This window comes from Streptomyces sp. NPDC006743 (assembly GCF_040703815.1).
Classification (GTDB): domain Bacteria; phylum Actinomycetota; class Actinomycetes; order Streptomycetales; family Streptomycetaceae; genus Streptomyces.
In genome coordinates, this window is the sequence record NZ_JBEYJA010000046.1 from 1 (window position 1) to 42,216 (window position 42,216).

At 73.0% G+C, this 42,216-nt stretch carries 39 protein-coding genes and 1 pseudogene; 18 read left to right on the forward strand and 22 right to left on the reverse strand.

Going from position 1 to position 42,216, the window contains the following annotated elements:
* The first annotated feature begins 289 nt into the window (after nucleotides 1-289).
* Complete coding sequence (locus ABZ719_RS28890; RefSeq protein ID WP_366728112.1) at nucleotides 290-796, forward strand: HNH endonuclease; 507 nt, start codon at nucleotides 290-292, stop codon at nucleotides 794-796.
* A 114-nt stretch (nucleotides 797-910) separates the two neighbouring features.
* Here ABZ719_RS28890 and ABZ719_RS28895 read toward each other — a convergent pair whose 3' ends face one another.
* The 3 genes from ABZ719_RS28895 to ABZ719_RS28905 form a co-directional block, all read right to left on the reverse strand.
* A complete protein-coding gene (locus ABZ719_RS28895; RefSeq protein WP_366728113.1) occupies nucleotides 911-1,891 on the reverse strand; it encodes an SPFH domain-containing protein in 981 nt (326 codons plus the stop codon).
* A 129-nt stretch (nucleotides 1,892-2,020) separates the two neighbouring features.
* Nucleotides 2,021-2,452 (reverse strand): NfeD family protein, encoded by a 432-nt coding sequence (locus ABZ719_RS28900; RefSeq protein ID WP_366728114.1) that lies wholly within the window; start codon nucleotides 2,450-2,452, stop codon nucleotides 2,021-2,023.
* A 163-nt stretch (nucleotides 2,453-2,615) separates the two neighbouring features.
* Complete coding sequence (locus ABZ719_RS28905) at nucleotides 2,616-3,413, reverse strand: ABC transporter ATP-binding protein (protein ID WP_366728115.1); 798 nt, start codon at nucleotides 3,411-3,413, stop codon at nucleotides 2,616-2,618.
* Between the two features lie 150 nt (nucleotides 3,414-3,563).
* On the opposite strand from ABZ719_RS28905, the gene ABZ719_RS28910 reads away from it, so the two are divergent.
* Nucleotides 3,564-4,352, forward strand: a complete 789-nt coding sequence (locus tag ABZ719_RS28910; protein WP_366728116.1) for a hypothetical protein — start codon at nucleotides 3,564-3,566, stop codon at nucleotides 4,350-4,352.
* A 252-nt stretch (nucleotides 4,353-4,604) separates the two neighbouring features.
* Here ABZ719_RS28910 and chpE read toward each other — a convergent pair whose 3' ends face one another.
* From chpE to ABZ719_RS28925, 3 genes are all read right to left on the reverse strand, one after another.
* Complete coding sequence (gene chpE, locus ABZ719_RS28915) at nucleotides 4,605-4,850, reverse strand: chaplin ChpE (RefSeq protein WP_037862057.1); 246 nt, start codon at nucleotides 4,848-4,850, stop codon at nucleotides 4,605-4,607.
* A gap of 178 nt (nucleotides 4,851-5,028) precedes the next feature.
* A complete protein-coding gene (locus ABZ719_RS28920) occupies nucleotides 5,029-5,670 on the reverse strand; it encodes a response regulator transcription factor (protein ID WP_366728117.1) in 642 nt (213 codons plus the stop codon).
* Nucleotides 5,663-6,808 (reverse strand): GAF domain-containing sensor histidine kinase, encoded by a 1,146-nt coding sequence (locus ABZ719_RS28925; protein WP_366728118.1) that lies wholly within the window; start codon nucleotides 6,806-6,808, stop codon nucleotides 5,663-5,665. The genes ABZ719_RS28920 and ABZ719_RS28925 overlap by 8 nt, the downstream gene beginning before the upstream one ends.
* A gap of 619 nt (nucleotides 6,809-7,427) precedes the next feature.
* Here ABZ719_RS28925 and ABZ719_RS28930 point away from each other — a divergent pair.
* On the forward strand, nucleotides 7,428-8,165 hold the full coding sequence (locus ABZ719_RS28930; protein ID WP_366728119.1) for a transglycosylase SLT domain-containing protein: 738 nt from the start codon (nucleotides 7,428-7,430) through the stop codon (nucleotides 8,163-8,165).
* 153 nt (nucleotides 8,166-8,318) lie between these two features.
* Here the strand turns inward: ABZ719_RS28930 and ABZ719_RS28935 are convergent, their stop codons facing one another.
* A complete protein-coding gene (locus tag ABZ719_RS28935; protein WP_366728120.1) occupies nucleotides 8,319-10,850 on the reverse strand; it encodes an FHA domain-containing protein in 2,532 nt (843 codons plus the stop codon).
* A gap of 487 nt (nucleotides 10,851-11,337) precedes the next feature.
* Here ABZ719_RS28935 and serB point away from each other — a divergent pair, with 487 nt between their 5' ends.
* Nucleotides 11,338-12,546 carry a phosphoserine phosphatase SerB gene (serB, locus tag ABZ719_RS28940; RefSeq protein ID WP_366728121.1) on the forward strand — a complete coding sequence of 403 codons (1,209 nt, stop codon included), beginning with the start codon at nucleotides 11,338-11,340 and terminating at the stop codon, nucleotides 12,544-12,546.
* Nucleotides 12,547-12,828: 282 nt separating this feature from the next.
* Here serB and ABZ719_RS28945 read toward each other — a convergent pair whose 3' ends face one another.
* The 4 genes from ABZ719_RS28945 to ABZ719_RS28960 all read right to left on the reverse strand — a co-directional run bounded on the left by ABZ719_RS28945 (nucleotide 12,829) and on the right by ABZ719_RS28960 (nucleotide 15,395).
* Nucleotides 12,829-13,347 carry a histidine phosphatase family protein gene (locus ABZ719_RS28945; RefSeq protein ID WP_366728122.1) on the reverse strand — a complete coding sequence of 173 codons (519 nt, stop codon included), beginning with the start codon at nucleotides 13,345-13,347 and terminating at the stop codon, nucleotides 12,829-12,831.
* 114 nt (nucleotides 13,348-13,461) lie between these two features.
* Nucleotides 13,462-13,668, reverse strand: coding sequence for a hypothetical protein (locus tag ABZ719_RS28950; protein WP_366728123.1), 207 nt, complete (start codon nucleotides 13,666-13,668; stop codon nucleotides 13,462-13,464).
* 210 nt (nucleotides 13,669-13,878) lie between these two features.
* The gene (locus tag ABZ719_RS28955) at nucleotides 13,879-13,998 is read right to left on the reverse strand and encodes an SGM_5486 family transporter-associated protein (protein ID WP_366728124.1); all 120 of its coding nucleotides are present in this window, start codon (nucleotides 13,996-13,998) and stop codon (nucleotides 13,879-13,881) included.
* A gap of 47 nt (nucleotides 13,999-14,045) precedes the next feature.
* On the reverse strand, nucleotides 14,046-15,395 hold the full coding sequence (locus tag ABZ719_RS28960; RefSeq protein WP_366728125.1) for a CynX/NimT family MFS transporter: 1,350 nt from the start codon (nucleotides 15,393-15,395) through the stop codon (nucleotides 14,046-14,048).
* A gap of 79 nt (nucleotides 15,396-15,474) precedes the next feature.
* Here ABZ719_RS28960 and ABZ719_RS28965 point away from each other — a divergent pair, with 79 nt between their 5' ends.
* Complete coding sequence (locus tag ABZ719_RS28965) at nucleotides 15,475-16,167, forward strand: FadR/GntR family transcriptional regulator (protein WP_366728126.1); 693 nt, start codon at nucleotides 15,475-15,477, stop codon at nucleotides 16,165-16,167.
* A gap of 318 nt (nucleotides 16,168-16,485) precedes the next feature.
* Here ABZ719_RS28965 and fabI read toward each other — a convergent pair whose 3' ends face one another.
* Together fabI and fabG are read right to left on the reverse strand one after the other, a co-directional pair.
* Nucleotides 16,486-17,253, reverse strand: coding sequence for an enoyl-ACP reductase FabI (gene fabI / locus ABZ719_RS28970; protein WP_037862076.1), 768 nt, complete (start codon nucleotides 17,251-17,253; stop codon nucleotides 16,486-16,488).
* 5 nt (nucleotides 17,254-17,258) lie between these two features.
* The gene (gene fabG, locus ABZ719_RS28975) at nucleotides 17,259-17,963 is read right to left on the reverse strand and encodes a 3-oxoacyl-[acyl-carrier-protein] reductase (RefSeq protein WP_037862077.1); all 705 of its coding nucleotides are present in this window, start codon (nucleotides 17,961-17,963) and stop codon (nucleotides 17,259-17,261) included.
* 256 nt (nucleotides 17,964-18,219) lie between these two features.
* Here fabG and ABZ719_RS28980 point away from each other — a divergent pair, with 256 nt between their 5' ends.
* From ABZ719_RS28980 to tyrS, 3 genes are all read left to right on the forward strand, one after another.
* Nucleotides 18,220-19,743, forward strand: a complete 1,524-nt coding sequence (locus ABZ719_RS28980) for a TldD/PmbA family protein (RefSeq protein ID WP_366728127.1) — start codon at nucleotides 18,220-18,222, stop codon at nucleotides 19,741-19,743.
* Nucleotides 19,740-21,134 carry a metallopeptidase TldD-related protein gene (locus ABZ719_RS28985; protein ID WP_366728128.1) on the forward strand — a complete coding sequence of 465 codons (1,395 nt, stop codon included), beginning with the start codon at nucleotides 19,740-19,742 and terminating at the stop codon, nucleotides 21,132-21,134. Before ABZ719_RS28980 ends, ABZ719_RS28985 begins: the two co-directional genes overlap by 4 nt.
* Nucleotides 21,135-21,210: 76 nt before the next feature.
* On the forward strand, nucleotides 21,211-22,479 hold the full coding sequence (tyrS, locus tag ABZ719_RS28990) for a tyrosine--tRNA ligase (RefSeq protein WP_366728129.1): 1,269 nt from the start codon (nucleotides 21,211-21,213) through the stop codon (nucleotides 22,477-22,479).
* A 142-nt stretch (nucleotides 22,480-22,621) separates the two neighbouring features.
* On the opposite strand, the gene ABZ719_RS28995 is transcribed toward tyrS, so the two are convergent.
* Nucleotides 22,622-22,909 (reverse strand): GlsB/YeaQ/YmgE family stress response membrane protein, encoded by a 288-nt coding sequence (locus tag ABZ719_RS28995; protein WP_037862082.1) that lies wholly within the window; start codon nucleotides 22,907-22,909, stop codon nucleotides 22,622-22,624.
* Nucleotides 22,910-23,209: 300 nt separating this feature from the next.
* On the opposite strand from ABZ719_RS28995, the gene ABZ719_RS29000 reads away from it, so the two are divergent.
* Together ABZ719_RS29000 and ABZ719_RS29005 are read left to right on the forward strand one after the other, a co-directional pair.
* Nucleotides 23,210-23,689, forward strand: a complete 480-nt coding sequence (locus tag ABZ719_RS29000) for a DUF3099 domain-containing protein (protein WP_366728130.1) — start codon at nucleotides 23,210-23,212, stop codon at nucleotides 23,687-23,689.
* Nucleotides 23,690-23,913: 224 nt separating this feature from the next.
* Nucleotides 23,914-24,135, forward strand: a complete 222-nt coding sequence (locus tag ABZ719_RS29005; protein WP_366728131.1) for a hypothetical protein — start codon at nucleotides 23,914-23,916, stop codon at nucleotides 24,133-24,135.
* 40 nt (nucleotides 24,136-24,175) lie between these two features.
* Here the strand turns inward: ABZ719_RS29005 and moaA are convergent, their stop codons facing one another.
* From moaA to ABZ719_RS29020, 3 genes are all read right to left on the reverse strand, one after another.
* The gene (gene moaA, locus ABZ719_RS29010; protein ID WP_366728132.1) at nucleotides 24,176-25,165 is read right to left on the reverse strand and encodes a GTP 3',8-cyclase MoaA; all 990 of its coding nucleotides are present in this window, start codon (nucleotides 25,163-25,165) and stop codon (nucleotides 24,176-24,178) included.
* Nucleotides 25,166-25,406: 241 nt separating this feature from the next.
* Nucleotides 25,407-27,047, reverse strand: coding sequence for a cation acetate symporter (locus ABZ719_RS29015; protein WP_366728133.1), 1,641 nt, complete (start codon nucleotides 27,045-27,047; stop codon nucleotides 25,407-25,409).
* On the reverse strand, nucleotides 27,044-27,400 hold the full coding sequence (locus tag ABZ719_RS29020) for a DUF485 domain-containing protein (RefSeq protein ID WP_366728134.1): 357 nt from the start codon (nucleotides 27,398-27,400) through the stop codon (nucleotides 27,044-27,046). The genes ABZ719_RS29015 and ABZ719_RS29020 overlap by 4 nt, the downstream gene beginning before the upstream one ends.
* A 659-nt stretch (nucleotides 27,401-28,059) precedes the next feature.
* On the opposite strand from ABZ719_RS29020, the gene ABZ719_RS29025 reads away from it, so the two are divergent.
* Both ABZ719_RS29025 and ABZ719_RS29030 read left to right on the forward strand, forming a co-directional pair.
* The gene (locus tag ABZ719_RS29025) at nucleotides 28,060-29,592 is read left to right on the forward strand and encodes a S8 family serine peptidase (RefSeq protein WP_366728135.1); all 1,533 of its coding nucleotides are present in this window, start codon (nucleotides 28,060-28,062) and stop codon (nucleotides 29,590-29,592) included.
* Nucleotides 29,593-29,635: 43 nt separating this feature from the next.
* Complete coding sequence (locus ABZ719_RS29030) at nucleotides 29,636-31,048, forward strand: CoA transferase (protein WP_366728136.1); 1,413 nt, start codon at nucleotides 29,636-29,638, stop codon at nucleotides 31,046-31,048.
* Between the two features lie 388 nt (nucleotides 31,049-31,436).
* Here ABZ719_RS29030 and ABZ719_RS29035 read toward each other — a convergent pair whose 3' ends face one another.
* On the reverse strand, nucleotides 31,437-32,147 hold the full coding sequence (locus tag ABZ719_RS29035) for a VIT family protein (RefSeq protein ID WP_366728137.1): 711 nt from the start codon (nucleotides 32,145-32,147) through the stop codon (nucleotides 31,437-31,439).
* A gap of 365 nt (nucleotides 32,148-32,512) precedes the next feature.
* Between ABZ719_RS29035 and ABZ719_RS29040 the strand changes: the two genes are divergently transcribed.
* From ABZ719_RS29040 to ABZ719_RS29060, 5 genes and pseudogenes are all read left to right on the forward strand, one after another.
* Nucleotides 32,513-33,502, forward strand: coding sequence for a DEDDh family exonuclease (locus tag ABZ719_RS29040; RefSeq protein WP_366728138.1), 990 nt, complete (start codon nucleotides 32,513-32,515; stop codon nucleotides 33,500-33,502).
* Nucleotides 33,503-33,873: 371 nt separating this feature from the next.
* Entirely contained in the window at nucleotides 33,874-34,107 is a 234-nt protein-coding gene (locus ABZ719_RS29045) for a hypothetical protein (protein WP_366728139.1), read from the forward strand.
* A 49-nt stretch (nucleotides 34,108-34,156) separates the two neighbouring features.
* Nucleotides 34,157-34,984, forward strand: coding sequence for an SURF1 family protein (locus ABZ719_RS29050; protein ID WP_366728140.1), 828 nt, complete (start codon nucleotides 34,157-34,159; stop codon nucleotides 34,982-34,984).
* Between the two features lie 83 nt (nucleotides 34,985-35,067).
* Nucleotides 35,068-35,328, forward strand: a pseudogene (locus tag ABZ719_RS29055) (glycoside hydrolase family 15 protein); the annotation flags it as partial.
* 4 nt (nucleotides 35,329-35,332) lie between these two features.
* Nucleotides 35,333-36,088, forward strand: coding sequence for an SDR family oxidoreductase (locus ABZ719_RS29060; protein WP_366728141.1), 756 nt, complete (start codon nucleotides 35,333-35,335; stop codon nucleotides 36,086-36,088).
* Between the two features lie 191 nt (nucleotides 36,089-36,279).
* On the opposite strand, the gene ABZ719_RS29065 is transcribed toward ABZ719_RS29060, so the two are convergent.
* The 3 genes from ABZ719_RS29065 to abc-f form a co-directional block, all read right to left on the reverse strand.
* Nucleotides 36,280-37,113, reverse strand: a complete 834-nt coding sequence (locus tag ABZ719_RS29065; protein WP_366728142.1) for an enoyl-CoA hydratase/isomerase family protein — start codon at nucleotides 37,111-37,113, stop codon at nucleotides 36,280-36,282.
* 160 nt (nucleotides 37,114-37,273) lie between these two features.
* Nucleotides 37,274-37,495, reverse strand: a complete 222-nt coding sequence (locus ABZ719_RS29070; RefSeq protein WP_037862106.1) for a helix-turn-helix domain-containing protein — start codon at nucleotides 37,493-37,495, stop codon at nucleotides 37,274-37,276.
* Between the two features lie 377 nt (nucleotides 37,496-37,872).
* Entirely contained in the window at nucleotides 37,873-39,471 is a 1,599-nt protein-coding gene (gene abc-f, locus ABZ719_RS29075) for a ribosomal protection-like ABC-F family protein (RefSeq protein ID WP_366728143.1), read from the reverse strand.
* 231 nt (nucleotides 39,472-39,702) lie between these two features.
* Between abc-f and ABZ719_RS29080 the strand changes: the two genes are divergently transcribed.
* On the forward strand, nucleotides 39,703-40,116 hold the full coding sequence (locus ABZ719_RS29080) for a VOC family protein (protein WP_037862111.1): 414 nt from the start codon (nucleotides 39,703-39,705) through the stop codon (nucleotides 40,114-40,116).
* Nucleotides 40,117-40,452: 336 nt separating this feature from the next.
* On the opposite strand, the gene ABZ719_RS29085 is transcribed toward ABZ719_RS29080, so the two are convergent.
* Nucleotides 40,453-41,748: a hypothetical protein gene (locus ABZ719_RS29085; protein ID WP_366728144.1), complete on the reverse strand. Its 1,296-nt coding sequence runs from the start codon at nucleotides 41,746-41,748 to the stop codon at nucleotides 40,453-40,455.
* Between the last annotated feature and the right edge of the window lie 468 nt (nucleotides 41,749-42,216).

A 42,216-nucleotide genomic window follows, 5' to 3' on the forward strand; every position in this document is an offset into this window, starting at 1 on the left:
CCGGTGCGTGCGATCGCAAGGCGCCGGAAGGTCCTTGTAGCGGAGCTACCAGGGCCTTTCGGCAACGCCGCGAGCGTGCGTGCCGGGCGTCGCGACCCGGGCGCCCCTTTTGTTCGCAGCTCTGAGACGCCCGCCGCGCGTTTCCACGTTCACCGAACGTTTGCCCGCCTCTGGTCTTGGAAGTGATCGGAGGCGGGCATTTTTATTGCGTTGTCCATCCCGGCGTGCCCGTCCAGAGTTGGTCCGGGCCCGCCGGGGGGTGGGCAGGTGCACACGGGAGGTGGGCCGGATGCGGGACACGCTGGTGCTGAACGCGAGCTTCGAGCCGCTGTCGACGGTGACGCTGAACCGAGCCGTCGTGCTGGTGCTGCAGGACAAGGCCGTCGTGGAGCAGGCCCACCCCGAACTGCGCATGCGGGGAGCCGAGGTGGACATCCCGGCGCCCCGGGTGATCCGGCTGTGCCGGTACGTGCGGGTGCCGTTCCGAAGACAAGCGCCGTGGTCGAGGCGGGGTGTGCTGGTGCGGGACCGGCACCGGTGCGCGTACTGCGGGCGGCGGGCGACGACCGTGGACCACGTGGTGCCGCGCTCGCACGGCGGGCAGGACACCTGGCTGAACACGGTGGCGTCGTGCGCGGAGGACAACCACCGCAAGGCCGACCGGACTCCGGAGGAGGCGGGGATGCCGTTGCTGCGGGCGCCGTTCGAGCCGACACCGGCGGACGCGATGCTCTTCGCGCTGGGCGCGGACGAACTCGCGGCGCTGCCCGAGTGGTTGGGCCGGGAGGCCGCCTGACGTCTCGCGGCGGGAGTGTCGCCGTGCGCCGGCCGCGTGAGGTGGCCGTGGCCGGCCGTCCGGTCCCCCGCGCCCGGGGTGGGTGCGGGGAACGTCGCTCCCCTGGTGCCCCGGTCAGTCGATGAAGGGCTTCTCGCGGCGTTCCGAGGGGCTGTTCCTGCCGTCGTTCTGGGCGGGCACGGTGTTGCCTCCGCCGTTGCCGCCGCCCGAATTGCCGCCCAGGGGGCCGAAGTTGCCCATGGCGCCGGACAGGCCCTTGAGGGCGTCGCCGATCTCGCTGGGGACGATCCAGAGCTTGTTGGCGTCGCCTTCGGCGATCTTGGGGAGCATCTGGAGGTACTGGTAGGAGAGCAGCTTCTGGTCCGGGTCGCCGGCGTGGATGGCCTCGAAGACCGTGCGGACGGCCTGGGCCTCGCCCTCGGCGCGCAGCGCGGCGGCCTTGGCCTCGCCCTCGGCGCGCAGGATCTGGGACTGCTTCTCGCCCTCGGCGCGCAGGATCTCGGACTGGCGGACACCTTCGGCCTGGAGGATGGCGGCGCGCTTGTCACGGTCGGCGCGCATCTGCTTCTCCATCGAGTCCTGGATGGAGGTGGGCGGCTCGATGGCCTTCAGTTCCACGCGGTTGACGCGGATGCCCCACTTGCCGGTGGCCTCGTCGAGGACGCCGCGCAGGGCCGCGTTGATCTCCTCGCGGGAGGTGAGGGTGCGCTCCAGGTCCATGCCGCCGATGATGTTGCGCAGGGTGGTGACGGTGAGCTGCTCGATGGCCTGGATGTAACTGGCGACCTCGTAGGTGGCGGCCCGGGCGTCGGTCACCTGGTAGTAGATGACGGTGTCGATGTTGACGACCAGGTTGTCCTGGGTGATCACCGGCTGCGGGGGGAACGGCACGACCTGTTCGCGCAGGTCGATGCGGTTGCGGATGGTGTCGATGAACGGAACGACGATGTTGAGGCCCGCGTTGAGCGTGCGCGTGTAGCGGCCGAAGCGCTCCACGATGGCCGCGCTGGCCTGCGGGATGACCTGGATGGTCTTGATCAGGGCGATGAAGACCAACACCACCAGAATGATCAGGACGATGATGACCGGTTCCATCGACGGCTCCCTGTCCCCTTCTCCGCCTCGGCGCTTTCGGAAGATCTTATTGGGCTCTTGCGGCTGTTGAAGATCTTGCTGGTCGAGTCTGACAGACCGTCGTCCGCCTCGTGGGGTGTTCGGTGCAGGTCACATGACGACGGCGGTGGCTCCTTCGATGTCGACCACGTCGACTTCGGCACCCGCCTCGTAGACGCGGTCGGTGTCCAGCGCCCGGGCGGACCAGATCTCCCCGGCGAGCTTGATGCGGCCGCCGGAGCCGTCGACGCGTTCGAGGACGACGGCTTGCCGGCCTTTCAGCGCCTCGATGCCGGTGGCCAGGCGCGGGCTCTGCCTGCTGTGCCGGGCCGCGATGGGGCGTACGACGGCGATGAGGGCGACGGAGACGGCGAGGAAGACGATGACCTGGACGACGGTTCCCAGGCCGAGGCCGGCGGTGACCGCGGCGGCGACGGCGCCGACCGCGAGCATGCCGAACTCCGGCATCGCGGTCGTCACGAGCGGGATTCCGAGCGCGGCCGCGCCGACGAGCCACCACACCCATGCGTCGATGTCGTTCACATGGTCATGGTAGGTCCGCGGGTCGGGTGGCGGACAGGGCGCACGGGGGGCGGCTCAGGGCGGGGGCCCGGCGAATGGGCGGCAACCGGGGCCGGGGCGGCGGTGGTTGGGGGGCGGGGGCGCGAACTCCGGGGCTCGAGTCGGGGGTTGGTGCGGGCGGGGGTCAGGTCAGCGGGAGGCCCTGGGCGGTCCAGCGGTCGCCGACCTGCTCGACGACGAGCGGGAGTCCGAAGCAGCGGGAGAGGTTGCGGGAGGTCAGCTCCAGCTCCAGGGGTCCCGCGGCGAGCACCTTGCCCTGGTTGATCATCAGGACGTGGGTGAAGCCGGGCGCGATCTCCTCGACATGGTGGGTGACCATGATCATGGAGGGGGCGATCGGGTCGCGGGCGAGCCGGCCGAGGCGGCGGACGAGGTCCTCGCGGCCGCCGAGGTCGAGGCCGGCGGCGGGCTCGTCCAGGAGCAGCAGTTCGGGGTCGGTCATGAGGGCACGGGCGATGAGGGTGCGCTTGCGCTCGCCCTCGGAGAGGGTGCCGAAGCGGCGGTCGAGGTACTCGGTCATGCCGAGGCGGTCGAGGAAGGCGCGGGCGCGCTGCTCGTCGACGTCCTCGTACTCCTCCTGCCAGCCGGCGGTCATGCCGTACGCGGCGGTCAGCACGGTCTGCAGGACGGTCTGGCGCTTGGGGAGCTTCTCGGCCATGGCGATGCCCGCCATGCCGATGCGGGGGCGCAGTTCGAAGACGTCGGTGCCGGGCCTGCCGAGGGTCTCGCCGAGGATGGTGGCGGTGCCCTTGCTGGGGTAGAGGTAGCTGGAGGCGACGTTGAGGAGGGTGGTCTTGCCGGCGCCGTTCGGGCCGAGGATGACCCAGCGCTCGCCCTCCTTGACCGACCAGGAGACCTGGTCCACCAGAGCCCGGCCCTCGCGGACCACGGATACGTCCTGAAGCTCCAGAACATCGCTCATGAGCGCGTTGTCTCCCCTTGCAGTGTGCCGCCGGTCTCGGCTGGCGTACGCCTGTGGCTCGGTCCGCCGCGCCGGTGGGCGCAGCCCCCACCGAATCTACGCCACCGGCCGGGCGGGCTGTTCCATCGGTCCGGTCCTTATGGTGGACGCATGCTCTCGGAACCGCGTTCTGGACGCCTCGCAGCTTGGGGAAATGCCCTTCTTGCCGGACTTGTCTCTCCGGACGACGCCGTGCTCGCCGTGGTGGGCGAGGACGCCGTCCACCGGGTGGCGGGGCTGCCCGGCGAGGCGGGGCCGGTCGGGCTCACACTCGCGCTGGGGCGGCTGCGCTCCCTGGGGGCGGGTGCCCTGCGGGTGGCGCTGCCGGCGCCGGGGCATCCGCTGGGGCTGAGCGGTCCGCCGGAGTTCAACGCGCGGGCGCTGGACGCCGGGGAGGCGGTCATCTGTCACGGGGCCGCGTTCGGGCTGGTGCCGGAGGTGCACGAGGCCGGGCCCGCGGGTGATGTGCACGCCGAGGTGGTGTGGCACGTGCTGCCGGTACGGGAGGCGCCTCCCGCGGACGTGCCGTCGCTGGGCGAGGCCGAGCGGGAGCTGGCCGAGGCGCTGCGGGAGGCGACGGAGGTGCTGTCGCGGCTGGACGTGGCCGCGTCGGGGCCGGTGGCGGAGGCGGCGATCGACGCGTACCGGGCGCGGGCCGAGCGCGGCAGGGAGGTGCTGGCGCCGGGGTATCCGCCGCGGGCGGTGCGGGTGCTCGAGCTGGCGCAGCGGGTGGGGCTGCTGGTCTCGCTGGCGTACGGGAACGGGCACGGGGGCGCGGTGAGCGCGTCCGAGATGGCCGCGCGGGGGGCCGCGCTGCGGCCGGTGGAGCGGACGACCCGGCGGGCGCAGGTGGCTGCGTACAACTCCGTGGTGGAGGAGCGGGAGAAGGGGGTGCGGTGAGGGGCGGCGGCGGTCTGTTCCCGCGCGGGTGCGGGCTCGGGGGCTGTGCCGTGCTCCTCCCGGGCCTCACGGCGGGGGTGGGCGCTCTCGTCCTCGAACGCCGGACGGGCTGACCGCGCCGGTCTGTGGGGCATTCGCCGGCCACTCCGCCCTTTTCTGCCTCTCCGGCCCTGCCACAGAGCGCCCGGAACACCGACCGGCCTCCCGGGGCGGACCCGGGAGGCCGTGGGCATCAGTGGTGACGCGCCGGTCTCAGTGGTTGAGGCCGAGGTTGCCGAAGGCCGGGTTCAGCACGCCGATGACGTTGACGCTGTTGCCGACGGCGTTGACCGGGATGTGGATCGGGGCCTGGATGACGTTGCCCGAGACGACGCCCGGGGAGGCCTTGGCCGCACCGGCGGCCGCGGCGCCGTCATGGGCGGAGGCCATTCCGGCACCGGCGGCCACGAGCCCGCCGGCCACCATCGTCACAGCCGCTGCCTTCTTCAGGTTCTTCACGCTTGAGTCCTCCTGGTGATCGCCACGGCAGTCGCCGCGGCACGCACTGGAGAACGGCCGGGGGCCGCGGAGGTTGCGCCATCCGGGGGACATTCCCACGACGGTATGAATCTCAGTCCGGAAGGGAACGCTCCGTATTGCCGGGCGGGGTGGCTCAGGGGTGCGCCGAGAGGGCGTTTCAGCCGGTCACGCCATGGCGTACGGCCCACAGCGCGGCCTGGGTGCGGTCCGCCAGGTCGAGCTTCATCAGGATGTTCGACACGTGGGTCTTGACGGTCTTCTCGGACAGGACGAGGGCGCGGGCGATCTCCCGGTTGGAGCGGCCGTCCGCTATCAGGCCCAGCACCTCCCGCTCCCGGTCGGTGAGGGAGGTCCCGCGGCCCTGGCCGGAGTGGGTCTCCTCCTGCGACAGCAGGGCACCGGCGACCTCCGGCTGGAGCAGGATGTGGCCGGCGTGCACCGAGCGGATGGCACCGGCGAGCGCGTCGGGGTCCACGTCCTTGTAGACGTACCCGGCGGCACCCGCGCGCAGGGCCGGGACCACCGTGCGCTGCTCGGTGAAGCTGGTGACGATGAGCACGCGCGCGGGGTTGCCGAGTTCGCGCAGCCGGCGCAGCGCCTCGACGCCGTCCATCACGGGCATCTTGACGTCCATGAGGACCACGTCGGGTCTCAGTTCCTCGGCCCGGTCGACGCCCTCGGCGCCGTCCGCCGCCTCGCCGACGACCTCGATGTCGTCCTGCACCTCCAGGAAGGTGCGCAGGCCCCGGCGGACCACTTGGTGGTCGTCGACGACCAGCACCTTGATTGCGTCAGCCACCGGGGGCCTCCATCTCGATCGTGGTGCCCTTGCCGGGCGCCGATTCCACGGTCAGCGTGCCGCCGGCGCCGTCGGCCCGGTCCCGCATGGAGACCAGCCCGAGGTGGCGGCCCGCGCGGCGCACCGTCCTCGGGTCGAAGCCCCTGCCGTCGTCCGTGACGCGCAGGACGGCGCCGTTGCCGCGGCGGTCGAGGGTGACGTCGACGTGTCCGGCTCCGGAGTGCCGCAGCGCGTTGTGCAGGGCCTCCTGGGCGACGCGCAGCATGGCCTCCTCCTGGGCGGCGGGCAGCGCGCGGAAGCCGCGGGCGGTGAAGGTGACGCGCGCGCTGTGGGCGCGGTCCAGGACCTGGACCTGGGTACGCAGGGTGGCGACCAGTCCGTCCTCGTCGAGGGCCGCCGGGCGCAGCTCGACGACGGCGGCCCGCAGTTCGTCGGCGGCCTCCGCGGCGAGCAGGGCCACCTGCTGCAGCTCGTCCTTGGCGCGGACCGGGTCGCGGTCGACCAGGGCGGCGGCGGCCTGGGCGGTCAGGCGCAGCGAGAACAGTTTCTGGCTGACCGCGTCGTGCAGTTCGTGGGCGAGGCGGGAGCGTTCCTCGGCGATGGTCAGTTCGCGGCTGCGCTCGTAGAGGCGGGCGTTGGTCAGGGCGATGGCGGCGTGCTGGGCGAGGATGGCGAGCAGTTCCTCGTCCTCCTCGGTGAAGCCGCAGCCGCCCTCCGGTCCGGGGCAGCGTTTGTTGGCCAGGAACAGGGCCCCGATGACCTCGTCGCCGTCCCGGACGGGCAGCCCGAGGAAGTCGGACATCTCCGGGTGGGCGGCCGGCCAGCCCTCGAAGCGGGGGTCCTTGCGCACGTCGGCCAGGCGCTCGGCGCGCGCCTCGTGGAGCATCGCGGCGAGGATGCCGTGCTGGCGCGGGAGCGGGCCGATGGCGCGCCACTGTTCCTCGCTGACACCGTCGACCACGAACTGGGCGAAGCCGCCGTGGTCGTCGGGGACGCCGAGCGCGGCGTACTGCGCGTCGAGCAGCTCACGGGCGGAGGCGACGATCGTCTTGAGGACGTCGCGCACCTCCAGGTGCCTGCTCATGGCCAGCAGCGCGGAACTCACCGCGGCGAGGCCGGACCGGGGGCCTTGACTCATGTCGCTCACGGTACCGGCGGGGTGCGACAGCGGGATCGGACCTGTGGAGGCCCTTCCTGGGCCGCGGGTCCTAGGTCCGGGCCGCGGGTCGTAGGTCTGGGGGCGGGTCCCGGCGGGGCCAGGGGAAGGGGAAGGACGACGGTCCCGGCCGGCTCGGGGCGGGGCGGCAGAGGAAGGGGGCGGCGCCGGGCGGGCGGCGGTCCCCCGCGGTCATGAGGAGGCGCAGGGCGGGCACCCCCTTGGGCAGGAGGGCGGCGACGCGTACCTCCTCCTTCCGGAGGAGAGCCCTCACACAGTGCGTTGCGATGGCAACCAAACGTGAGGAAGCCGCTCCGCCGATGTGAGGACGCGCATAGGGCGCACATCACGTACGAAGGGGCATAGGAGAGACCACTCCCCTGGTGAACGGGACAGACATCCCTGTCTGTCCCGTTTTGTCGGTTCCTGATCCACTACGTGGCTTCGTACGTCACACCTTTGCCCTCGGATTTTGCGGCCGCTAAGAATTGCTCTCGTCGCTCAACGCCGCGGGTTTCCGCCCACGGCGTTCGTGTGGGAAGGACCCCCTCCCGCAGTCCGGAGAGCGACCTCCGCGCTACTCGAAGAGGTCCATTTCGCCATGCCCGCAAACTTCCGTCTGCTCCGCCATAGTCGTGCCCTGACCCGCACCCACAAGGCCGCCGTCGCCGGTGCCGCCACCCTCGGCGCCGCCGCCCTCGCCTTCACCGCCGCCCCCGGCGGTGCCCACACCACGACGTCCGCCGACGCCGTCGCGGCCCCGGTGCAGTTCGGCTCGCAGCCGGTCAAGGACGTCAAGGCCGACGTCACCGACCAGCTCGCCGGCGGCAGCGTCAAGATCCAGGCCATCGAGGCCAAGAAGCAGGCCGCGGCCAAGCACAAGGCCCAGGCCGCCGCCGCGCACAGGGCGGAAGCCGCCGCCCGGCACAAGGCCGAGGCCGCCCGTCAGGCCGGCAAGGCCGCCTCGCGCTCCGCCGCGCGCCCGCACATGCAGACGGTCGCCGCCGCCACCAGCTACGGCAACAACCTCGACGGCTGGATCCGGCAGTCGCTGGCGATCATGAGGCAGCACAACATCCCCGGCTCCTACAGCGGCCTGCACCGCAACATCATGCGGGAGTCCTCGGGCAACCCGATGGCCATGAACGGCTGGGACATCAACGCCCGCAACGGCATCCCCTCCAAGGGCCTGCTGCAGGTCATCCAGCCGACCTTCAACGCGTACCACGTGCCCGGCACCTCGGCGAACATCTACGACCCGGTCGCCAACATCACCGCCGCGGCCAACTACGCGGCCCACCGCTACGGCTCGATCGACAACGTCAACAGCGCGTACTGACCCCCGGGGGTCGGCGCGGACCTCTGACGGCGGACGCGGAAGGGCGGCACCCGGTGTGGGGTGCCGCCCTTCGCCGCTCTCCGGCCGCTCGCCGCGCGGTCCGTTTCCCCCGCCCACGTGGCACGGCCGGCGTCACGCGGCGCGCGGTGCGCGTCACTTGCGCATGACCTCGGGTTCGTGCCGGCGCAGGAAGCGCGCCACCAGGAAGCCGCAGACGACGCCGAGGGCGATCAGCGCGGCCATGTCGAGGCTCCAGGCCGAGACCGTGTGGTCCCACAGCGGGTCGGTGCTGGTCGGGTCGTCCTTGTTGGGGGCGATGTTGTTGAAGTCCAGCGTGGCGCCGGCCCCGGCCACCGCCCAGCGAGACGGCATCAGGTACGAGAACTCGTTGACGCCGAGCGTGCCGTGCAGCGTGAACAGGCATCCGGTGAAGACGACCTGGATGATCGCGAACATCACCAGCAGCGGCATGGTCTTCTCGGCGGTCTTCACCAGCGAGGAGATCACCAGGCCGAACATCATCGAGGTGAAGCCCAGCGCCATGATCGGCAGGCACAGCTCGAACAGCGTCGCGTTGCCGAGGATCAGGCCCTCGCCGGGGATCTCGCGGCTGGAGAAGCCGATCAGGCCCACCAGCAGGCCCTGCAGCACGGTGATCACACCGAGCACCACGACCTTGGACATCAGGTACGCCGACCGGGACAGACCGGTGGCGCGCTCCCGCTCGTAGATCACCCGTTCCTTGATCAGCTCGCGGACGGAGTTCGCCGCGCCCGCGAAGCAGGCGCCGACCGCCAGGATCAGCAGGACGGTGGTCGCCGTGCCGTTCGGGGTCGGCAGGTGGGTCCTGGAGTTGACCGGGTTGACCAGCAGACCCTTGTCGTGGTCGATGAGCAGGCTGACCGCGCCGAGCACCGCCGGGAGGATCACCGTCAGCGCGAGGAAACCCCTGTCGGAGGCGATGACGGACACGTACCGCCGGATCAGGGTCAGCAGCTGCGAGCCCCAGCCCTGCGGCTTGGGCGGCTTGATGGCCTGCGGCGGCGGCATGCTCACCGCCTGCGGGGCGACCGCGTCGATGTCCGCGGCGTACAGCTGGTAGTGCTGCGAGCCCTTCCAGCGGCCCGCCCAGTCGTAGTCGCGGTAGTTCTCGAAGGCGGAGAAGACGTCGGCCCAGCTGGCGTAGCCGAAGAAGTTCAGCGCCTCCTCGGGCGGGCCGAAGTAGGCGACGCTGCCGCCCGGCGCCATCACCAGGAGCTTGTCGCAGATCCCCAGCTCGGCCACCGAGTGGGTGACCACCAGGACGGTGCGGCCGTCGTCGGCCAGGCCGCGCAGCAGCGTCATCACATCGCGGTCCATGCCCGGGTCGAGGCCGGAGGTCGGCTCGTCCAGGAAGATCAGCGACGGCTTGGTGAGCAGCTCCAGGGCGACCGAGACGCGCTTGCGCTGGCCCCCGGAGAGCGAGGTGACCTTCTTGTCCTTGTGGATGTCGAGCTTCAGCTCGCGCAGCACCTCGTCGATGCGGGCGTCGCGCTCGGCGCCCGTGGTGTCGGAGGGGAAGCGCAGCTTGGCCGCGTACTTCAGGGCCTTCTTGACGGTCAGCTCCTTGTGCAGGATGTCGTCCTGCGGGACCAGACCGATGCGCTGACGCAGCTCGGCGAACTGCTTGTACAGGTTCCGGTTGTCGTAGAGGACCTCGCCCTGGTCGGCCGGGCGGTAGCCGGTGAGCGCCTTGAGCAGGGTGGACTTGCCGGAACCGGACGGGCCGATGACCGCGATCAGCGACTTCTCCGGGACGCCGAAGGAGACGTCCTTGAGGATCTGCTTGCCGCCGTCGACCGTGACGGTCAGGTGCCGGGCGGAGAAGGACACCTCACCGGTGTCGACGAACTCCTCCAGGCGGTCGCCGACGATCCGGAACGTCGAGTGGCCGACGCCGACGATGTCGGCGGGACCGAGCGTGGCCGAGCCGCCCTTGGTGATCGGCTGGCCGTTGACGTAGGTGCCGTTGTGCGAGCCCAGGTCGCGGATCTCCATGCGGCCGTCGGGCATGGAGTGGAACTCGGCGTGGTTGCGGGAGACCTGGAGGTCGGAGACGACCAGGTCGTTCTCCAGGGCGCGGCCGATGCGCATCACGCGGCCCAGGGAGAACTGGTGGAACGTGGTCGGGCTGCGGTCGCCGTGCGCCGGCGGCGCCCCCGCGCCACCACCGGGGCCCTGCTGCTGCGGGACGGAGGGCGCCTGCTGGGCCTGCGGCTGCTGGTGCAGGCCAGCCTGCGGGTCGCCCGGCACGGCGGGCTGCGGCGCCCGCTGATCGCCCCAGCCGGCCCCCGCGCCCTGGGCGGCGTAGGGCTGGTGCTGCGGCTGGGCCTGCGGTGTCGCGACGGCCGCGGCGGCGGCCGCGAGGTTCAGGCACGGGCCGTCGGTGGCGTTGCCGAGGTGAACGGCCGAGCCCGGGCCGATCTCCACCTGCTGGATCCGCTGCCCCCGCAGGAACGTGCCGTTGGTGCTGCCGTGGTCCTCGATCACCCAACTGCGGCCGTTGTGGCTGACCGTGGCGTGGCGCCAGGAGACCCTGGCGTCGTCGAATGCGATGTCACCCTGCGGATCACGGCCGAGGGTGTAGGCCCTGGACGGATCGAGCGTCCAGGTCCGTCCATTGGTTTCCAGTACGAGTTCCGGCACTCCAAGCCCCACTGAGTTGTCCCCCGAATTGCCCCCGTAGTGCGGGGAGTCTAGGGATGTCGAACATCGTGGGGAACTATTCCAGGCTCCGGCCTCTGACCGAAAGCCGGGCCTTGTCATGAGTGCGTAACGCGCACCCCCGGCGGACGGTGCGCAGGGGGTCGAAACCCGGCCGGAGAGTGGTATTCCGGCCCGAGGAGGACACACGGCGGGCCCTCACGGCGGCGGCACGCGGTGCCGTGGGCGCGGTCACCGCGTTCCGCGCCGCCTGCGGGGCCGACCGGGAGGGACGTCGAGGCGCGCCCCGCCGTCGAGATCGCGCCAGCGGCGCCGGGCGCGGCCGGGGGGACGGCCGGAGGCGGCGGAGCCCGGCCGGGACGGGCCGTCCAGGTGCCCGTCGGCCACCTGGACGTCACCGGCTGTTCGCTGTCCGCCAGGCGGACCTGGGGGGCGCGAGGCACTGGGTGCCGGATACGGTGGAATCACCATGAGCGCTTCGCAGAGTTCCGACGACCTCACCCTTCTCGTCAAGATCTTCGGGAAGGACAGGCCGGGCATCACGGCCGGTCTCTTCGACACCCTCGCGGCCTACTCCGTCGACGTGGTCGACATCGAGCAGGTCGTCACCCGTGGCCGGATGGTGCTGTGCGCGCTCGTCACCCAGCCGTCCCCCGGTCTGGAGGGCGACCTGCGCGCCACGGTGCACAGCTGGGCCGAGTCGATGAGGATGCAGGCGGAGATCATCTCGGGCCGGGGCGACAACCGGCCGCGCGGCCTCGGACGCTCCCTGGTCACCGTGCTCGGCCATCCGCTCACCGCCGAGGCCACCGCCCAGATCGCGGCGCGGATCACCAAGGCCGGCGGGAACATCGACCGGATCTTCCGGCTCGCCAAGTACCCGGTCACGGCCGTGGAGTTCGCCGTGTCCGGGGTGGAGACCGAACCGCTGCGCACCGCGCTGGCGACGGACGCGGCGGCCCTCGGGGTCGACGTGGCGGTCGTCGCGGCGGGACTGCACCGCCGGGCGCAGCGCCTGGTCGTCATGGACGTGGACTCGACGCTCATCCAGGACGAGGTGATCGAGCTGTTCGCCGCGCACGCGGGGTGCGAGGACAAGGTCGCCGAGGTGACGGCGGCCGCGATGCGCGGGGAGCTGGACTTCGAGCAGTCGCTGCACGCCCGGGTGGCGCTCCTGGCGGGGCTGGACGCCTCGGTGGTGGACAAGGTGCGCAGCGAGGTGCGGCTCACGCCGGGCGCGCGGACCCTGATCCGTACGCTGAAGCGGCTCGGTTACCAGGTCGGTGTGGTCTCGGGTGGGTTCACCCAGGTCACGGACGATCTGAAGGACCGGCTCGGACTGGACTTCGCGCAGGCCAACACGCTGGAGATAGTCGACGGGAAGCTGACGGGCCGGGTCACGGGCGAGATCGTCGACCGGGCCGGCAAGGCACGGCTGCTGCGCAGGTTCGCCGCCGAGGCGGGCGTTCCGCTGGCGCAGACCGTGGCGATCGGCGACGGTGCGAACGATCTGGACATGCTGAACGCGGCGGGTCTCGGCGTCGCCTTCAACGCCAAGCCGGTGGTCCGCGAAGCCGCGCACACGGCGGTGAACGTGCCCTTCCTCGACACCGTCCTCTACCTGCTCGGTGTCACCCGCGAAGAGGTCGAGGCGGCGGACGCCCACGAGGAGCGCTGAGGAGCTGCACGCCTACGCCGTGTGACACCTGCGCCGGGCGTCGGCGGCCGGCGCACCTGCGCCCGTGTCTGCCGACGGCCTGAGCACTCCGCCGTCCGCCGAGTGCCTGCGCGCCCCGTACGCGGAGGGTCTGAGCACCCCGGCCGCCCGCCGACGGCCTGCCGCACCTCCGCCGTGCGATGCGGGGCTGCGCGCGCCCGCCGGGGCCGCGCCGAGGGCTTGCTCCAGCCCCCGGCCGCCGCGCCCCGGCCCGGGCCTGAGCCCGGGCCCGGAGGCGGTCGCTCACTCCGAGGGGGCCCAGTAGTCGACCAGCGTGGCCACGCCCGGCTCCAGGGTCTTCCAGGAGCCGTCGAAGGAGAGGACGGCGAACGCCGCGGCCGGGAAGCCGCGGCGGCTCAGCCGCTCGCGGGCGTCGCCCTCGGCCGCGCCGGACAGCACCTCGGTCAGTCCCTGGATGCCCGGGTTGTGGCCGATCAGGACGGCGTTGCGCACGTCGTCGGGCGTCTCGTTGAGCACGGCGATCAGTTCACCCGGCGAGGCGTCGTAGATCCGCTCCTCGTAGACGGTTTTCGGCCGCTCCGGCAGCTCGTGGACGGCGAGCTTCCAGGTCTCACGGGTGCGCACGGCGGTCGAGCACAGGGCCAGGTCGAACACGGCACCGGCGTCGGCGAACTTGCGGCCGGCCACCGCCGCGTCCTTGCGGCCCCGCTCGGCCAGCGGCCGCTCGTGATCGGTCACCTGTGGCCAGTCGGCTTTCGCATGCCGGAAGAGGACAATCCTGCGGGGTTCTGCGACGCTCATGGAATCCAGCTTCGCATGAAACAGGCCATGGGGCGCAGGGAGTTGACAGGCGTGCCCCATGCGTGGCGGGTCCGGCACGGAGCGGGACCGGCGGCCGCGGGCAGGGCCGCCGGCTCAGCGGCCGAGCAGTTCCTGGGCGCGCTGCAGGAGCTGGGTGATCGCGGGGTCGCCGGTGGCCGCGTGGGCGTCCGACGGGTTGAGTATCAGGGCGAGCAGGGCGACGAAGGCGAGCGCCGGCAGGGCCAGGGCCCACCACGGCAACCGGATGTCCACGCCGCCCGTGGTCGCCGGGCGGGTCCGGGGGTGCGTACGGACCGGCATGCTCGCCTCCGCTGGTCTGCGAGATCTTCACGGGCCGCCTGTCCGCGGCCACATCTCGAAGGTACGGAACCGGCGGGCCGGGGCCTATCCGGTGATCCACCCACTCGACCCTGACCTGTACCCCCTAGGGGACGGGGGGACAGCCCTACCCCGCGGCCCGTACGGAGGCGCGCGGGGCAGGCGGGGTGGCGGGGGCCGGCGAGGGGCGGGTCAGGGCGAGACCACGGTCGCGACGATGGCGATGATCAGGAAGATGGCGAAGAAGGAGCCGAAGATCAGCAGCATCTTCTTCTGGCTGTTCTTCGGGTTGGGGTCGAGCACAGGCTGCATGGCCCCAGTTTCGCACCCGCTCCCCGCGCGCGGGCGCCGGGGGCGTCTCAGCGCGCCGCCTCCTCCTCCACGGTGCGGTCGCGGCCGGCCACCCAGCCCACCACCATCTGCGGGACCATGAGCGCGCACATGAGCGCGATGGGCAGGCCCCAGCCGCCGCTGCTCTGGTTCAGGACGCCGACCAGCAGCGGCCCCGGGATGGAGATCAGGTAGCCGGTGCTCTGGGCGAAGGCCGACAGCTGGGCCACGCCCGCGCCGGTCCGGGCCCGCATGCCGACCATGGTCAGGGCGAGCGGGAAGGCGCAGTTCGAGACGCCGAGCAGTACCGCCCAGGCCCAGGCCCCGCCGGCCGGTGCCAGGTACAGGCCGGCGTACCCGGCGAGGCCGCAGACACCGAGCGCGAGGACGATGGGACCCTGGTGGGGCAGCCGGGTGGCCAGGCGCGGGATGACGAAGGCCAGCGGTACGCCCATCACCATGGTGACGGCGAGCAGCAGTCCGGCGGTGCCGGCGGAGACTCCCGCGTCGCGGAAGATCTGCGCCATCCAGCCCATGGTGATGTAGGCGGCGGTGGCCTGGAGTCCGAAGAAGACGGCGAGCGCCCAGGCGGTACGGCTGCGGGTGATCCGCAGGGCCGGCGCCTCCCCGCCGGCGGACGTCCCGCGGGCCGGTGCCTGCCGTGCGGCGCCGGGGGCGGCGGGTGCCGCACCCCGGTCGCGGACCAGCGGCAGCCACGGCAGGACGGCGGCCAGGGCGAGCACCGCCCACACGGCCAGGCCGGGCTGCCAGTCGCCGCCCAGGGCGTTGGTCAGCGGCACGGTCGCGGCGGCGGCGGACGAGGTGCCGAGGGCGAGCGCCATCGAGTACAGGCCGGTCATGGAACCGACCCGGTCGGGGAACCAGCGCTTGACGATGACCGGCATCAGGACGTTGCTGACGGCGATGCCCATGAGGGCGAGCGCGCTGGCGGCCAGGAACCCGGCGGTGCCGCCGGCGTAGGGCCGCACGAGCAGTCCGGCACCGATGGCGGCCATGCCCGCGCAGACCACGGCGGCGGGGCCGAAGCGGCGGGCGAGCCGCGGTGCCATGACGCCGAAGACGGCGAAGCAGAGCGGGGGCACGGAGGTGAGCACTCCGGCCACGCTGCCGCTCATCCCGAGTCCGTCGCGGACCTCTTCGAGGAGGGCGCCGAGGCTGGTGATGGCGGGCCGCAGGTTCAGCGCGGACAGCACGATGCCGATGACCACCAGGCGGGTCGCCCACGCGCGCGTGGCGGGTTTCCCGGGTGCGGGGTCCGCCCCGGGGGCCCGGGGGGCGGCGGTCGCGGCCGGGGTCTGGTGCTCGGTCGGTGACGTCGTCGTCCGGGTTGTTTCCTCGCGTGCCATGAGGCCCATCATAGAATGATGGGATGATTGAGTGTCCAGTCCGTCCAGGGCCCGGGATCCCGCTCCCCGGTCCCGCTCGCGAAGGTGTGCCATGCCTTTGAGTCATCAGCGCCGCTCGGCCCTGTCCGAGCAGGTCATCGCCGCGCTGCGGAGCCAGATCTCCTCGGGCGAGTGGCCGGTCGGCTCCCGCATCCCGACCGAGCCCGAGCTGGTGGAGCAGCTCGGCGTCGCCCGCAACACCGTCCGCGAGGCGGTCCGCGCGCTCGCCCACAACGGTCTGCTGGACATCCGCCAGGGGTCCGGCACGTACGTGGTGGCCACCAGTGAGCTGGCGGGTGTGATGCAGCGCCGGTTCGCCGACGCGGATCCGCGGCACGTCGCCGAGCTGCGTTCCACGCTGGAGTCGGCCGCGGCGAAGCTGGCGGCGACGCGGCGCGGCGAGAAGGACCTCAAGCAGCTCGACGCGCTGCTCGTGCGGCGGGAGGAGGCCTGGGAGAGCGGGGACGCGGAGGCGTTCGTCACGGCGGACGCCACCTTCCACCTGGCGGTGGTGGCCGCCTCGCACAACGACGTCATGACGGCGATGTACGCGGACCTGGGCGAGGTCATGCGGGACTGGCTGCGCGCGGACGTGGGCGCGGAGCTGACCGACCGGGCGCACATGGACCACACCCGGCTGGTCGACGCGATCCGGGTGGGCGACGCGGAGGCCGCCGCCGCGGAGGCGGCGAGCTATCCGTTCCAGTGCAGTCAGGCCCGGCTCGGTACACCCGGGCGGGCGTGAGCCGAGCCCGGGACGCCGCTGGGGCGCACGGCACCGGACGGCTCGGGCGCCGCGGCGCCGCTCCGCGCGCACGCGTGCGCCTGGAGGCAGGTCCGTAACCGGCCAGGGCGTGCCGGGTCCGCGCGCGTGGGAGACGTCCGCGTACGACTCCGGGCGGTACGGCGCGGTGGTGCCGTGCGCCCCGGAGCCCGCGGACCGGATGGCGCCACCGGGCGCCCCGGCCGGCCGGGTTCCGGGGCACGGGCCGGGTGAAGCCCGCGGGGCCCGCACCCCGGAGGATGCGGGCCCCGCGGGCTCATGCCGTGGCGGCGGCGGTGCTCACGCGCCGATGGCGTGCAGACCGCCGTCCACGTGGATGATCTCGCCGGTGGTCTTGGGGAACCAGTCGCTCAGCAGCGCGACGATGCCGCGGCCGGCCGGCTCGGGGTCCTTGAGGTCCCACTCCAGCGGGGAGCGGCTGTCCCACACGGAGGCCAGGTCGCTGAAGCCCGGGATGGACTTGGCGGCCATGGAGCCGAGCGGGCCCGCGGAGACGAGGTTGCAGCGGATGTTCTGCTTGCCCAGGTCGCGCGCCATGTAGCGGCTGGTGGCCTCCAGGGCGGCCTTGGCCGGGCCCATCCAGTCGTACTGCGGCCAGGCGTACTGCGCGTCGAAGGTGAGGCCGACGACCGAGCCGCCGTTCTGCATCAGCGGCAGGCAGGCCATGGTCAGCGACTTCAGGGAGAACGCCGAGACGTGCATGGCGGTGGCCACGGACTCGAACGGCGTGTTGAGGAAGTTGCCGCCGAGCGCGTCCTGCGGGGCGAAACCGATGGAGTGCACGACGCCGTCGAGGCCGCCCAGTTCCTCGCCCACGAGGTCCGCGAGCCGGGCGAGGTGCTCGTCGTTGGTGACGTCCAGCTCGATGACCTTGGCGGGCTTCGGCAGCTTCCGGGCGATGCGCTCGGTCAGCGTGGGCCGCGGGAACGCGGTCAGGATGACCTCGGCGCCCTGCTCCTGGGCCAGCTTGGCGGCGTGGAAGGCGATGGACGCCTCCGTCAGCACACCGGTGATCAGGACGCGCTTGCCCTCGAGGATTCCGCTCATGGTGATCAGTGACCCATTCCCAGTCCGCCGTCAACGGGAATGACGGCTCCAGTGATGTACGAGGCGTCGTCGGAGGCGAGGAAGCGCACCGCGGCGGCGATCTCCTCCGGCTGCGCGTACCGGCCGAGCGGCACCTGCGTCAGGATGTTCTCGCGCTGCTCGTCGTTGAGTGCCCGCGTCATGTCGGTGTCGACGAAACCGGGGGCGACGACGTTGAAGGTGATGTTGCGCGAGCCCAGCTCACGGGCGAGGGAGCGCGCGAAGCCGACCAGTCCGGCCTTGGAGGCGGCGTAGTTCGCCTGCCCCGCGGACCCGAGCAGTCCGACGACCGACGAGATCAGGACCACGCGGCCCTTCTTGGCGCGCAGCATGCCGCGGTTGGCCCGCTTGACGACACGGAAGGTGCCCGTGAGGTTGGTGTCGATGACCGAGGCGAAGTCCTCCTCGGACATGCGCATCAGGAGCTGGTCCCTGGTGACGCCGGCGTTGGCGACCAGGACCTCGACCGTGCCGTGCTGGGCCTCGATCTCCTTGTAGGCCTGCTCCACCTGCTCGGGGTCGGTGATGTCGCAGCGGACGGCGAGGAAGCCCTCCGGCGGCTCCCCCGACCGGTACGTGATCGCGACCTTGTCGCCGGCCTCGGCGAACGCGCGGGCGATGGCGAGGCCGATGCCCCGGTTGCCTCCGGTGACGAGAACCGAGCGGCTCAACGGATCACCCTTTCATAGCGGACTCAATCGTTCCGAACGCGCGCCCGGAGCCTCGACGACAGACGGGGGCAGGCGGCTTCACCGAAAACCTATCGGTCCGGCCGCCACCGCGGACAATCGGGCACCGACAGTGGCGGCGGGGCGGCTCTGTCGAGTCCCTACAGAAAAAGGCGGGTCCGGGCCGCAAACGTGTGGTCCGCGCCGCCGCCCGCACGACATGATCGGTCCGACAGGCCACGAGAGCAGGGAGACCCCCGTGCCACATACGATCGACGAGGCCTTCACGGCCCTTCCGCTGCGCGCCCTGGCCGACGCCGCCCTCGCCCGCGCGCGGGCGCTCGGCGCCGAGCACGCCGACTTCCGGTTCGAGCGGGTGCGCAGCGCGTCCTGGCGGCTGCGGGACGCGCGGCCGGCCGGTTCCTCGGACACCACCGACCTGGGGTACGCGGTGCGGGTCGTGCACGGCGGAACGTGGGGGTTCGCGTCCGGGGTGGACCTGACCATGGACGCCGCCGCCCGGGTCGCCTCGCAGGCGGTGGCGATGGCGAAGCTGTCCGCGCGGGTGATCGCCGCGGCCGGGTCCGAGGAGAGGGTGGAGCTGGCCGACGAGCCCGTGCACGCCGAGAAGACCTGGGTGTCGTCGTACGAGATCGACCCCTTCGCGGTGCCCGGCGAGGAGAAGTCGGCGCTGCTCGCCGACTTCAGCGCGCGGCTGCTGGCGGCCGACGGCGTGGACCACGTGGACGCCTCGCTGCTGACCGTGCACGAGAACAAGTTCTACGCCGACACCGCGGGCACCGTGACCACGCAGCAGCGGGTCCGGCTGCACCCGCAGCTGACGGCCGTGTCGGTGGACGGCTCCAGCGGGGAGTTCGACTCGATGCGGACGCTCGCGCCGCCCGTGGGGCGCGGCTGGGAGTACCTGACCGGGACCGGCTGGGACTGGGACGGCGAACTGGAGCGGATCCCCGCGCTGCTCGCGGAGAAGATGCGCGCGCCGAGCGTCGAGGCGGGCGTCTACGACCTGGTCGTCGACCCGTCCAACCTGTGGCTGACCATCCACGAGTCCATCGGGCACGCCACCGAACTGGACCGGGCGCTCGGCTACGAGGCCGCCTACGCCGGTACGTCCTTCGCCACCTTCGACCGGCTCGGCAAGCTGCGGTACGGCTCGGAGCTGATGAACGTCACCGGCGACCGCACCGCCGAGCACGGCCTGGCGACCGTCGGCTACGACGACGAGGGCGTCCAGGCGCAGTCCTGGGACCTGGTGAAGGACGGGACGCTGGTGGGCTACCAGCTGGACCGCAGGATCGCGCGGCTGACCGGGTTCGAGCGGTCCAACGGGTGCGCCTACGCCGACTCCCCCGGGCACGTCCCGGTGCAGCGCATGGCGAACGTGTCGCTGCTGCCGGACCCGGCGGGGATGTCGACGGAGGACCTGATCGGCGGTGTCGAACGGGGCATCTACGTGGTCGGGGACCGGTCATGGTCGATCGACATGCAAAGGTACAACTTTCAATTTACCGGGCAACGGTTCTTCCGGATCGAGAACGGGCGGCTGGCCGGGCAGCTGCGGGACGTCGCCTACCAGGCGACCACGACCGACTTCTGGGGTTCCATGGCGGCCGTGGGCGGCCCGCAGACGTACGTCCTCGGCGGCGCCTTCAACTGCGGCAAGGCCCAGCCGGGCCAGATCGCGGCCGTCTCCCACGGCTGCCCCTCGGCCCTCTTCAAGGGCGTCAACATCTTGAACACCACCCAGGAGGCCGGCCGATGAGCCCGCGTACGAGCAAGCCGCACGAGGTCGTCGAGCGCGCCCTCGCCCTGTCCCGGGCCGACGGATGCGTCGTCATCGCGGACGAGGCCTCGACCGCGAACCTGCGCTGGGCGGGCAACGCCCTGACCACCAACGGCGTCACGCGCGGCCGCACGCTCACCGTCGTCGCGACCGTCGACGGCCAGGAGGGCACCGCCTCGGGGGTGGTGTCCAGGTCGGCGGTGGGCGCGGACGAGCTGGAGCCGCTGGTGCGGGCCGCCGAGGCCGCCGCGCGGTCGGCCGGTCCCGCCGAGGACGCGCAGCCGCTGGTCACGGGCGTGCCCGCGTCCCCGGACTTCACCGACGCGCCCGCCGAGACCTCCTCCGCGGTGTTCGCGGACTTCGCGCCCGCCCTCGGCGAGTCGTTCGCCCGCGCGCGGGCCGGCGGCCGGGAGCTGTACGGCTTCGCCAGCCATGAGCTGGTGTCCACCTACGTGGGCACGTCGACCGGGCTGCGCCTGCGCCACGACCAGCCCAGCGGCACCCTGGAGCTGAACGCCAAGAGCCCGGACCGCACCCGCTCGGCCTGGGCGGGCCGGGCCACGCGGGACTTCAAGGACGTCGACCCGACGGCACTGGACGCGGAGCTGGCCGTACGCCTGGGCTGGGCCGGGCGGCGGGTGGAGCTGCCCGCCGGACGCTACGAGACGCTGCTGCCGCCGACCGCGGTCGCGGACCTGCTCATCTACCAGCTCTGGTCCTCCTCGGGCCGGGACGCGGCCGAGGGGCGGACCGTGTTCTCCCGGCCGGGCGGCGGCACGCGGGTCGGCGACCGGCTCAGCGAGCTGCCGCTGACGCTGCGCAGCGACCCGCAGGAGCCGGGCCTGCAGTGCGCGCCGTTCGTCGTCGCGCACTCCTCCGGCGGCGACCAGTCGGTGTTCGACAACGGGCTGCCGGTGCGGGCCACCGAGTGGATCGGCGGCGGGCGCCTGGCGCACCTGCTGACCACCCGGCACAGCGCGGCCCTGACCGGGCTGCCCGTGGCCCCCTCGGCCGGGAACCTGATCCTGGACGGCGGCGGGGAGCGCTCACTGGAGGAGATGGTCGCCGGGACGGAGCGCGGGCTGCTGCTGACCTGCCTGTGGTACATCCGTGAGGTGGATCCGGCGACGCTGCTGCTGACGGGCCTGACCCGGGACGGGGTGTACCTGGTCGAGAACGGCGAGGTGACGGGCGAGGTCAACAACTTCCGGTTCAACGAGTCGCCGGTGGACCTGCTGGGCCGGGCGACGGAGGCCGGGCGCACCGAGCGGACGCTGCCGCGGGAGTGGAACGACTGGTTCACGCGGGCCGCGATGCCCGCGCTGCGCGTCCCGGATTTCAACATGAGCTCTGTCAGTCAGGGCGTATAACCTCGTAGTCGGCCGTCACCCGACTGCCCGAGGCCCCTGAGCACCATCCCCGCATCACCTAGGAGACACGAGAACCGTGACGGACATCGTCGACGAGCTGAAGTGGCGTGGGCTGTTCGCCCTGTCCACCGACGAGGACGCTTTGCGCAAGGCGCTCGCGGACGGTCCCGTCACGTTCTATTGCGGCTTCGACCCGACCGCGCCCTCCTTGCACGTGGGGCACCTGGTGCAGGTCCTCACCGTGCGCCGGCTCCAGCAGGCCGGCCACCGGCCGTTGGCGCTGGTCGGCGGCGCCACGGGCCTGATCGGCGACCCCCGCCCGACGGCCGAGCGCACGCTGAACGCGCCGGAGACGGTGGCCGGCTGGGTGGAGAAGCTGCGCCGGCAGATCGAGCCGTTCCTGTCCTTCGAGGGCGAGAACGCCGCGGTCATGGTGAACAACCTGGACTGGACGCAGAACCTGTCGGCGATCGAGTTCCTGCGGGACATCGGCAAGCACTTCCGCGTCAACAAGATGCTGACGAAGGACTCCGTGGCCCGCCGCCTGGAGTCCGACCAGGGCATCAGCTACACGGAGTTCAGCTACCAGATCCTGCAGGGCATGGACTTCCTCCAGCTCTACCGGCGCCACGGCTGCACGCTCCAGCAGGGCGGCAGCGACCAGTGGGGCAACCTCACCGCCGGGCTGGACCTGATCCACCGGCTGGAGCCGGACGCGAGCGTGCACGCGCTGGCGACGCCGCTGATGACCAAGGCGGACGGCACCAAGTTCGGCAAGACCGAGGGCGGCGCCGTCTGGCTCGACCCGGAGATGACGACGCCGTACGCGTTCTACCAGTTCTGGCTGAACGTGGACGACCGGGACATCTCCACGTACCTGCGCATCCTGTCCTTCCGCTCCCGCGAGGAGCTGGAGGAGCTGGAGGAGCAGACGCGGCAGCGTCCGCAGGCGCGGGCCGCGCAGCGCGCACTGGCGGAGGAGCTGACGACGCTGGTGCACGGCGCCGACCAGACCGCCGCCGTGATCGCCGCCTCCCGCGCGCTGTTCGGGCAGGGCGAGCTGGCGGAGCTGGACGAGCGGACGCTGGCCGCGGCGCTGGCCGAGGTGCCGCACGTCCGGGTCGCGGAGCTGGGCCAGGTCGTCGACCTGTTCGCCGAGGTCGGCCTGGTGCCCAGCAAGTCGGCCGCGCGCCGCACGGTGAAGGAGGGCGGTGCCTACGTGAACAACGTCAAGATCACCGCCGAGGACGCCGTGCCCGCCCGGGAGGACCTGCTGCACGGACGGTGGCTGGTGCTGCGCCGGGGCAAGAAGAACCTGGCGGCGGTGGAGGTCACGGCCGGCTGACCGGACGCGGTGACCCGAGAGGCGGTCACGGGACGCTGGTCCCGGGGCCGCCCCTCGCCGTGGTCCGTGCCGGTCGCTCGTCGTGGTCCGTGCCGTTCCCTCACCGTGGTCCGGGCCGTCGCGGCGGCCGGTGCCGCCGGGGTCACGCCCGTTCGCGTCGCCGGTGCTGGTTGCCCCACATCGCCATGTACGCCATGTCACCGACGGCGACGATGATGATCGCGGCGACGAGCTGGAAGATGTGCCGGCTCCAGTCGATGCCGCGCGTGGACTCCACACCGACCGCCCGGGCCACGGCGTTGCCCGCGATGGCGCCGAGCATGCCGAAGATGGTGGTCAGCCAGAGCGGGCTGTGCTGTTTGCCGGGAATGACCGCCTTGGCGATCAGGCCGAGAATGAAACCCACGATGATCGCCCACAACCAGCCCATGGCTGCCTCCTCGTCCGGCTCGACGTGAGCATTACCGCCAGTGTCGGGGGGCCGACCCTGCGGCGCATGTCGGGCGCCGCCGCGGACGCCCGGCGCAGAGCGCGTGCGCGCGGCGCCCGCCCGGGGGGTGCGTGCGCCGTTCGCGCAGGCAGACACGCAGGCAGTGGGGGGCGACCCGGTCTCGTGGGCGGGGTGGGCGCGGCGTACCGTGGAGGGTGAGCGAGTGCGGGCCGGGCCGGTGTCCTCGGCCGGGAGCCGGAGACGGGCCGGTGTCCGATGCGGGCGGATGGTGGAAGTGTGATGCGGAAGCAGCATGGCGGTGGCGGCGTCGAGGTGTTCCGGATCACCGGTGCCCGCACGGGCCTCCAGGAGGACGTCCGGGGCCGCCAGCGCCGTTATGTCATCTCCATGGCGATCCGTACGGTGGCGGTGCTCCTCGCGGTGACGCTGTGGAACGTCGAGCGGTACGTGGCGATCGTGGCCCTGGTGCTCGGCGCGGCGCTGCCTTACATCGCCGTGGTGATCGCCAACGCCGGCCGGGAGAACGCGCCGAAGCTGCCGTCGACCTTCGTCACCGTGCCCACGAAACCGATGATCACGGCGCCGCGGACGACGGACGACGCCGGCGGTGACGGCCCGGGCGAGGGGGCGGGGGGCCGCGAGGACGCGGGCACCGGCGGCTCCGGGAACGGCTTCGCGCGATCCGCCGCCGAGGACGCGGCGGGCGACCGGGCGGCGGGTACGGCGGGCGCCGCGCGGGAGCGACGCGACGGGGTGTGACCGGCGGTGTCCGCCCGACCGCCCGGTGCGCGGGCGCCGGGCACCGCGGGCGAACCTCAAGAAATGCTCAGATCAATCATGTTGTTCCGGTCCCGGGCGGCGGGTCACCCGTGACATACTTCGTACGCGCTCCGCATCCCCCGTCGGAGCGACGGACCGACGCCGGGCAGCTCCCCCCGTGGCTGCTCGGCGTCGCCTTGTGTGCAGTGGCTGTGAGACGAACTGTGAGTGACGAGACCGCCCCGATCTGCTCCGCGAAGGGCTGCCGTGCGGCCGCCGTGTGGGTACTGGCCTGGAACAACCCGAAGCTCCACACGCCCGAGCGGCGCAAGACGTGGCTGGCGTGCGACGAGCACCGGGAGCACCTGTCGCAGTTCCTCGGGGTGCGCGGCTTCCTCAAGGACGTCGTCCTGCTGACCGAGTGGCAGGCGTCCGAAGGAGCCTGAGCCCCGGCGCGCCGGACGCCCGGCGCGCGTCCGGCCGCCGTCAGCCGCCGATCGCGGACATCGGGCGGTCGGGCTGGACGAACGACGGGTCGTCCAGGCCCGCACCGGCCTTCTTGCCCCACATCGCCAGCCGCCACAGGCGGGCGATCTCCTCGTCGGGTGCGCCCGAGCGCAGGGCCGTCCGCAGGTCGGTCTCCTCGGTGGCGAACAGGCAGGTGCGGATCTGGCCGTCGGCGGTGAGGCGGGTGCGGTCGCAGGCGGCGCAGAACGGGCGGGTGACGGAGGCGATGACGCCGACGCGGTGCGGGCCGCCGTCGACGATCCACCGCTCGGCGGGGGCCGAGCCCCGCTCGTCGGCGCCCTCGGGGGTCAGCGTGAAGCGGGTGCGCAGCGAGGCGAGGATGTCCCCCGCGGTGACCATGCCCTCGCGCTTCCAGCCGTGCTGGGCGTCCAGCGGCATCTGCTCGATGAAGCGCAGTTCGTAGTCGTGCTCCACGGCCCAGCCGAGCAGGTCGGGGGCCTCGTCCGCGTTCAGCCCGGGCATCAGGACGGTGTTCACCTTCACCGGGGTCAGTCCGGCGTCGCGGGCGGCCAGGAGTCCGTCCAGGACGTCCTTGTGGCGGTCCCGGCGGGTGAGCGCCTTGAAGACGTCGGGGCGCAGGGTGTCCAGGGAGACGTTGACCCGGTCGAGGCCGGCCGCCTTCAGGGCCGCCGCCGTGCGCCTGAGCCCGATGCCGTTGGTGGTGAGGGACATCCGGGGGCGCGGGTCGAGGGCCGCGACGCGCTCCACGATGCCGGTCAGGCCGGGGCGCAGCAAAGGTTCCCCGCCGGTGAAGCGGACCTCCTCGATGCCCAGGGAGGTGACCGCGATGCCGATCAGCCGGACGATCTCGTCGTCGGTGAGCAGATCGGGCTTGGCGAGCCACTGCAGGCCCTCCTCGGGCATGCAGTAGGTGCAGCGCAGATTGCACCGGTCGGTCAGTGAGACCCGCAGGTCGGTGGCCACCCGGCCGTAGGTGTCGATGAGCACGTGGGCCCCCTCCCTCTTCGCCTGACAGCGGAACACTCGTCCTCGGCCTCGTGTTCCTTCTCCTGCGAGCCTACGTGACGGAACCGACAGCGACACCGGTCCCGATCCCACGACGTGGGCGGCGGCCGTGTCGTAGGTCTCTACGATCCCCACGGGACGGCCGCCGCCCGGCACGCGCGTCCCCGGTGCGCCGGTGCGCGCGGGGGCGGGTGCGCCGCGGGTCGGCGGGCTGCGGTGCCGTTCAGTGCGCTCCGGTGCCGGTCAGGGACCGCACCTCCAGTTCCGCGTACTTGGCCCGGTCCGGTGCCTCCTTGGACAGCAGGGTGCCCACGACGCCCAGCAGGAAGCCGACCGGGATGGAGATGAGGCCGGGGTTCTCCAGCGGGAACCAGTGGAAGTCGGCGTCCGGGAACATCGACGTGGGCTTGCCCGACACCACGGGCGAGAACAGCACCAGACCGACGGCGGTGACCAGGCCGCCGTAGATCGACCACAGGGCGCCCGTGGTGGTGAACCGCTTCCAGAACAGGCTGTAGAGGATCGTGGGCAGGTTCGCGGAGGCGGCCACGGCGAAGGCGAGCGCCACCAGTCCGGCGACGTTCAGGTCGCGGGCGAGGGCGCCCAGGACGATGGAGACCGCGCCGATGCCGACGGTCGCCCAGCGGGCCGCCTTGATCTCCTGCTTCTCGGTGGCCCGGCCCTTCTTGATCACGTTGGCGTAGATGTCGTGGGCGAAGGAGGACGACGAGGCGAGGGTGAGGCCCGCGACGACGGCGAGGATGGTGGCGAAGGCGACCGCGGAGATGGAGGCCAGCAGGACGGCGCCCCAGTTGGAGTCCACTCCGCCCAGGTGCAGGGCGAGCAGTGGCGCGGCCGTGTTGCCCGCCTTGTTCGAGGCGATGATCTCGCCCGGCTTGATGAGCGCGGCGGCGCCGAAGCCGAGCGCGAGCGTCATCAGGTAGAAGACGCCGATCAGGCCGATCGCCCAGATCACGGACTTGCGGGCGGCCTTGGCGGTCGGGACCGTGTAGAAGCGGATCAGGATGTGCGGCAGTCCCGCGGTGCCGAGCACCAGGGCGACGCCGAGCGAGAGGAAGTCCAGCTTGGTGGTCCCGGTCGCGCCGTACTTCAGGCCGGGCTCCAGGAAGGCGGCGCCCTTGCCGCTGTTGTCGGCGGCGCGGCCGAGCAGGTCGGAGACGTTGAAGTCGAACTTCAGCAGCACCAGGAAGGTCAGCAGGATCGCGCCCACCATCAGCAGCACGGCCTTGACCATCTGCACCCAGGTGGTGCCCTTCATGCCGCCGATGGTGACGTAGACGATCATCAGTACGCCGACCAGCGCGACGATGCCGATCTTGCCGCCGTCGCTGGTGATGCCGAGCAGCAGCGAGACGAGGACGCCCGCGCCCGCCATCTGGGCCAGCAGGTAGAAGATCGACACGACGATCGTGGAGGCGCCGGCGGCGGTGCGCACCGGGCGCTGGCGCATGCGGTACGCCAGGACGTCGCCCATGGTGTAGCGGCCGGAGTTGCGCAGCGGTTCGGCGACCAGGAGCAGGGCGACCAGCCAGGCGACCAGGAAGCCGATGGAGTACAGGAAGCCGTCGTAGCCGAACAGGGCGATGGCGCCGGCGATGCCGAGGAAGGACGCGGCGGACATGTAGTCACCGGAGACGGCGAGGCCGTTCTGGAATCCGGTGAACTGCCGTCCGCCCGCGTAGAAGTCGGCGGCGTCCTTGGTCTGCCGGCCCGCCCAGACGGTGATGACGAGGGTCGCGGCGACGAAGACCGAGAAGAGCGTGATGATCAGCGTCCGGTGCTCGCTCGCGGCGCCGCCCGCGGCGAGCAGGGTGTGCGCGGCGGGGTGGGTCGCGGGGGTCATGCTCCGCCCTCCATCCGGGACTTGATGGCCTCGGCCTTGGGGTCGAGCTTCGTGGCGGCGTGCCGCGCGTACCACCAGGCGATGAGGAACGTGGTGAGGAACTGGGCGAGGCCGAGGGCCAGGGCGACGTTGATGTTGCCGAAGAGTCTGGTGCCCATGAAGCCGCCCGCGTAGTTGGACAGCAGGACGTAGAGCAGGTACCAGGCGATGAAGGCGAGGGTCAGCGGGAAGGCGAACGAGCGGTAGGAGCGACGCAGTTCACCGAACTCGGCGCTCTGGGCCACCGTGGAGTACTCCTGGGCGGACGGGAGGGGGGACTGGGTCTTCGAGGGTGGCGGTGTCTCGGTGGCCACGTCTGTCTCCTCGGGTGCGGATCTCGGTGAGCGGATACGGATGCGGATGCGGATGCGACAGGGGGCTCGATGGTGCTCGGGCTCCCTGTCCAAGGTCCACGGCGCCACGCGAGGACCGGTTCAAGTCCTATGAGTTCTTTCGGCAAGTGGCCTGGACAAGTCATTGCCAAGTCATTGCTGGCCGGTGAGACGGCGGGATAGCTTCGCCCTGCACCACCCGTCATGTACCTGCCCGAGCCGTACCCGTGGCTCGGGCGGTGCCGCACCCGGATGATGTGGAGACCCCATGGCTCGTCTGCGTTCCGGACACCGGACCGCGCCGCACGTCCCCCTCGCGCCGCCGCCGGCCGGCGCGTCCCGCGGCGGCGCGGGGACGGTTCCCGCGGCGCCCGGCACCGGCCGCGCGGTCCGTACCGCGGGCCCGTCCGCCGCCGCGCACGCCGTCAACGCCGAACCCGGCCGTCACACCAGCGCGCGCGTGCGCGGGGCGTGCCCCGGCCGGCGGCCCTGACGGCGACGGCGAGGGGGCCGCGCACAGGGCCCGCCGCCCGTCCGCGCCTTCGTCCACGCGCGTGCGGCTCCTGCCACATCCTCCGTCCGAGCACCACTCGCGAACCGCTGACCCATGCCACCGCGAAAGACTCTGGAGACACAGACACATGACAGCGTCCCAGCCGCGCGCTCGCCGCGTCCTCGCCCTCCCGCTCGGAATGGCCATGGCCACCGCCGTGGCGTTCCTGCCCGGCGCGACAGCGTCGGCGGCCCCGGCCGCGCCCGCCGCCCACACCGCACGGGCGGACGCCACCCCGCTCAGCTACGTCGTCAACGTCCGCCCCGGGCACGGGATATCGGCGCAGGTGAAGCAGGCGATCGGCAAGGCCGGCGGCACCATCGTGACCTCGTACGACCGCATCGGCGTCATCGTCGTCCACTCCGCCGACCCCGGCTTCGCCACCACCATCCGCAAGGTCCACGGCGTCGACTCCGCCGGCGCCACGCGCACGGCGCCGCTGCCCGCCCAGTCGACCACCGACGTCGGCACCCCGCAGCCGCTCACCGCCGCCCAGGTGGCCGGCGCGGGCACCAGGGCCGCCGCCGGGCAGGACCCGCTGGAGCCCCTGCAGTGGGACCTGCCCGCCATCAAGGCGGACAAGGCACACCTCAAGACACTCGGCAGCCCGGACGTCACGGTCGGCGTCATCGACACCGGCGTGGACGACACCCACCCCGACATCGCCCCGAACTTCGACCGCCGGGCCTCCGTCAACTGCGTCTCCGGCAAGCCGGACACCACGGACGGCGCCTGGCGGCCGAGCGCCTCCGAGAGCCCGCACGGCACGCACGTGGCCGGCGAGATCGCGGGCGCCAAGAACGGCGTCGGCATCACCGGTGTGGCACCGGGCGTGAAGGTCTCCGGCATCAAGGTCGGCAACCCGGACGGCTTCTTCTACGCCGAGGCCGTGGTGTGCGGGTTCGTGTGGGCGGCCGACCACGGCGTCGACGTGACCAACAACAGCTACTACACCGACCCGTGGTACTTCAACTGCACCGACGACCCGGACCAGAAGGCGCTCGTGGACGCCGTCCGGCGGGCCTCGCAGTACGCCGAGCGCAAGGGCACCGTCAACGTCGCGGCGGCCGGCAACGAGAACTACGACCTGGCGGCCCGTACGATCACGGACCCGTCCTCCCCGAACGACACCACTCCGGGCGACCGGGTGATCGACCCGCGCAAGTGCTACGACATCCCCACCCAGTTGCCGGGCGTGGTCACCGTCGCGGCGACCGGCGCCAAGGGCATCAAGTCGTCGTTCTCCAACTACGGACTCGGCGTCATCGACATCGCCGCGCCGGGCGGCGACTCGACGGCGTACCAGAAGCCGGACGCGCCCGCCCAGAGCGGACTGATCCTCGGTCCGCTGCCGGGCGGCAAGTGGGGCTACATGGCCGGTACGTCCATGGCGAGCCCGCACGTCGCCGGTGTCGCCGCCCTCATCAAGTCCACGCACCCGCACGCCCCCGCCGCGCTGGTGAAGGCGCTGCTGTACGCGGAGGCCTCCGCCACGCCGTGCACCGACCCCTACGACATCGACGGGGACGGCAAGGCCGACGCGGTGTGCCAGGGCACGAAGAACCGCAACGGCTTCTACGGCTGGGGCACGGCGGACGCGCTGGCCGCGGTGACCAGGTAGCCCGGTCTGCCGGGGGACGCGGCCCTTGCTGCATAGTGCGGTCATGACTGACATCCCGTTCGCATGGTCCGCGCTGGGCGGCGACCCCGGCCTCGTGGAACGCATCACCCTCGTGGAACGGGAAGGCGCGCTCACCGCGCGCCTTCCCGTGCGCGACCTGGCACGCGCGTGCGTGGGCGCGTGCTCGCTGGCCGCCGCCGAACTGGCGGCGCGCCGGACCGGACCGGCCGAGGTGCCCGCCGTACGCGTCGACGACGGGGCCGTGGCGGCCGCGTTCGCCAGTGAACGGCACCTGCTCGTCGACGGGCGCGCGCCGGTCTCCTTCGCGCCGCTGTCACGGTTCTGGCGGACGGCCGACGGCTGGGTGCGCACGCACGCCAACTACCCGCACCACCGCGCGCGGCTGCTCACCGCCCTCGGTCTGCCGCCCGGGGCGGTCGAGGGCGAGGACGGCACGGCGGCAGCGGTGGCCGCGGTGGAGGCCGCGCTCGCCGGGCGGTCCGCCCTCGACGTCGAGGAGACGGTGTACGCCGCCGGCGGGCTGGCCGTGGCGCTGCGCACCCCCGAGGAGTGGGCGGCGCACCCGCAGGCGGCCGAGGTGGCCGCCCGGCCGCTGGTCGAGCGCATCCGGCTCGACACGGCACGCGCGCGCGTGCTCGCCCCCCTCGACGGCCCGGTGACGCTGCCGGCCGCCGGGCTGCGGGTGCTGGACCTGACGCGGGTCCTGGCCGGCCCCGTCGCCACCCGCACCCTCGCGCTGCTCGGCGCGGACGTCCTGCGGCTGGATCCGCCGCACCTGCCCGAACTCGCCGACCAGCACGCGGACACGGACTTCGGGAAGCGGTCGGCCGCGCTGGACCTCACCACCGGCCGGGCGGTCCTGGAGAGCCTGCTCGCCGATGCGGACGTGGTCGTCACCGGGTACCGGCCCGGGACGCTGGACCGGTTCGGACTCTCCCCCGAGGCGCTGGCCGAGCGGCGGCCCGGTCTGGTAGTGGCGCAGGTGTCGGCGTGGGGCGGGTACGGGCCGTGGGGCGGGCGGCGCGGCTTCGACAGCCTCGTCCAGGTCGCCACCGGCATCGCGGTGGCCGAGGGGACGGACGGGCAGCCGGGCGCGCTGCCCGCGCAGGCCCTGGACCACGGCACGGGCTACCTGCTGGCGGCGGCCGTGCTGCGGGCGCTGACCGAGCAGTCCCACGAGGGCGGCAGCAGGCTCGTACGGCTGGCCCTGGCCCGCACGGCGGGATGGCTGACGGGCTCCGCCGGGCCGCGCGCCGACGGCGTGCGGAGCGAGCCGGGTGCGCCCTACGAGGGTCCCGGGCCCTGGCTCGACGAGACGGACAGCCGGATCGGAAGACTGCGCCGCGCGGGGTCACCCGTCGCCTTCACCGGTGGCCCCACCGACTGGGCCCGGCCGCCGGGGCCCTGGGGGACGGACGAGGCGCGTTGGTCCTGAGCGGGCGCGTGGGCGGGCGCTTGAGCGGACGCCGAGCGGGCTCGGCAGGGGCGCTTGAGCGGGTGCCGAGGGGGCTCGCGAGCGGGCGCCTGCCCGGGTGTGAGCCGGCGCCTGAGCACGTGTCGAGCAGGCTCGACAGGGGGCGCCTGCCCGGATGTCGAGCGGGCTCGCGAGGGGCCGCCTGCTCGGGTGTGAGCCAGTGCCTGAGCGGGTGCCGAGCGGGCTTGTCAGGGGGCGCGCCCGCTCGAGTGTGAGCCGGCCGCCTGAGCGGACGCGTGAGCGGGCTCGTCGGCCCGGCACCTGCTCGGGCGGGCGGCTCACCGCGTCGACGGCCGCCCCGCTCCCCGCACGCGCTCCCGCGCGCGGAGAGCGGGGGGCGGGGCGGGCGTCACGCCCCCACCTCGCCCAGCAGGGCGCCCGCCGCGTAGGTCACCGCCATGGCCAGCGCCCCGCCGGCCACGGTGCGGAGCACGGCCGGGCCGGGCCGCGCCGCCCCGAGCCGCGCGCTGCTGAAGCCCGTGAGGGCGAGGGCGGCCAGCACGGACAGCACGGTGACCGCCAGCCGCCAGTGGGCGGGCGGCAGCACGATCGCCAGCAGCGGCAGCAACGCGCCCGCCGTGAAGGCCAGGAAGCTGGCCCAGGCCGCGTGCCAGGGATTGGTCAGCTCGTCGGGGTCGATGCCCAGCTCCACGCGCGCGTGGGCCCGCAGCGCGTCCCGCGCGGTGAGCTGTTCGGCCGCCTCCCGGGCCACCTCGCGCGAGAGCCCGCGCTCCTGGAGCAGTTCGGTCAGCTCGCGCAGCTCGGCCTCCGGCTGCTCGTGCAACTCGCGCCTCTCCAGCGCCAGCGCCGCCCGCTCCGAGTCCCGCTGGGTGGACACCGACACGTACTCCCCCGCGGCCATCGACATCGACCCGGCCAGCAGACCGGCCAGCCCGGCGGTGAGCAGCGCGGCGCGGGAGTCCGTCGCGCCCGCCACACCGACGACGAGGCCTGCGGTGGAGACGATCCCGTCGTTCGCCCCGAGGACGGCGGCCCGCAGCCAGTTGAGGCGGGAGCCGAGGGCCCCGCCGTGTGCCTCGTCGTGCGTGGGTTCGGTCACAGCAGGGAGGATCGCACGGCTGCGGCCCCGGGGGCTGCCACGCCCCCCGCGCCCGTGCGGGTGAAGCCACCCCGGCCGGCCGCGGGTTCCCGGCTGCCGCTCCTGCTCCGCCATGCCCGGAGGCGCTTCTCACCCTGCCGCTCCTACGCGCATCGAGCCGCCGGCCCCCGTACGCGCTCCCTACCGCAACCGGCGCGAACTCCCGTCCACGCGCGCCGGCTTGCACCCGAGCGCGCGGGGGCGGCGCCCCCGGCGGCGGACACGGGCTCACCGGCTCACGAACGGCGGGCGGGGACGACCGGGGGGGGCGGCGGAGGACACCTGCGGGGCCGGGCTGTCAGTCACGGCCCGTATCCTCAGTGACCATGCTGGAAGACCGCACCCTCGCAGGGCCCTCCCCCACACCGTGGCCGACCGCGTATCCGCAGGGATACGCGGTCGTTGACGTGGAGACCACCGGCCTGGCCCGGGACGACCGCATCATCTCCGCGGCGGTCTACCGGCTGGACGCGCGCGGCGAGGTCGAGGACCACTGGTACACACTGGTCAACCCGGAGCGGGACCCGGGGCCGGTCTGGATCCACGGACTGACCAGCGAGGTGCTGGAAGGCGCGCCGCTGTTCGCGGACGTCGCCGACGAGTTCGCGGCCCGGCTGGACGGCCGGGTGCTCGTGGCGCACAACGCGGTCTTCGACTGGCAGATGATCGCCCGCGAGTACGCGCGCGCGAAGAGCGAGGCGCCGGTGCGGCAGCGGCTGTGCACCATCGCGCTCTCCAAGGAGCTGGGCCTGCCGCTGCCCAACCACAAGCTGGAGTCGCTGGCGGCGCACTTCGGCGTGGTGCAGCAGCGGGCGCACCACGCGCTGGACGACGCGCGGGTCCTGGCGGAGGCGTTCCGGCCGAGCCTGCGGGCCGCGGCGGCGGGCGGCGTCCGGCTGCCGCTGCTGGAGTGCCGTCCGCTGACGGAGTGGTCGGACCGGCCGGTGCCCCGGCAGCAGTCGGGCGGCGGCTACGGCGGTTACCGGGCGGGCAGTTGGCGCCCCTCCCGCAAAAGGCCCGCCTGCCCTTATCCCAACCCCGGGCGCTATGAAGCGGGCAAACGACTCAAACAGGGCATGCGGGTCGCCTTCTCGGGTGACACCTCCGTCGAGCGCGAACTGCTGGAGGACCGGGCGACCGAGGCCGGCCTGCACGTCGCCACCAGCCTGTCCCGGCTGACCAGTCTGCTCGTCACCAACGACCCGGACTCGGGGACGTCCAAGGCGGCCAAGGCCCGCCAGTACGGCACGCCGGTGGTGGACGAGGCGGCGTTCGGACAGCTTCTGAGGGACGTGGAGCCCGCGGACGGCGACTGAGCGGCGGCGCGCCGCCGCGGGAGCGCACCGCGCCCACCGGACCCGTGGAGGGCGCGCGGCCACGGGAGCGCGGGGCGCCCGCAGGGCGCGCGGCGGGCCGAGCCACGCCGGGAACACGGGGCGCGCGGCGGACCAGGACGAAGAGGCGTACCGCCCGCCCAGGCACGTATCGCCTGCGCCCGGGCGGGACCGTCCCCCCGGGCCGCGCCGCCCGCACAGGAGCGCACCCCCACCCAGGAGTGCTCCCCCCGCCCAGGCGCGTACCGCCCGCCCAGGGGCGTGCCGCGCGCGAGGGGGCGTACGGGTGATTGACGGGCGACTCGCCCGCCGCCCGCTCGCCCGCGCGGCGGCCACGGCTCACCCTGTGGCGCATGGCGAGATGTGAAGTATGCGGAAATGACTACGGTATGACCTTCGAGGTGCACGCCCAGGGCGCGGTGCACGTCTTCGACTGCTTCTCCTGCGCGATCCACCGCATGGCACCGATCTGCGAGCACTGCCGCGTGCAGATCATCGGCCAGGGCGTGGAGGTCGACGGCCACTGGTACTGCGGCGGTCACTGCGCCCGCGCGGAAGGGAGGGTCGGCATCATCGACAGTGTCTGAGGACACCCCTGCCGAAAACGCCCCACGGCCCGGGATGTACCGTCGTGGGGTGTACCGCTTCCTGTTGACCCGCCAGTGGGTGATCCTCACCCTCTTCGCGATCGCGCTGATCCCGACGATGGTCTGGCTGGGCTTCTGGCAGTTGCACCGCCACGACCACCGGCAGGCGCTGAACCAGGTGATCACCGCTTCGCTGGCGGCACCGCCCGTGCCCGTCGAGTCGCTGACCTCGGTCGGCGGGTCGGTCGCGCACGACGACATCTACCGCCGGGTCACCGCCAAGGGGCACTTCGACACCGCGCACGAACTCGTGGTGCGCCGGCGCACCAACGCGGACGACCGGGTCGGCTACCACGTCCTGACCCCCTTCGTGCTGGACAACGGCAAGGTCCTCCTCGTCAACCGGGGCTGGGTCGCGTCACCCGCCTCGCAGTCGGCCTTCCCGAAGATCCCCGCGCCGGCGGCGGGCGACGTCACGATCACCGGCCGGCTGATGCAGGACCAGACGACGGCCGCCAGCGGCATCAAGAACGTCAAGGGCCTGCCGGACCGCCAGATCATGCTGATCAACAGCGAGCAGGTCGGTGCGCTCCTGCGGGACTCGGGCGACAGCACGGCCGAGGCGGTGCTCAACGGCTACATCGAGCTGACCTCGCCCGCTCCGAAGGGCGGCAGCCCCGAGCTGATCCCCTCGCCCAAGGAGGACACGAGCTGGATCGGCGTCGACGACATCAACCTGCCGTACGCGGTCCAGTGGTGGCTGTTCGCCGCCTGCGTCCCCGTCGGCTGGCTGATCCTGGCCCGCCGCGAGCTGCGGGACCGCACCGGCGCCCCGGAGGAAGCCGCCCGCGAGGAGTCGGAGCCCGCCGCGGTGTAGCGGGCGCCCGCCGCCGTGTGACCGGGGCACCCCCGCACACGGTCGTGCGGGTCCCGGGAGCTGGACGCCGCCCTGCTGCTCGTGTCGACGGACTTCCCGGCGGTGAGGGCGCCTTCCCGGTGTGCTCGTTCGGGGCCGCCGATGCGCTGCGCCTGACCGGCCGGGCCCAGGCGGGCCGGAAGCTGGCCGCCCTCACGCACGACGTGGAGCTGCCGGCGGAGGAGTACCGGCCGGCCGGTGCCGGCGTACCCGGCCGCCGGCTCGGCGACTTCCCGCGGGCGTTCGGCCACAGCGGCCCGGTGGACACCGCCCTCGCCCTGCCCGCGGGCGACCGGGCAGGATAGGGCCATGGATCTTGGACTGAAGGACCGGGTGTACGTCGTCACCGGAGCCACCCGCGGGCTGGGCCATGCCACCGCCCGCGAACTGGTCGCGGACGGGGCGAAGGTGGTCGTCACCGGACGGGACGAGCAGCGGACGGCGGACGCGGCGGCCGAGCTGGGCCCGAACGCCGTCGGGGTGGCCGTGGACAACGCGGACCCGCAGGCCGCGGCGCGCCTGATCGCCGCCGCGCGCGAGCGTTTCGGCGGCTTCCACGGCGTGCTCGTCAGCGTCGGCGGTCCGCCCCCCGGGTTCGTCGCGGACAACACGGACGAGCAGTGGCAGGCGGCGTTCGAGTCGGTGTTCCTGGGCGCGGTGCGGCTGGCCCGGGCAGCGGCGGCGGAGCTGGAGGAGGGCGGTGTCATCGGCTTCGTGCTGTCCGGTTCGGTGCACGAGCCGATCGCCGGGCTGACCATCTCCAACGGTCTGCGGCCCGGTCTCGCCGGGTTCGCCAAGTCCCTCGCGGACGAGCTGGGGCCGCGCGGCATCCGGGTCGTCGGCCTGCTGCCCGCCCGCATCGACACGGACCGGGTGCGCGAGCTGGACGGTCTGTCGGCGGACCCGGCGGCGACAAGGACCGCGAACGAGTCGCGCATCCCGCTGCGCAGGTACGGCACGCCGGAGGAGTTCGGGCGCACCGCGGCGTTCCTGCTCTCCCCCGCCGCGTCCTACCTCACCGGCGTCATGCTCCCCGTGGACGGCGGGTTCCGGCACGGTTTCTGAGCACGGAGAACGCTGCTGAGGCGGGGGGTCTCGCCCCCGGCCGCCCGCCGCCGTCCGCCCCCGGCGCGCCGCTCCGGCCGCCTGCCGGCGTCCCGGAGGACCACGCCTGCCCGCCGTCGTCCCCAGGGACCACGGCGGGCGGCGGAGCGCGACTTCCGTCGGCGGACGCGAGAGGCAGGGGCGCCGGGCGGCTACTCGCCGAGGCCGGCCAGGTCGCGCAGCCGGCGGGCCTGCGCCTGCCGCTCGGCGGCGCGCTGCTCCTCGTACGAGCGCTCCCGGGCGCCCTGGAGCAGGGCCTTGGTCTCGATGACCGCGCTGCGGGGCGCGGCGAGGACCGCCGAGGCCAGGTCGGCCGCGGCGGCGTCCAGCTGGTCGCGGGGCACGGCGAGGTTGGCCAGGCCGGAGGCGACCGCCTCCTCGGCGGTGACGAAGCGGCCCGTCACACAGATCTCCAGCGCGCGGGCGTAGCCGACCAGGCCCACCAGCGGATGGGTGCCGGTGAGGTCCGGGACCAGTCCGAGGCTGGTCTCACGCATGGCGAACTGCACGTCGTCGGCGACGACGCGTAGGTCACAGGCGAGCGCCAGCTGGAAACCGGCGCCGATGGCGTGGCCCTGGACCACGGCCACGGACACGACGTCGCTGCGCCGCCACCAGGTGAACGCCTCCTGGTACTCGGCGATGGCCGCGTCCAGTGCGGCGTCGTCGCCGCGCGCGAGGTCGAGGAACGAGGGTTCGCCGTCGAAGCCTTCGGGCGTGAACGCCTGCCGGTCCAGCCCGGCGGAGAAGGACTTCCCCTCGGCACGCAGCAGCACGACGCGGACGGAGCCCGGCAGCAACCGGCCGGCCTCGGCGAGCGCGCGCCACAGGGCGGGGCTCTGCGCGTTGCGCTTGGCCGGGTTGGTCAGCGTCACCGTGGCGACCGCGTCGTCCACGGTGAGCCGTACGCCGTCCTTGTCGAGAACTGTGTCGAGTACTGGTTCGCGTACTGGTTCCAGGTCGTGCTCGGTGTCGGGCGAAGCCATGGAGCGCCTCCGGTGGGTGCGGTCAGCCTGGACACCGTACGGTCGTACCGCTGTACGAGGACGTACGGGAATCCGTAAGTGACTGCACAGTAACCACCCAGCCGGCCGGTCGACCGACCGGGTGGCCACCGTCGAAGCCCGATGGACCGCCCGCGGTCGGTCAGGCGGACGCGGTCTTCTTGCCCCGCGTCGCCCCGCCACGCCCACGGAGCGTGACGCCCGACTCGCTGAGCATCCGGTGCACGAAGCCATACGAGCGGCCGGTCTCCTCGGCCAACGCCCGAATGCTCGCACCGGCGTCGTACTTCTTCTTCAGGTCTGCCGCGAGCTTGTCGCGCGCGGCGCCGGTCACCCGGCTGCCCTTCTTCAGAGTCTCGGCCACCCGTGCCTCCTCATGGGAAGTGCGCTCTGGTCCCCTCATGATCACCCCTCCGGGGCCTCATGGCCACCCATTCGGCAAGGTCCGTGAGACAGGCTTGTGACGACAGGAGTGCGTCCCCACATGCGGAATCTCGAATTCCGCACGTCGCCGTCCGTACCGCCGAACGGGTTGTTCCGCGAAGTGCCAGGTCAGAGACGCACGACGGCCGAGCCCTTGGCACATAAGGGCTCGGCCGGAAAATACGTGGACGACACACCCCGGTACGAGGAGATCTCACGCAGATGACGGATCACCGATGGGCCGAATGATCCAGACGCCGTTGATCAGCCCCCCGGCCAGGGCCGGAGCCGGGGGCGGAGCGGGGGCGGCCGGCGGGATCAGGCGAGGGCGACGAGGTCCGCGTAGCCCGCGCCCCACAGGTCCTCGACACCGTCGGGCAGCAGGATGATGCGCTCCGGCTGCAGCGCCTCGACCGCGCCCTCGTCGTGGGTGACGAGGACGACGGCGCCCTTGTAGGTGCGCAGCGCGCCGAGGATCTCCTCGCGGCTGGCCGGGTCGAGGTTGTTGGTCGGCTCGTCGAGCAGCAGGACGTTGGCCGAGGACACGACCAGGGTGGCCAGCGCCAGGCGGGTCTTCTCACCGCCGGAGAGGACCCCGGCCGGCTTGTCGACGTCGTCGCCGGAGAACAGGAAGGAGCCGAGCACCTTGCGGACCTCGACGAGGTCCATGTCGGGCGCGGCCGAACGCATGTTCTCCAGGACGGTGCGCTCCGGGTCCAGGGTCTCGTGCTCCTGCGCGTAGTAGCCGAGCTTGAGGCCGTGGCCGGGGACGACCTGCCCGGTGTCGGGCTTCTCCACGCCGCCGAGCAGGCGCAGCAGGGTGGTCTTGCCCGCGCCGTTGAGGCCGAGGATGACGACCCGGGAGCCCTTGTCGATGGCCAGGTCGACGTCGGTGAAGATCTCCAGCGAGCCGTACGACTTGGACAGGCCCTCGGCCATCAGCGGGGTCTTGCCGCAGGGCGAGGGCTCGGGGAAGCGCAGCTTGGCGACCTTGTCGGACTGGCGGACCGCCTCCAGGCCGGAGAGCAGCTTGTCCGCGCGGCGCGCCATGTTCTGCGCGGCGACGGTCTTGGTGGCCTTGGCGCGCATCTTGTCGGCCTGCGAGTGCAGGGCGGCGGCCTTCTTCTCGGCGTTGGCGCGCTCCCGCTTGCGGCGCTTCTCGTCGGCCTCGCGCTGCTGCTGGTAGAGCTTCCAGCCCATGTTGTAGATGTCGATCTGGGAGCGGTTGGCGTCCAGGTAGAACACCTTGTTGACGACCGTCTCGACCAGGTCGACGTCGTGGGAGATCACGATGAAGCCGCCGCGGTAGGTCTTCAGGTAGTCACGCAGCCAGATGATCGAGTCCGCGTCGAGGTGGTTGGTCGGCTCGTCGAGGAGCAGGGTGTCCGCGTCGGAGAACAGGATCCGGGCCAGCTCGATACGGCGGCGCTGACCGCCGGAGAGGGTGTGCAGGGGCTGCCCGAGCACCCGGTCGGGCAGGTTGAGCGCGGCGGCGATGGTGGCGGCCTCGGCCTCCGCGGCGTACCCGCCCTTGGTGAGGAACTCCGTCTCCTGGCGCTCGTACTGCTTCATCGCCTTGTCGCGGGTGGAGCCCTTGCCGGTGGCGATGCGCTGCTCGTTCTCGCGCATCTTGCGGATCAGGACGTCCAGGCCGCGCGCGGAGAGGATCCGGTCGCGGGCCAGCACGTCGAGGTCGCCGGTGCGGGGGTCCTGCGGGAGATAGCCGACCTCACCGGAACGGGTGATGGTGCCGCCGGCCGGGACACCCTCGCCGGCGAGGCACTTGGTGAGGGTCGTCTTGCCCGCGCCGTTGCGGCCGACGAGGCCGATGCGGTCGCCCTTGGCGACACGGAAGGTGGCGTTCTCGATGAGGATGCGGGCACCGGCGCGCAGCTCGATGCCGGAAGCGGAGATCACGGACAGACTCCAGGGCGGGTCGTTGGCGGGTTGGGCGGCTGAGGACGTTCCCGCCGTCTAATGCGCGAGGAGAAAGGCCATGCGGAACAGTCTAACGGGGGCGCGCAAGCGGTTTTCCCGGGTGTTTGCGAGGGGCGCGGCGCTCATGCCGGGGCGTTGCCGTCGGCCGCTGCCAGACTGGGCGGCGGACCGGGTTCCCCGGGCGAGGACGCTCACGAAGGAGTGATCGGCATGGCGTACCCGGCCGGCGGACGCCCCAGCATCTACCCGACGCTGCTGTACGCGGACGCGAAGGCGGCCCTGCGGCAGCTCACCGAGGCCTTCGGTTTCACCGAGCTGTCCGTGTACGAGGGCGAGGACGGCCTGATCCGGCACGCCGAGCTGGTGCAGGGCAACGGCGCGGTGATGCTGGGCTCCAAGGGGCACGGCGGCCGCTTCGACGAGGCGATGCGCGGCGCCGGGCCGGTGGGGGTCTACGTGGTGGTGGACGACGTGGACGGCCACCACCAGCGGGCGGTGGACCACGGCGCGGAGATCCTGATGCCCCCGACGGACCAGGACTACGGCTCCCGGGACTACATGGCCCGGGACACCGAGGGCAACATCTGGAGTTTCGGCACGTACGCCCCGCGCATGGAGGGCTGAAGGTCCCTGGCCGGGGGCCAGGGACGGCTTGAGGCCCCGTGAGGGCGGGGCTCAGGGTCGGTCGGGGCGCAGGGGCCGGGGCAGGGGAGGCCGAAGTGCCGGTGGCCGAACGCCCCGGGGGCGGGACCCGGGGACGAGGGGCCAGGGCCCAGGGGCCCGGGGGCGGGCAGGAGAGGCCGCGGGCCCCGGGGGGACTCGGGGGGCGAAGGCCCAGGGCTGAGGACGCCGGGGGCCAGGGTGCCCGGGGCCAGGGACCCCCGGGGAGCCGAGGACCGGCGGGGTGCCGAGGACCGGCGGGCGGGGCTCCGGCCGCCGGTGCCGCGGTGGGCCGAGGGGTTAGCTGCCGCCCCTGTGCACCTGGAAGGCGGCTCTGCGGACGGCCTTGGCCAGGGCGGGGTCGGGGTGTGCGGCGGCGAGCGCGACCAGCACCTGCACGGTGCGGGGGTGACCGACGGCCCGCACCTCGTCGAGCAGGGCGGGGACGGTGGGCTGCAGCGCCGACTCCAGGTGCCGTACGAGCATCGGGGACTCACCGTGATCGGCGACGGCGGCGGCGGTGTCCACCCACAGCCACGTGGCCTCCTCGCGGGTGAGGACCTCGTGCGCGTCCTCCGGGTCGACACCGTCGTGCTCGGCCAGCCACAGCAGGGCGTACGGGCGCAGCGCGGGCTCGTCGAGCACGGCCCGCACCTCGGGTTCGGCGGGGGCGCCGACCACCCGCAGCGCCTCGAAGGCGAGGCCGCGCAGCAGGGCGTCCTCGCCGCGGGCCGCGCCCAGCAGCTCGGTGATCGCGCTGCCCACGGGACGCGCGGCGAGCCAGGCCCGGTACTCGGCGCGGGCGGCGTTGGGGCGCAGCTGGGCGCAGCCGCGCAGCATGTCCTCGGCCGCCTGCTCGATGTTGCCCGCCGGGCTCTGCGCGGCGACGCAGATCTGCTCCAGCTTGACCCAGACCGCCCAGCTCCCGAGCGGGGTGAGGGTGGCCTGTCCGTCGCCGTAGGTGAGCGCGCCGACGGACGCGAGGGCGCGCAGCGCCCAGTCGAGAAGCGGGGCGAGGGCGGCCGGCGAGGCCCGGGGGACGTCCTCGGTCCCCGCGGCGCCCGGGCCCGTGGCGTGGGCCGGGGGTCCGGCGGGTTCGAGCTGCGGGTCGTAGGGCACCTCGCAGCGTTCGGTGCGCAGTTCGGTGACGCGCTGCCCGAGGAGGTCGAGGAGCTGTTCGACGGGGACGGGGCCGGCGGAGAGCTGGAGGAAGGAGAGCACCTGCGGCATGGCCGAGACGACCTCGGCCACCGCGGCGGCCTCCTGGCCGTCGGGCTCCGGACAGGCGAGCGACCAGGCGTCGAACAGGGCGACCCAGCCGCGCAGCACCGCGCTGTCGTCGCGGTCCCAGGCGCGCAGCCGCCAGCCGGGGCGGGCGCTGTCACCGTGCACCTCGATGAGTCCTGCGAGGCGGGCGGTGTCCCACTCGGCGCGGACCTGAGCGGTGGTCAGGCCCAGCTCGTCCGCCGCCCGCCGGGCGCTGGCCGCGGAGAGGGTGGCCTTGCCGTCGGCGGTCGCCCCGGTCCGGCCCGGCCCGAGGGCGGCGTCGGCCCAGCGGGCGACGCGGGCCGCCCCGGCCAGGCCGGAGCGTGCCATTCTGGCCAGTTCCGCGGGTGCCGGGGTGCCCTCCGGGGGGCGCGGGGCGGGGCGCTGCGAGCGCCGCTGGTTCACGGCTCGGGGGGCGGCGGCCAGGGGTCGTGGGCGGACGAGTCGAAGCCTGGAGTCGCGCGGGATACGGGACGTCACGGGTGCAGTCTTCCGGTTGACGGTCCGAAAACCCAAACGGAATGCCACGGGGGCGCGGGAGAAGGCCGAGGCAGGCCGCCTGGGAGGGCGCCGACCGGCCGGAAACAGGCGCCCCGCGCGACCACAAACGGAACCGGCGGGCCCACGCCGCGGGAGGGGCGCGGGGCGGGCTCGGCGGCGTCGGGATCGACTGCGGTCGACGGCCGCCGGTTCCTGGCGAGGACCGCCGGTTCCTGGCGAGGACCGCCGGTTCCTGGCGAGGACCGCCGGTTCCTGGCGAGGACCGCCGGTTCCTGGCGAGGACCGCCGGTTCCTGGC

Bases quoted from the DNA above. Each gene is read 5' to 3' on its own strand.
- ABZ719_RS28890 (WP_366728112.1), top strand. From the start codon at position 290: ATGCGGGACACGCTGGTGCTGAACGCGAGCTTCGAGCCGCTGTCGACG.
- ABZ719_RS28895 (WP_366728113.1), bottom strand. From the start codon at position 1,891: ATGGAACCGGTCATCATCGTCCTGATCATTCTGGTGGTGTTGGTCTTC.
- ABZ719_RS28905 (WP_366728115.1), bottom strand. From the start codon at position 3,413: ATGAGCGATGTTCTGGAGCTTCAGGACGTATCCGTGGTCCGCGAGGGC.
- ABZ719_RS28910 (WP_366728116.1), top strand. From the start codon at position 3,564: ATGCTCTCGGAACCGCGTTCTGGACGCCTCGCAGCTTGGGGAAATGCC.
- ABZ719_RS28925 (WP_366728118.1), bottom strand. From the start codon at position 6,808: ATGAGTCAAGGCCCCCGGTCCGGCCTCGCCGCGGTGAGTTCCGCGCTG.
- ABZ719_RS28930 (WP_366728119.1), top strand. From the start codon at position 7,428: ATGCCCGCAAACTTCCGTCTGCTCCGCCATAGTCGTGCCCTGACCCGC.
- serB (WP_366728121.1), top strand. From the start codon at position 11,338: ATGAGCGCTTCGCAGAGTTCCGACGACCTCACCCTTCTCGTCAAGATC.
- ABZ719_RS28945 (WP_366728122.1), bottom strand. From the start codon at position 13,347: ATGAGCGTCGCAGAACCCCGCAGGATTGTCCTCTTCCGGCATGCGAAA.
- ABZ719_RS28950 (WP_366728123.1), bottom strand. From the start codon at position 13,668: ATGCCGGTCCGTACGCACCCCCGGACCCGCCCGGCGACCACGGGCGGC.
- ABZ719_RS28955 (WP_366728124.1), bottom strand. From the start codon at position 13,998: ATGCAGCCTGTGCTCGACCCCAACCCGAAGAACAGCCAGAAGAAGATG.
- ABZ719_RS28960 (WP_366728125.1), bottom strand. From the start codon at position 15,395: ATGATGGGCCTCATGGCACGCGAGGAAACAACCCGGACGACGACGTCA.
- ABZ719_RS28965 (WP_366728126.1), top strand. From the start codon at position 15,475: ATGCCTTTGAGTCATCAGCGCCGCTCGGCCCTGTCCGAGCAGGTCATC.
- fabI (WP_037862076.1), bottom strand. From the start codon at position 17,253: ATGAGCGGAATCCTCGAGGGCAAGCGCGTCCTGATCACCGGTGTGCTG.
- ABZ719_RS28985 (WP_366728128.1), top strand. From the start codon at position 19,740: ATGAGCCCGCGTACGAGCAAGCCGCACGAGGTCGTCGAGCGCGCCCTC.
- ABZ719_RS28995 (WP_037862082.1), bottom strand. From the start codon at position 22,909: ATGGGCTGGTTGTGGGCGATCATCGTGGGTTTCATTCTCGGCCTGATC.
- ABZ719_RS29000 (WP_366728130.1), top strand. From the start codon at position 23,210: ATGCGGAAGCAGCATGGCGGTGGCGGCGTCGAGGTGTTCCGGATCACC.
- ABZ719_RS29015 (WP_366728133.1), bottom strand. From the start codon at position 27,047: ATGACCCCCGCGACCCACCCCGCCGCGCACACCCTGCTCGCCGCGGGC.
- ABZ719_RS29025 (WP_366728135.1), top strand. From the start codon at position 28,060: ATGACAGCGTCCCAGCCGCGCGCTCGCCGCGTCCTCGCCCTCCCGCTC.
- ABZ719_RS29030 (WP_366728136.1), top strand. From the start codon at position 29,636: ATGACTGACATCCCGTTCGCATGGTCCGCGCTGGGCGGCGACCCCGGC.
- ABZ719_RS29040 (WP_366728138.1), top strand. From the start codon at position 32,513: ATGCTGGAAGACCGCACCCTCGCAGGGCCCTCCCCCACACCGTGGCCG.
- ABZ719_RS29045 (WP_366728139.1), top strand. From the start codon at position 33,874: ATGGCGAGATGTGAAGTATGCGGAAATGACTACGGTATGACCTTCGAG.
- ABZ719_RS29060 (WP_366728141.1), top strand. From the start codon at position 35,333: ATGGATCTTGGACTGAAGGACCGGGTGTACGTCGTCACCGGAGCCACC.
- ABZ719_RS29065 (WP_366728142.1), bottom strand. From the start codon at position 37,113: ATGGCTTCGCCCGACACCGAGCACGACCTGGAACCAGTACGCGAACCA.
- ABZ719_RS29080 (WP_037862111.1), top strand. From the start codon at position 39,703: ATGGCGTACCCGGCCGGCGGACGCCCCAGCATCTACCCGACGCTGCTG.
- ABZ719_RS29085 (WP_366728144.1), bottom strand. From the start codon at position 41,748: ATGGCACGCTCCGGCCTGGCCGGGGCGGCCCGCGTCGCCCGCTGGGCC.